The 57,671-nt window shown below is 67.3% G+C and carries 45 protein-coding genes, 1 tRNA gene, 1 pseudogene and 1 other annotated feature (2 of these 48 only partly in view); of the genes and pseudogenes, 30 read left to right on the top strand and 17 right to left on the bottom strand.

Annotated elements, in window-relative coordinates; translation table 11 throughout:
- The 4 genes from AC1REK_RS22025 to AC1REK_RS22010 all read right to left on the bottom strand — a co-directional run.
- Positions 1-2,601, bottom strand: partial view of a rhamnan synthesis F family protein gene (locus tag AC1REK_RS22025; RefSeq protein WP_492270185.1) — the 5' portion only. The gene continues 474 nt to the left of window position 1, outside the view; 2,601 of the gene's 3,075 nt are visible here — the first part of the coding sequence; the start codon lies at positions 2,599-2,601; its stop codon lies beyond the left edge, outside the window.
- Positions 2,602-2,992: 391 nt separating this feature from the next.
- Positions 2,993-3,874, bottom strand: a complete 882-nt coding sequence (locus AC1REK_RS22020) for a rhamnan synthesis F family protein (protein WP_492270186.1) — start codon at positions 3,872-3,874, stop codon at positions 2,993-2,995.
- Between the two features lie 159 nt (positions 3,875-4,033).
- A complete protein-coding gene (locus tag AC1REK_RS22015) occupies positions 4,034-4,789 on the bottom strand; it encodes an ABC transporter ATP-binding protein (RefSeq protein ID WP_492270187.1) in 756 nt (251 codons plus the stop codon).
- 7 nt (positions 4,790-4,796) lie between these two features.
- On the bottom strand, positions 4,797-5,585 hold the full coding sequence (locus tag AC1REK_RS22010; protein ID WP_316021298.1) for an ABC transporter permease: 789 nt from the start codon (positions 5,583-5,585) through the stop codon (positions 4,797-4,799).
- Between the two features lie 630 nt (positions 5,586-6,215).
- Between AC1REK_RS22010 and AC1REK_RS22005 the strand changes: the two genes are divergently transcribed.
- The 11 genes and pseudogenes from AC1REK_RS22005 (at position 6,216) to AC1REK_RS21955 (ending at position 20,892) form a co-directional block, all read left to right on the top strand.
- The gene (locus AC1REK_RS22005) at positions 6,216-6,530 is read left to right on the top strand and encodes a hypothetical protein (protein WP_492270188.1); all 315 of its coding nucleotides are present in this window, start codon (positions 6,216-6,218) and stop codon (positions 6,528-6,530) included.
- Between the two features lie 482 nt (positions 6,531-7,012).
- A pseudogene (locus AC1REK_RS22000) lies at positions 7,013-8,280 on the top strand (IS3 family transposase).
- Positions 7,298-7,452: a sequence feature (AL1L pseudoknot), on the top strand. It overlaps the preceding pseudogene by 155 nt.
- Positions 8,281-8,594: 314 nt before the next feature.
- A complete protein-coding gene (locus AC1REK_RS21995) occupies positions 8,595-9,179 on the top strand; it encodes an ANTAR domain-containing response regulator (RefSeq protein WP_492270189.1) in 585 nt (194 codons plus the stop codon).
- Positions 9,176-10,222 carry a CmpA/NrtA family ABC transporter substrate-binding protein gene (locus AC1REK_RS21990; protein ID WP_492270190.1) on the top strand — a complete coding sequence of 349 codons (1,047 nt, stop codon included), beginning with the start codon at positions 9,176-9,178 and terminating at the stop codon, positions 10,220-10,222. Before AC1REK_RS21995 ends, AC1REK_RS21990 begins: the two co-directional genes overlap by 4 nt.
- A 308-nt stretch (positions 10,223-10,530) precedes the next feature.
- Positions 10,531-11,835 carry a CmpA/NrtA family ABC transporter substrate-binding protein gene (locus tag AC1REK_RS21985; protein ID WP_492270191.1) on the top strand — a complete coding sequence of 435 codons (1,305 nt, stop codon included), beginning with the start codon at positions 10,531-10,533 and terminating at the stop codon, positions 11,833-11,835.
- Positions 11,836-11,838: 3 nt separating this feature from the next.
- Positions 11,839-13,053: an NAD(P)/FAD-dependent oxidoreductase gene (locus tag AC1REK_RS21980; RefSeq protein ID WP_492270192.1), complete on the top strand. Its 1,215-nt coding sequence runs from the start codon at positions 11,839-11,841 to the stop codon at positions 13,051-13,053.
- Complete coding sequence (locus AC1REK_RS21975; RefSeq protein WP_492270193.1) at positions 13,050-15,752, top strand: molybdopterin-dependent oxidoreductase; 2,703 nt, start codon at positions 13,050-13,052, stop codon at positions 15,750-15,752. The genes AC1REK_RS21980 and AC1REK_RS21975 overlap by 4 nt, the downstream gene beginning before the upstream one ends.
- Before the next feature lie 41 nt (positions 15,753-15,793).
- Complete coding sequence (gene ntrB, locus AC1REK_RS21970) at positions 15,794-16,702, top strand: nitrate ABC transporter permease (protein ID WP_492270194.1); 909 nt, start codon at positions 15,794-15,796, stop codon at positions 16,700-16,702.
- A 10-nt stretch (positions 16,703-16,712) separates the two neighbouring features.
- Entirely contained in the window at positions 16,713-17,504 is a 792-nt protein-coding gene (locus tag AC1REK_RS21965; RefSeq protein ID WP_492270195.1) for an ABC transporter ATP-binding protein, read from the top strand.
- Between the two features lie 11 nt (positions 17,505-17,515).
- Complete coding sequence (locus AC1REK_RS21960; protein WP_492270196.1) at positions 17,516-19,312, top strand: NirA family protein; 1,797 nt, start codon at positions 17,516-17,518, stop codon at positions 19,310-19,312.
- Entirely contained in the window at positions 19,309-20,892 is a 1,584-nt protein-coding gene (locus AC1REK_RS21955) for a sulfite reductase subunit alpha (protein ID WP_492270197.1), read from the top strand. Before AC1REK_RS21960 ends, AC1REK_RS21955 begins: the two co-directional genes overlap by 4 nt.
- 45 nt (positions 20,893-20,937) lie before the next feature.
- On the opposite strand, the gene AC1REK_RS21950 is transcribed toward AC1REK_RS21955, so the two are convergent.
- A complete protein-coding gene (locus AC1REK_RS21950; protein ID WP_492270198.1) occupies positions 20,938-21,927 on the bottom strand; it encodes a tripartite tricarboxylate transporter substrate binding protein in 990 nt (329 codons plus the stop codon).
- An 80-nt stretch (positions 21,928-22,007) separates the two neighbouring features.
- Between AC1REK_RS21950 and AC1REK_RS21945 the strand changes: the two genes are divergently transcribed.
- Both AC1REK_RS21945 and AC1REK_RS21940 read left to right on the top strand, forming a co-directional pair.
- Positions 22,008-22,670, top strand: coding sequence for a GntR family transcriptional regulator (locus AC1REK_RS21945; RefSeq protein ID WP_492270199.1), 663 nt, complete (start codon positions 22,008-22,010; stop codon positions 22,668-22,670).
- Positions 22,670-23,797, top strand: coding sequence for a mandelate racemase/muconate lactonizing enzyme family protein (locus tag AC1REK_RS21940; RefSeq protein ID WP_492270279.1), 1,128 nt, complete (start codon positions 22,670-22,672; stop codon positions 23,795-23,797). The genes AC1REK_RS21945 and AC1REK_RS21940 overlap by 1 nt, the downstream gene beginning before the upstream one ends.
- Positions 23,798-23,813: 16 nt before the next feature.
- Here AC1REK_RS21940 and AC1REK_RS21935 read toward each other — a convergent pair whose 3' ends face one another.
- Both AC1REK_RS21935 and AC1REK_RS21930 read right to left on the bottom strand, forming a co-directional pair.
- Complete coding sequence (locus tag AC1REK_RS21935) at positions 23,814-25,517, bottom strand: IlvD/Edd family dehydratase (RefSeq protein ID WP_492270200.1); 1,704 nt, start codon at positions 25,515-25,517, stop codon at positions 23,814-23,816.
- 120 nt (positions 25,518-25,637) lie between these two features.
- Entirely contained in the window at positions 25,638-28,580 is a 2,943-nt protein-coding gene (locus AC1REK_RS21930) for a hypothetical protein (protein WP_492270201.1), read from the bottom strand.
- A 201-nt stretch (positions 28,581-28,781) separates the two neighbouring features.
- Here AC1REK_RS21930 and AC1REK_RS21925 point away from each other — a divergent pair, with 201 nt between their 5' ends.
- Entirely contained in the window at positions 28,782-28,961 is a 180-nt protein-coding gene (locus tag AC1REK_RS21925; protein WP_327524372.1) for a hypothetical protein, read from the top strand.
- Between the two features lie 32 nt (positions 28,962-28,993).
- Positions 28,994-29,587, top strand: coding sequence for an SCO family protein (locus AC1REK_RS21920; protein WP_414645024.1), 594 nt, complete (start codon positions 28,994-28,996; stop codon positions 29,585-29,587).
- 24 nt (positions 29,588-29,611) lie between these two features.
- On the opposite strand, the gene AC1REK_RS21915 is transcribed toward AC1REK_RS21920, so the two are convergent.
- Together AC1REK_RS21915 and AC1REK_RS21910 are read right to left on the bottom strand one after the other, a co-directional pair.
- Entirely contained in the window at positions 29,612-31,456 is a 1,845-nt protein-coding gene (locus tag AC1REK_RS21915) for a glycosyltransferase family 2 protein (protein WP_492270202.1), read from the bottom strand.
- A gap of 163 nt (positions 31,457-31,619) precedes the next feature.
- On the bottom strand, positions 31,620-32,087 hold the full coding sequence (locus AC1REK_RS21910; RefSeq protein WP_492270203.1) for a MerR family transcriptional regulator: 468 nt from the start codon (positions 32,085-32,087) through the stop codon (positions 31,620-31,622).
- A 76-nt stretch (positions 32,088-32,163) separates the two neighbouring features.
- Here AC1REK_RS21910 and AC1REK_RS21905 point away from each other — a divergent pair, with 76 nt between their 5' ends.
- The 7 genes from AC1REK_RS21905 (at position 32,164) to AC1REK_RS21875 (ending at position 38,358) form a co-directional block, all read left to right on the top strand.
- Positions 32,164-34,512: a heavy metal translocating P-type ATPase gene (locus AC1REK_RS21905; protein ID WP_492270204.1), complete on the top strand. Its 2,349-nt coding sequence runs from the start codon at positions 32,164-32,166 to the stop codon at positions 34,510-34,512.
- An 11-nt stretch (positions 34,513-34,523) separates the two neighbouring features.
- Positions 34,524-35,144 (top strand): methyltransferase family protein, encoded by a 621-nt coding sequence (locus tag AC1REK_RS21900; protein ID WP_492270205.1) that lies wholly within the window; start codon positions 34,524-34,526, stop codon positions 35,142-35,144.
- Positions 35,141-35,668, top strand: coding sequence for a signal peptidase II (lspA, locus tag AC1REK_RS21895; RefSeq protein ID WP_492270206.1), 528 nt, complete (start codon positions 35,141-35,143; stop codon positions 35,666-35,668). Before AC1REK_RS21900 ends, lspA begins: the two co-directional genes overlap by 4 nt.
- The gene (locus tag AC1REK_RS21890) at positions 35,665-36,222 is read left to right on the top strand and encodes a copper chaperone PCu(A)C (protein WP_492270207.1); all 558 of its coding nucleotides are present in this window, start codon (positions 35,665-35,667) and stop codon (positions 36,220-36,222) included. Before lspA ends, AC1REK_RS21890 begins: the two co-directional genes overlap by 4 nt.
- Positions 36,223-36,257: 35 nt before the next feature.
- Positions 36,258-37,178, top strand: coding sequence for a cation diffusion facilitator family transporter (locus AC1REK_RS21885; RefSeq protein ID WP_492270208.1), 921 nt, complete (start codon positions 36,258-36,260; stop codon positions 37,176-37,178).
- A 53-nt stretch (positions 37,179-37,231) separates the two neighbouring features.
- Positions 37,232-37,534 (top strand): hypothetical protein, encoded by a 303-nt coding sequence (locus tag AC1REK_RS21880; protein WP_492270209.1) that lies wholly within the window; start codon positions 37,232-37,234, stop codon positions 37,532-37,534.
- A gap of 185 nt (positions 37,535-37,719) precedes the next feature.
- A complete protein-coding gene (locus tag AC1REK_RS21875; RefSeq protein WP_492270210.1) occupies positions 37,720-38,358 on the top strand; it encodes a transglutaminase-like cysteine peptidase in 639 nt (212 codons plus the stop codon).
- Positions 38,359-38,381: 23 nt separating this feature from the next.
- Here the strand turns inward: AC1REK_RS21875 and AC1REK_RS21870 are convergent, their stop codons facing one another.
- Positions 38,382-39,005, bottom strand: coding sequence for a DsbA family protein (locus tag AC1REK_RS21870; RefSeq protein WP_492270211.1), 624 nt, complete (start codon positions 39,003-39,005; stop codon positions 38,382-38,384).
- Between the two features lie 187 nt (positions 39,006-39,192).
- Here AC1REK_RS21870 and AC1REK_RS21865 point away from each other — a divergent pair, with 187 nt between their 5' ends.
- From AC1REK_RS21865 to AC1REK_RS21855, 3 genes are all read left to right on the top strand, one after another.
- Positions 39,193-40,248, top strand: a complete 1,056-nt coding sequence (locus tag AC1REK_RS21865; RefSeq protein ID WP_492270212.1) for a L,D-transpeptidase family protein — start codon at positions 39,193-39,195, stop codon at positions 40,246-40,248.
- A 125-nt stretch (positions 40,249-40,373) separates the two neighbouring features.
- Positions 40,374-40,994 carry an SCO family protein gene (locus AC1REK_RS21860; RefSeq protein WP_492270213.1) on the top strand — a complete coding sequence of 207 codons (621 nt, stop codon included), beginning with the start codon at positions 40,374-40,376 and terminating at the stop codon, positions 40,992-40,994.
- A gap of 48 nt (positions 40,995-41,042) precedes the next feature.
- Positions 41,043-41,441, top strand: a complete 399-nt coding sequence (locus AC1REK_RS21855) for a winged helix-turn-helix domain-containing protein (RefSeq protein ID WP_327524385.1) — start codon at positions 41,043-41,045, stop codon at positions 41,439-41,441.
- 60 nt (positions 41,442-41,501) lie between these two features.
- Here the strand turns inward: AC1REK_RS21855 and AC1REK_RS21850 are convergent, their stop codons facing one another.
- The 3 genes from AC1REK_RS21850 to AC1REK_RS21840 form a co-directional block, all read right to left on the bottom strand.
- Positions 41,502-44,789, bottom strand: coding sequence for an autotransporter outer membrane beta-barrel domain-containing protein (locus AC1REK_RS21850; RefSeq protein ID WP_492270214.1), 3,288 nt, complete (start codon positions 44,787-44,789; stop codon positions 41,502-41,504).
- A 710-nt stretch (positions 44,790-45,499) separates the two neighbouring features.
- Positions 45,500-45,575 (bottom strand) — tRNA-Ala (locus AC1REK_RS21845).
- Between the two features lie 171 nt (positions 45,576-45,746).
- A complete protein-coding gene (locus AC1REK_RS21840; protein WP_316021037.1) occupies positions 45,747-46,151 on the bottom strand; it encodes a TIGR02300 family protein in 405 nt (134 codons plus the stop codon).
- A gap of 308 nt (positions 46,152-46,459) precedes the next feature.
- Here AC1REK_RS21840 and cmk point away from each other — a divergent pair, with 308 nt between their 5' ends.
- Positions 46,460-47,101 carry a (d)CMP kinase gene (gene cmk / locus AC1REK_RS21835; RefSeq protein WP_327524397.1) on the top strand — a complete coding sequence of 214 codons (642 nt, stop codon included), beginning with the start codon at positions 46,460-46,462 and terminating at the stop codon, positions 47,099-47,101.
- Positions 47,102-47,316: 215 nt separating this feature from the next.
- Positions 47,317-48,129: a DUF1194 domain-containing protein gene (locus AC1REK_RS21830; protein ID WP_492270215.1), complete on the top strand. Its 813-nt coding sequence runs from the start codon at positions 47,317-47,319 to the stop codon at positions 48,127-48,129.
- Between the two features lie 38 nt (positions 48,130-48,167).
- On the opposite strand, the gene AC1REK_RS21825 is transcribed toward AC1REK_RS21830, so the two are convergent.
- Positions 48,168-49,367: a multidrug effflux MFS transporter gene (locus AC1REK_RS21825; RefSeq protein ID WP_492270216.1), complete on the bottom strand. Its 1,200-nt coding sequence runs from the start codon at positions 49,365-49,367 to the stop codon at positions 48,168-48,170.
- A 76-nt stretch (positions 49,368-49,443) separates the two neighbouring features.
- Positions 49,444-50,853 carry a sodium:proton antiporter gene (locus AC1REK_RS21820; RefSeq protein ID WP_492270280.1) on the bottom strand — a complete coding sequence of 470 codons (1,410 nt, stop codon included), beginning with the start codon at positions 50,851-50,853 and terminating at the stop codon, positions 49,444-49,446.
- Between the two features lie 221 nt (positions 50,854-51,074).
- On the opposite strand from AC1REK_RS21820, the gene AC1REK_RS21815 reads away from it, so the two are divergent.
- A complete protein-coding gene (locus tag AC1REK_RS21815) occupies positions 51,075-51,863 on the top strand; it encodes a class II glutamine amidotransferase (protein WP_066473198.1) in 789 nt (262 codons plus the stop codon).
- Between the two features lie 64 nt (positions 51,864-51,927).
- The gene (gene hrpB, locus AC1REK_RS21810; RefSeq protein WP_492270217.1) at positions 51,928-54,438 is read left to right on the top strand and encodes an ATP-dependent helicase HrpB; all 2,511 of its coding nucleotides are present in this window, start codon (positions 51,928-51,930) and stop codon (positions 54,436-54,438) included.
- A 6-nt stretch (positions 54,439-54,444) separates the two neighbouring features.
- Here the strand turns inward: hrpB and AC1REK_RS21805 are convergent, their stop codons facing one another.
- Positions 54,445-56,586 (bottom strand): transglycosylase domain-containing protein, encoded by a 2,142-nt coding sequence (locus AC1REK_RS21805; RefSeq protein WP_492270218.1) that lies wholly within the window; start codon positions 56,584-56,586, stop codon positions 54,445-54,447.
- Between the two features lie 315 nt (positions 56,587-56,901).
- Here AC1REK_RS21805 and AC1REK_RS21800 point away from each other — a divergent pair, with 315 nt between their 5' ends.
- A complete protein-coding gene (locus tag AC1REK_RS21800; protein ID WP_316019408.1) occupies positions 56,902-57,297 on the top strand; it encodes a DoxX family protein in 396 nt (131 codons plus the stop codon).
- A gap of 101 nt (positions 57,298-57,398) precedes the next feature.
- Here the strand turns inward: AC1REK_RS21800 and trxA are convergent, their stop codons facing one another.
- Positions 57,399-57,671, bottom strand: the 3' portion of a protein-coding gene (trxA, locus tag AC1REK_RS21795; protein ID WP_291638482.1) for a thioredoxin. Its footprint extends 48 nt past the window's final position; only the last 273 of its 321 coding nucleotides appear in the window; its start codon lies beyond the right edge, outside the window — the gene reads right to left on this strand; its stop codon occupies positions 57,399-57,401.

The following is a 57,671-nucleotide window of genomic DNA, read 5'->3' as shown; positions in this document are numbered from 1 at the left end:
GGCGATCATACGCGCGACGCGCGTAATGGCTTCTGGATGTAGGAAGCCATCCGGATTGAGGCATATATAGACGTCAGCTCCGGCAACGAAAGCTTGCTGCATGAGCCGATTGTGAGCCGCGCCGAAGCCAATATTCTCTTTGCTGTGGTGATGGGTGAGCGGCAGAGAGGAAACGATGGCCGGCGCGCTGGAGTCGCCGTTGTCCCAGACAAACAACTGCTCGGCGCCGCGCACCGAACCCAGGCAGCGCGCAAGTTGTTCGGCGTCATTGTTGTAGGTTACCACCCCTGCCATGATCCGGAGGTTCGGGCGCGGTTCGTCGGTACCGAGCGCGCGGCTCTGAGCGTCGGCGATCAAGGCGGCGGGCGGGAAGTCTACGTCGTCGGCAGGCGTTTCGGAAGGCTTGCGATGCCCGTCGCTGATGCGCCAGGCGTTCTGCGTCAGAAAGCTATCGATCGCCGTGGCACCAGCTGCGCTTTCGAAGGGAGCGTTCTCTCCGAAGTAAGTTGGGCGCCCGATCTTCAGCCACTTCATCTGCGCAACTTCTGCCGAGACGAAGTAGAGGCGCTCGATCGCATGGGCAAGCGTCCCATCGATCTGGCCCGTTTCGGGTTCGAAATCAGCCAATTGAAGTTTGAGGTCTAGAAGGGGGCGCAATGCGGAGCAGCGTGCCCAGAACATCGAGCCGGAGGGGAAGTCGAGCGCCGCGCCTTCCACAAGATCAACGCCCATGCGGCGGGCGAGTTTTTGCGCCATCGGGAAATTCCCGCCCCAGTTCACCCACCGTCGCACAGGCTCGTAATGTTGCGGTGCAATGATACCGAGGTCGGATGCCGCCGTGAAGGCCCCGAAGATCGTGCGCACGATGTCCGGCGAACCCACAAGCGTCAGGAAGAGATAATCCCGCCAATTCTTCAATGCCGAATGGTGTGACGATTCCTTGGTATGGAGATGTAGGCAGTAGTCGTAGCTGGCATAAACCCGTTGCCATGTTAGCAGCTTGGGGGCGATATCGCGGCCGCGGTTGCGCGTCACGCTCACTTCGACCGCGCCGCCGTGCCACCCCGCAAAGACGATCTCCAGGCGACGCTTCTTTTCTGCGTCGTCCGTCGTGAGGAAGATATCGCAAGCGTAGGGTACGTTGCGCAGGATCGAGCGAATCTCAACCGCATGGTCGATATGGAAGATGTGAGCAATGATTGCAATGCGACCGGGTTGCTCCCAAGCCAGTTCTGCCAGTCCACTCGGTACAGCAAGAGCAGGGTCGTCAGCCGCCGCGACGAGCGCAGGCTTTGGGACCGCCGACTCTGCCGCAGGCTTTTCCCCCGCGGCGATGATCGCCAGCGATTTGTCTACAATCGCTGGATCGTAGCCGCCCCTCGCGATCGTTGCTCGCCAATCCTCCGCGCCTTCGGCGCGAAGAGCCGAGGTCTTCACAAACGGGCAGCCGCGCTCAATCAGCCCGCGCCAGTCCGTCGTCGTCTGGTTCCTTTCGTCGGGCGCGGGAAACAGTACTGCCGTTTTGAGGCCGCGCTGCTTCATCGCGGCAGTCAGTGGCACTTCATAGGCACGAATGACCTCTTGTTTGGTACTGATGGAAACCACCTGCGCCAGAAAATCCTCGAGCGCCGGCACCCCCTCGCCTTTGGCGGCCAGGAAATAGCTTTGAAGGTGCGGCTGTAGCTCGTGATTGTCGGTCAGGCCAATGATCTGTTCCCGTGCTGCGCGGATGCGTCCCATAATCTGTGAAAAGGCCGCAGAATCTAGCGGGCCGACGACGCTATCATTCGCCAGAACCAACAGCCGGGTGGGTGACAGATCGACGATTCGAGCAGCGTGTGCCCAGGCAGCGAAGTCGAAGCCCTCATTGGAACGCACCAACAAGCCTTCAACAAGAGGCTCAAGTGTCGAAACTTCTACATCTTCGACAAAATCTGTGGCGACAATGACCGTGACGGCGATCTTCTCCCGACGCAATGCTGCGACATAGAATGGAACATGGGGCTTGATCTTCCCGCCTGGAGCATGCGTGACGAAGAGTGCAACAGCCTCGTCCGGCGGAGGCCGCTTAAGGATGCGCAATCGCGCTGCCACTACCCGCCGCGGGGAGGCCGTTGCACGCGTCAGCCGGCCTTCGGCGGCGCCGTAACGCACATAGTGCTCTAGCGGCTCGATATTGGCGAAGCCGACATCCGGATAAGTCGCCCGATACCATGCGGGGTCGAACCCAGGGCATGGGCGCGCACCCTCCTGTGAGCCATGCCTGATGTAGTGGAGGAGGGGATTCACGCCTGACTGCTCGACGTCAGGTCGGTTGGCCAGATACCATTGTGTTGCAAAATAGGGATTGGGGTCTCGCCCTTCGGCTGCTCCATGCCGGTAGTAGTGAGCTGCGACGCCGCCATCGAGATCCGCGAGGTCGGGATATGACGCGAGATACCAGGCTTCGTCGACAAGGGGCGCTATCGATCTGATAGCGTCGGTTTCCTGACGCCATGCCTTCAGGCCTTGAATGCCTTGACCTGACGTCAGCATATGAAACGGGCGTTTCAAACGACTAGCAACCCGATGTATACGGGAAAGCAGAGCACGGGTGCGCATCGACGGACTCCTCATATGCTCGGCTGGAAATTTCTCGGTCGCTGGATGGTCGCCAATCGGACCAGGCATCGTTTCAGCGACGTGTAATAGGCGTGCAATTTCGCACTATGCCTCTCGATGAGCCTTCGACAGGTCTCACTTTGGGACATAATGAGCCGAAGCGCATTGGATACAACGATGGAGTGCATAACCTCCGCGCGGCTGCCGCGTAGGCGGCAATCAATTTCACGCATAGGTCGAGCAAGCTGCCGCTCGCCTAACATCTTTTGAGATGACCTTTCATTGTCAAACGATCTGCTGCAGCAAGTGGGCCAGCTCAGGTGGTCGAATGCTGAAATGAATTGGTCTCATGAGCACTCACCGAGCGGGCGACTTACAAGCGCTGCGCCTCTTACAGCAGATGCCCACGAAGGTCACGAACAGTGTAGCCCCGCGCCCAGGCAGCGATGCTGAAGCAGCGCTCAATTGCGTGATGCAGCGTGCCGTCAAGCTGCCCAGCTTCCGCCTCGAACGCATCGGACTTCAAGTGGAGCTCACGCAAGGCGTCGAGCGCCTTGGGCCTGAACCAGAACATCGAGCCTTCGAAGAATCCGAGTTTGACGAAGTCCTCAGCATTCATCCGCTCGGCAATCTCATGCACCCGGGCCTTGTTGGCCATCCAGAAAACCGGGTCGGACCGATAGCTGTCGCGCCAGCCGACAAGCCCGGTGTCCGGCTCCTCGAATGCCTTCAATGTCCGGTAAGCTGCGGACCTTTCGCCGCAAAGCATGGCAAAGAGCAGCTTTCGGCGAAGGTCGCCATCGATAAGGTGGGGGCTGCGCTTGGTATGCAGCTTAAGAACGGCGTCGAAGCTGTCCAGCTCTCCGGATTCCAGCAGCGAAAAGAAGGGCGCGATATCGCGACCGCGGTTCTCGCTGGGAAATAGCACGACGTCAGGAATCCCCGCGACGATCAGCGACAATTCTTCGGCTCGATCGAGGGGAACGGTCAGGAAAACCGGCACGGGATCAGGGAAGATGTCGCGCAGCGCGATGATCTCCTTCGCGAGATCCAGATAGAAGACGTGGGCGGTGATCGCGACCCGGATCTTGGGGCACGGCGGCTGATGCCGGATCGCCGCGACCTGGCTGCGAAGCTTGCGGCCTGCATCTGAGATAAAGAGCCGCCCGAGCGTGTTCGCCTTCAGCTTCTGCCAGTAATGGCGCGCGATGGCGCGCAGGCGCATGGCCGTGGGAACGTCGGAGCTAAACGCTGATCTGAATTTCTTGAGCATGAAGCAAGCGACGCCACAGGTTGATTGCTGTCCTGAAGGATAGAGCAGAAAGCTTACGACAAATATGCGGAATGGACTGACGCGCGCGAGGCAGCTCGCCGCGCCTTCCTACGTCCCACGGCCGGTACCCGCGCTAGGCGTGCCGAGCCGCTACGGTGGTCAGCGCGAAATGTCCTCACCATAGGCGCTCAGGACCTCGTCCGGCGTTCCGTCCATGACAAGGCGCCCGCCCTTCATCCAGAGCGTGCGGGTGCAGAAGCGACGAATCGTGCTGTTGTCATGCGAGGCTAGGAACATGATGCTCGCCTTCTCGATCATGGAGTGCAGCCGCTTCTCCGCCTTCTCCGCAAAGGCAGCGTCTCCGACGCCGATGATCTCGTCGAGGATGAGGATGTCGGGATGGACGGCGGTGGAGACCGCGAAGGCGAGGCGCAGCATCATGCCGCTCGAATAGGTCCGGATCGGCAGCGAGAGGAACTCGCCAAGCTCGCTGAATTCCTCGATGTCGGGGATGATCGCCTGCGCCTGCTTGCGGTCGAGCCCGAGCATGATGCCGCGCATCTCGATGTTGTCATAGCCGGTCGCGTCGGTGTCCATGCCCATCGAAAGGTCGATCAGCGACGAGACGCGGCCCTCCACCGTGACACGGCCCGCGGTCGGGGGATAGACGCGGCTGAGCACCCGCAGCAGCGTGGTCTTGCCTGCACCATTGCCGCCGATGACGCCGATCCGATCGCCATCCCGCGCCTCGAAGCTGACCTCGTTCAGCGCCTTGACCACCTGGATGCTGCTGTCGCGGTCGTTCTGCAGGCCCCCGCCGACAGTGCGTCGCAGGATCTCGCTCTTGAGTGCCCGGCCGCGCGAGTTGTAGACGGCGAGCTCGACGCTGGCCTGATCCAAGACGATATGAGCCATTGTGCCCTCAGAGCCAATAAACGACGCGGTGCGAATATTTTCCCGCGAAGGCCAGGGTGAAGAGCCAGCCGAAGACCAGCAGGCCGAGCAGGATGAGATAGGCCGTCACGCTCGGCAGATTGCCCAGCAGCGGCTCGCGCATCACTTCCAGCATGCTGGCGAATGGGTTCAGGATCAGCACGGGGTGATCTACGCGCAACTGCGAGGGCTTGAAGACGACCGGAGAGATGAAGAAGGCGACCTGGACGATGCTCGCTACGATCTGGGGGATGTCGCGGAACCGCGCGGACAGAATCGCGAGCAGATAGCCGACCCAGGCCAGATTGGCGAGAACGAGCAGCAGCCCGGGAATGAACAGTAGGATATGCCAGTTCACGGGAGAGCCGGTCACGAGATACAGGATCGGCAGAATGATGAGGTTGTGAGCGAAAACGAAGAGGTTTCTCGAGATCGTCCGCAGCAGATAGGTGAAGCGCGGCAGCGCGATCTGCCGGATGATGCTCTCGTTTTCCGTGAAACCGGAGCAGCTTTCGTTGATCGTCGACGAAATCAGGCCCCAGAGGACGAGGCCCGTGCCGAGATGCGGCAGATAATCGGCCATGGAGGTGCCGAACAGTGACGAGTAGACCGCACCCATTCCGAAGATCAGCACTGCCATGCTGAGGGTCAGCCAGAGCTGGCCGACGCGTGAGCGGCGGTAGCGCCGGACCACATCGTTTTTGGCGAGCATCCACCACATGCGCCAGGCACCAAACCCGCCCAGTACGTCAGCTGCGCCGCGTACGACCAATACCATTTCGATGCGACTCCTGAATCCCTGCACCGGCACCCGCTGCTGTGTGCGTCAAAGCATAGACGGGTGCAGATTGGCAATATTGCGGCTCGTTCAGCCATTTGGCCCTGGCTCACTGCCGCGCCATCCTACGCGCCAGTATAGCTCGAGGCACGCGGCGTCTATGGCTTCGTGACAGGGACGGCTTCCGCCTCGCCGGCCTTGCGGGCGCGTGTTAGCGCTTCTCCCGACGCGCTAATCGGCGACGACGGCTTGCTTGAGATCAAGACCAAGCTGCCGCACCTGATGATAGAGACGATCCTACGCGGCGAGTTCCCGCCTGAGCACAAGGCGCAATGCTAAGGCCACTCTGGATCGCCAGTCGCGCATGAATTGAGATCGCCGTCTACTGGCCCGGGCTGCCAATTTTCATCGCGCGAGCCCATCGGGATGAGAGCTATATTCGTGAGCTGGCGGCGGCCGTCGGTGTTTTCAACACTGAACTCGATCTCATCGTCGACAGGGCAGGTCCTATGGCTTGGCCAAGGCAGCATGATATCAAGTGGCTTGGGACCGCCTATGCCCTTCGGCACGGGGGGCAAGCCGAAACTTTCCGCCTCCCGACGCGAGTTCTCGCGCGCTCAGAAGGTTGCGATGATCATGCGTGCGCTGACCCGCGCAGGTCGTATCCTCTGCGAAGGGCGCGGACTCAACATCACCGGCAAGGCGCTCGAGTTCGATCACATCATCCCGGGCCGCGTTCTCGGGCGTGACTGTTGCTACCGCGGTCCCGGCGGAAAGACCGCGACCGATCTCGCCGACATCGCCGAAGCCAAACGGAGGGAAGCAAAGCACTCCGGCATCCACTCCAGACCGCGACTAACAGGGCGAGGCTTTGCCCTGTCTGAACCCCAGCGATCCGCCTCCCGGCCGCTCAGTACGCCGGCCGCCTGGCGACGCGGAGATTGAAGCCACCCAAAAAGGACAGATCACGATCCCGACGCCGACCTTGCTATGCTTGCCGCCTTGTCCATGTCACATTGGCGGCTGGCTCCGGGCATTCTCCTGCTCTCCCTCGTTATCCCGGCTGCGCTACGCGGCGAATGCAACTTTGCATCGTAGAACTCGGTCACGCGACGGCGCTCCGCCTTCGAGAGGACGGCGTCGAGGCCATTGATCGGATCGCAGATGACGATCCGATCAGCGCCGCGTCCCAGCACGGAATCGCCGACCGAGCCCGCAAAGCGCGTGCCGTGCTAGCTGGTCACGATCTCATTCTTCCGACTGGTTTTGATCGCGAACTGGGGAAAGAGTCCGCGAACCCACCTGCTCGTCACCACGCTGCGAAAATCCGCAGCATGTTTGAGCGAGAGTTCATTGGCATAGCTGATCGCCATGATCTGAACGGCGCCGGGTTGGTCGGAGGCTCCAACTCCTGAGAGGATGGGGCTATGACGAGCAAGACGACGAACAAGTTCTCGCTTGAGGTACGCGCCCGCTCAGTGCGGATGGTGCTGGATCATGAGCCCGAGCGTCCGTCGCGCTGGGCGGCGATCACGTCGATCGCCGACAAAATCGGCTGCACGGCGCAGACGCTGAACGAGTGGGTGAAGAAGGCTTAAGGTCGACAGCGGCCGCAAGCCCGGGCTGACGACGGACATGGCGGCCAAGCTCAAGGCTCTGGAACGCGAGAACCGGGAGCTGCGGCAGGCGAACGAGATCTTGCGCAAGGCGTCGGCGCATTTTGCTCAGGCCCTTTCGGCGAATGCAGGCATTCGCCTGCCGGGTGAGAGGAGCTCGACCGCCGACACAGGTCATGATCGGCTTCATCGACGATCACCGCGGGGCCGACGGGTTCGAGTCGATCTGCAAGGTGCTGGTGATCGCCCCGTCAGCCTGCCATGAGCATGTCTCCAAGCGGATCAAGTCGGGGAAGCAGTCGGCTCTGGCGAAGCGGGATCTGGCGCAGAAGCCGCAGATCGAGCGCACGCTCGGTGAGAACTTCGAAGGATATGGCGCGCGCAAGGTCTGGCGACAGATGTTACGCGAGGGGGGGCGACGTCGCCCGCTGCACGGTCGAACGGCTGATGGCCGAGCTCGGCCTTCAAGGGGGCATTCGCGGCAAGCCCCTCCGCACTACCGTCCAGGACAAGGCCGCGCCATGCCCGCTCGACCATGTCAACCGGGTGTTCCACCCGCCGGCGTCGAACCGGCTCTGGCTCTCGGGCTTCACCGTTTCGACCTGGTCGGGTTTCCTCTATGTCGCCTTCGTCATCGACGCCTCTGCTCGGTGGATGGTTGGCTGGAGGGTGTCGCGGACGGCCCATGCCGGCTTCGTCCTCGACGCGCTGGAGCAGGCCCTGCATGAGCGACGGCCCGTCTATCGCGGCGGCCTCGTGCATCATTCCGACAGAGGTTCGCAATACGTCAGCATTCGATACACCGAGCGCCTGGCCGAGGCCGGTATCGAGCCCTCCGTCGGCAGCGTCGGCGACGTTTATGACAACGCTCTCGCCGAGATGATCGCCGGACTCTACAAGGCCGAACTGATCCATCGGCGCGGACCTTGGCGAAGCTTCGAGACCGTCGAGTTCGCCACGCTGACCTGGGTCGGCTGGTTCAACCATCGCCGGTTGCTGGAGCCTATCGGTACATCCCGCCGGCTGAAGCAGAGAAGCCCAATTACGCGATGCTGGACCAGCCAGCCATCGCTGCCTGAATCAAACGGCCTTCGGCCAACCCGGGGCGGTTCAGGACCCTTAAGCCCTTGGACGCGGCTCGATCTGTGTCCAAGGCGTGCTGGAGCTTCTACAGAATGGCGGCAATGCCGCAAACTTCGGCGGGCAAGATCGCATCAGTCGACATAGGATTCTGGCTACAAGGCTAGGCAATGACGCTGCTTTGGGGCGGTCCCAGATAGTATTCTCGCAGTCGTCTCGAACACTCCATCCCGCTTGCCTGCGAGCGCCAGCCGAGCTGGCACGATTCCTGATTGAGTGATGCCGGGTCATTCAGCTGGGACGATCGAAAGGCATGGTGTGCAATCTGCGGATCCTCATCGTTGACGCGAACCAGGTCCGGGCCGCGATCATCGAGGAAGGCCTGCGGGAAGCGGGCTACCACGAGCTCATTCGCGTTTCCGGGACGACCGGCCTCGTCGCCGCCATCGAGCGGCACGACCCCGATGTGGTGGTGGTCGACCTCGAGAATCCGAGCCGCGACGCGCTCGCCGACATGTTCCTGGTCAGCCGCCATGTGAAGCGCCCGATCACCATGTTCGTCGACCAGTCCGATGCCGCCTCGATCGAGGAGGCGGTCGAGGCCGGGGTCTCCGCCTATATCGTCGACGGGCTGAAGAAGGAGCGGCTGAAGCCGATCCTGCAGACCTGTATCAGCCGCTTCAACGCCTTTAGCCGCCTCCAGCAGGAACTCGACGAGGCCCGTTCGCAGCTCGACGACCGCAAGACGATCGACCGCGCCAAGGGCATCGTCATGCGGCTGAAGGGCCTGTCCGAGGAGGAGGCCTACGCCCTCCTGCGCAAGACCGCGATGAACGAGAAGCGCAAGCTCGTCGACATCGCCCGTTCAATCATCACGGCCGCCGAGGTGCTGAAATGACGCTGCATCTGCGGGTCGGCTTCATGCCGCTGATCGATTCCGCGCTGATTGTCGCCGCGAAGGATGAGGGCTTCGCCGAGGCCGAGGGGCTCGATCTCGAGCTGGTGCGCGAGGTGTCCTGGTCGAACCTGCGCGACAAGCTCAATGTCCGCCTGCTCGATGCCGCCCATATGCTCGGTCCGGCCGCGGTCGCTGCGACGCTGGGGATTGGCGGCGTCAGGGCGCCGATGGCGGTACCGATCGCCCTCAACCTCGACGGCAGCGCCATCACCCTCTCGTTGCGGCGCTTCGAGGAGCTGGCGAGGCTGGCGCAGGGCGACATGGCCAACCCCACGATCTCCGCGGCGGCGCTCGCCGCGCTGGTCGCGCGCCGCAAGAGGTCCGGCCTGCCGCAGCTGACCTTCGCTGCCGTCTTCGGCTTCTCGAGCCACACCTATCTGCTCTGCGAATGGCTGGCGAAGGGCGGTCTGAAGCTCGGCGACGATATCCGTTTCGAGGTGGTGCCGCCGCCGCAGACGGTGGAGGCCTTGAGCAGCGGGCGCGTCGACGGCTTCTGCGCCGGGGCGCCCTGGAACGCCGCCGCGGTCGCTGCCGGCATCGGGGCCATGCTTCATTGCGGCGTCGATCTGCGCCGCGACTGCCCCGACAAGGTGCTGGCCTGGCGCGCCGACGATGCAGACCGACGCTCGAACGCGGTGGCGCGGCTCAATGCCGCGATCCTGCGGGCCGGCGACTGGGTCCAGGAACCCGCGAATGGCGAACGTCTCGCCCTGCATCTGTCGCGGCCGGACCGGCTGGCGCTGCCGGCGGAGCTGATCGCGCCGGTGCTGCGTTTCAGCCTGATCCAGGGGGGAGGCCGGCCGCCGCGCCGGGTCGAGCGCTTCATTCGTTTCGACCGGGAGGCGTTGAAACCCAATCGTGCCCATGCCGACTGGATATTGGCGAGCATGGAGGCAGCAGGGCAGGTTGTGCGAACGGCTGACATGCTCGCGCAAGCGCGGGCGATGTTCCTGCCTGCCCTATTCCTGGACAGCTCTTTCTGATCGGCGGTTCTGCATAGTTTTTGTGCTGTCGCAGATAAATTGTGCGCCGCAACATCGTCGAGCGAAATGCCGACTTTCAGGGCAATCGCCGGCTAACGCCTTGAGAGTCCAGGATTTTCGTCGCGATCCGGCAGTTGGCACGCTCCTTGTAAGAGTTCCAGTGACGCGGCCAAGGCTGCCCGCGCCGATTTCCTGACCGAACGCACAGCAACGCCGCTGTCGAATGTGCCTGACGGGGCGCTTTCGCGCGGCGTTTTCGTTCTGGATGCTTCCCGACTTCGATCCGGCATTCCCAAGCGAGGCGATTGATGAGCGAGATGATCGAGACAAGAGCAAGACCCAGCCGCCGCAGGCTGCTGCGGCTCTCGGGCGCCGCGGCGCTGCTGGGCGCGGCGCGGATCGCGCTGCCGGCCGGCGCGTTTGCGCAAGGCGCCGGCCCGGAGGTCAAGGGCACGCGCCTCGGCTACATCGCCCTGACCGACGCCTCGCCGCTGATCATCGCCAAGGAGAAGGGGCTCTTCGCCAAATACGGCCTGCCCGACATGGACATCGCCAAGCAGGCCTCCTGGGGCGCGACACGCGACAACATGGCACTCGGCTTCAAGAACAACGGCATCGATGGCGGCCACATCCTGCGCCCGAAGACGCATCTCTACGCCACCGGCAAGGTGATGCAGAACGGCCAGCCCCTGCCGATGTACACGCTGCTGAACCTCAACGAGGACGGCCAGGCGATCTCGGTCTCGAACGAATACAAGGACCTCAACGTCAAGAAGGACGCCGCGCCGCTGAAGCAGGCCTTCGAGCGCAAGAAGGCGGCGGGCAAGGAACTCACCGCCGCCATGACCTTCCCGGGCGGCACTCATGATCTCTGGATCCGCTACTGGCTCGCTGCCGGCGGCATCGACCCCGACACCGACATCAAGGTCATCGTCGTGCCGCCGCCGCAGATGGTGGCGAACATGAAGGTCGGCACCATGGACTGCTTCTGCGTCGGCGAGCCGTGGAACGAGCAGCTGGTCAACCAGAACATCGGCTACACCGCGCTGACCACCGGCGAGCTCTGGGCCCGGCACCCCGAGAAGATCCTCGGCATGCGCGCCGATTTCGTCGAAGCCAATCCGAAGGCGACGCAGGCCATCCTGATGGCGGTAATGGAAGCCCAGCAATGGGCCGACAGGATGGAGAACCGCCAGGAGCTCTCCGAAATCGTCGGCAAGCGGCAATGGTTCAACGTCCCCGTTGGCGACATCAACAAGCGGCTGCAGGGCGACATCAATTACGGCAATGGCCGCGACGCCAAGGGCACCAAGCTCTACATGAAGTTCTGGGGCGAGGGCGGCTCCTCTTCCTACCCCTGGAAGAGCCTCGACACCTGGTTCGTCGCCGAGAACATCCGCTGGGGCAAGTTCGAGCCGACCATCGACATCAAGGCGCTGGTCGACAAGACCAACCGCGCCGATCTCTGGCGCGAGGCCGCCAAGGCGCTCGGCGTCTCCGGGGCCCCCACGGGCGATAGCCGCGGCGTCGAGACCTTCTTCGACGGCGTGAAGTTCGATCCGGCCGCGCCGCTCGACTATCTCAAGGCCCTTAAGATCAAGCGGGTCGCCTGAGCCATGGCCGAGCCGCTGATCATCGTGGGAAAGGGCATGGCGGCGACCAGACTGGTCGACGAACTCAGCCAGCGCGCGCTCGGCCGCTATTCCGTCGCGGTGATCGGGGCCGAGCCGCGGCTCGCCTACAACCGGGTGCTGCTCTCGCCGCTGCTGGCCGGCGAGATCGCGGAGCCGGAGATCGAATTGAAGCCCGCCGCCTGGTGGCGCGACCGCGGCGTTTCGATGCTCTACGGCAAGCCGGTCACCGGCATCGACCGGGCGGCAAAATGCGTGACGCTGGCCGATGGCCTCACCCTGCCCTATGGCAAGCTCGTCCTCGCTACCGGCTCGAAGCCGCTGAAGCCGCCTTTCCCCGGCGGTGACCTCCCGGGCGTCGCGACCTTTCGCGACACGGCCGATGTCCAGGCGATGCGGGCTTATGCAGCGCGTGGCGCCCGCATCGTCGTCATCGGCGGCGGCCTGCTCGGGCTCGAAGCCGCCTATGGGCTGGCACGCGCCGGCGGTCAGGTTACGCTGCTGCATCTCGTCGACCGGCTGATGGAGCGCCAGCTCGATGCCGAGGGCGCGGCGCTGCTTGCCTCCGCCATGGCCATGCGCGGCGTCGAGATCCGGTTGAACAGCGCGACCAAGGGCTTCGTCGGGACGGACAAGGTCGAAGGCGTCGCATTGCAGGACGGCACGGTGATCCCGGCCGAGCTCGTCGTGATCGCCATCGGCGTGCGGCCGAACACCGATCTTGCCGCAGCGGCCGGGCTCGAGATCGCGCGCGGCATCGTCGTCGACGATGCGCTGGCGACCAGCGATCCAGCGATCTTTGCGATCGGCGAATGCGCCGAGCATCGTGGTCAGGTCTATGGGTTGGTCGAGCCCGCCTATGAGCAGGCGCGCACGCTCGCCACTCGCCTCACCGGCCGCGAGGCAGGCTATGCCGGCTCGCTGCTCGCGACCAACCTCAAGGTCTCCGGCGTCGGCGTCTTCTCGGCCGGCGAGTTCGAGGCCGGCGAAGGCGCCGAGACCGTGGTGCTGCGCGACCGGGGCGCCGGCATCTACCGCAAATTCGTGCTGCGCGAGGGCAGGCTCGCCGGCTGCGTGCTGGTGGGCGATACGCAGGGAGCCCTGTTCTATCTCGGCCTGATCCGCTCGCAGCAGGACATCACGCCGTTCCGCGCCGAGCTGCCCTTCGGCGAGGACTATTGCATCGGGGAGGCCGCATGATGCGGCATGACGCCCCGCTCTCCGGCCGTTCCGACCAGCCGGTCCGCACCACCTGCCCCTATTGCGGGGTCGGCTGCGGCATCCTGGCGACGCCGGACGGCAAGGGCGGAGCGGTGATCGCCGGCGATCCGGCCCATCCCGCCAATCGCGGCCGGCTCTGTTCCAAGGGCTCGGCGCTGGGCGAGACGCTCGGTCTGGGTACGCGCGTGCTGCATCCGCTGAAGCGCAATGCCCGCGGCGCCTATGACCGGGTCTCCTGGGACGAGGCGCTGGATGGGGTCGCGGCCAGGCTGAGGGCGATCGTCGAACGCGACGGTCCCGAGGCGGTCGCCTTCTATCTCTCCGGCCAGCTCCTGACCGAGGATTATTACGTCGCCAACAAGCTCGCCAAGGGCTTCATCGGCACGCCGCATGTCGACACCAATTCGCGGCTTTGCATGTCCTCGACGGTTGCGGGCCATCGCCGCGTCCTCGGCTCGGATACGGTGCCGGGCTGCTATGAGGACCTCGACTGCGCCGATCTCGTCGTACTCGTCGGCTCCAACGCGGCCTGGTGCCATCCGGTGCTGTTCCGCCGGATCCAGCAGAACCGGGCGGAGCGCGGCGCCAGGGTCGTGGTCATCGATCCCAGGGTCACGGCGAGCGCCGAGGAGGCCGATCTCGTCCTACCGCTGAAGCCCGGCTCCGACAGCCTGTTGTTCGCGGGGCTCCTGGTCCATCTCGCCGATGGCGGCTTGCTCGATGCGAGCTATCTGGAGCACCACACCAGCGGCGTCGACGAGACGCTCGCCAATGCGCGGGCGCTTGCGCCGAACCTCGCCACGATCGCCGAAGGAACAGGGCTCCCGGCCGCCGACATCGCCGCCTTCTACAGGCTCTGGGCCGAAACTCCCGCCGTCGTCACTGCCTGGAGCCAGGGCGTAAACCAGTCGGCACAAGGGACCGACAAGGTCGCCGCCATCCTGCATTGCCATCTCGCCACCGGCCGGATCGGCCGGCCCGGAAGCGGCCCGTTCTCGCTGACCGGCCAGCCCAACGCCATGGGTGGGCGCGAGGTCGGCGGTCTCGCCAACATGCTCGCCGCCCATATGGGTTATTCGGCTGGCGAGATCGACCGCGTCCGGCGCTTCTGGGGCGCACCGCGGATGGCGGACAGGGAGGGATTTAAAGCCGTCGCCATGATGGACGCCGTCGCCGACTGCCGTCTCAGGGCGTTGTGGGTGATGGCGACCAACCCGGTCGTCTCACTGCCGCGCGCCGACGCGGTCCAGGCGGCGCTCGGCGGGCTCGAACTCTTCATCGTCTCCGAGAACGTCCTCTCCAACGACACGCTGGCCGCCGGTCCGCACTACATCCTGCCGGCCGCCGCCTGGGGCGAGAAGGACGGCACCGTCAGCAATTCCGAGCGCCGGATCTCGCGCCAGCGCGCCTTCCTGTCCCTGCCGGGCGAGGCGCGGCCGGATTGGTGGATCATCTGCGAGGTCGCGCGCCGCCTCGGCTTCGGCGAGGCCTTCGCCTATGCCGGCCCGGCCGAAATCTATGCCGAGCACGCCGCGCTCACGGCCTTCGAGAACGAGGGCAGCCGCGATCTCGACCTCGGCGCCCATGCCGGCCTCGGGCGCGGCGACTACGATGCGCTCGAGCCGGTGCAATGGCCGCTGCCGGTCGGGCGCCCCGGCGGCACCGCCCGCCTGTTCGCGGATGGCGGCTTCTTCGCGCCTGGTGGCCGCGCCACCATGCGACCTCTGGCGGTTCCAGCGCTCGCCAGCCAGCCGGATGCCGAGCGGCCCCTGCTGCTGAACACCGGTCGCATCCGCGATCACTGGCACAGCATGACGCGCACGGGCCTGAGCGCCCGGCTCTCGGCCCACATCGCCGAGCCCGTGATCTTCCTGCATCCGCGCGATGCCGAGCGCTACGGCGTCAGCGAAGGCGGCTTCGCCCGCGTCGCGACCGAACATGGCGCCGCCGTGCTCAAGGTGGTGCTCGACGAGGGCGCACGGCCAGGCGCCCCCTTCGCGCCGATCCACTGGTCCGGCGAGACGGCCTCCGATGCCCGTATCGGCGCCCTCGCGCAGGCCGCCTGCGATCCATTCTCAGGACAGCCCGAGCTGAAGGCGACGCCGGCCGCGATCGCTCCGGTCGCCTATGCCTCGCAGGGCTTCGTCCTGTCGCGGGATGGTTTTGCACTGCCGCCAGGCAGCTGGTGGGCGAGGCTCGCCGTCGAAGGCGGAGAGGGACGGCTCTTCGCCACCGATAGCGGCCTCGAGGCGCTGATGGCGCATACGAATGCCACCTTCAGCGGCTGCGAACTCACTGAAATGATCGACCGGACCGGTGGGGTCTATCGCTGCATCGCGACAAGGAACGGCCGCCTGATCGGGGCGCTCTTCCTCGCTCCCGCCGGGCAGGCGCCGCTCTGGGACACGGTGAAGGCGGCCTTCGCCGCCGGCAGGGAGCCGGAGAACCGGCTGGCATTGCTCGCCGGCCGCAGCCCAGGCGGCATCGCCGAGGCAGGGCCGATCGTCTGCGCCTGTTTCGGCGTCGGCCTCAACGCCATCCGCGCCGCCTTCGCCGGCGGCCAGGCGCTGAGTGCCGAGGATATCGGGCGTCAGCTCAAGGCGGGCACGAATTGCGGTTCCTGCCTCCCAGAGATCCGCCGCATCGGGGCGCAGTCGCGCGCGACGGAGGCGGCATGACGGACGCGGCGCAGCAGCAGCACGGACAAGGGAGTATCGCGATGGGACAGGCTGTCTCGAAGAGAGCGGCGGCGGAGGCGGTGATCGTCGCGCTGCCCGGCGCCAAGGCTGCGGTCGTGGCCCTGCCGCCTCTGGCTGCAAGGCCGTTGACCGGGCGCGTGGCGTCCTGGTTCAGGGCGATCGCCGTCAATTTGCTGCCACCGCTGCTGACCGTCGCGCTGCTGCTGCTGTTCTGGCAGATCGCCGCGTCCGGCCCGCAATCCTCGCTGCCGCCGCCGAGCAAGATCTGGAGCGAGGCGCGCGACCTGATCGTCGAGCCCTTCTTCTGGAACGGCTCGCAGGATATCGGCCTCGGCTGGCGCATCCTGGTCTCGCTGCAGCGCGTCGCGATCGGCTTCAGCCTGGCGGCGGTGATCGGCGTGCTGCTCGGCGCCCTCGTCGGTCAGTCGGTCTGGGCGATGCGTGGTCTCGACCCGGTCTTCCAGGTGCTGCGCACCGTGCCGCCGCTCGCCTGGTTGCCGCTCTCGCTCGCCGCCTTCCGCGACAGCCAGCCCTCGGCGATCTTCGTGATCTTCATCACCGCGATCTGGCCGGTGATCATCAACACCGCCGTCGGCATCCGCAACATCCCGCAGGACTATCGCAACGTCGCGCAGGTGCTGCGGCTGAACCAGCTCGAGTTCTTCTTCAAGATCATGGTGCCCTCGGCGGCGCCCTACATCTTCACCGGGCTTCGGATCGGCGTCGGCCTGTCCTGGCTCGCCATCGTCGCCGCCGAGATGCTGACCGGCGGCGTGGGCATCGGCTTCTTCATCTGGGACGCGTGGAACTCCTCGCGCCTCTCCGACATCATCGTGGCGCTGGTCTATATCGGCGTGGTCGGCTTCATCCTCGACCGCTTCGTCGCCTTCATCGGCCATGTCGTCACCCGCGGCACACAGGCCAATTGAGGGACAGGCGATGAGCTATCTCAAGATCGATCATGTCGACAAACGCTTCGCCCGCGGCGCCACCACGACCGAGGTCCTGAAGGACATCAGCCTGGTCATCGACAAGGGCGAGTTCGTTTCGATCATCGGCCATTCCGGCTGCGGGAAATCGACCCTTCTCAACATCGTCGCCGGGTTGACGCCGGTGAGCGCCGGGGCGGTGCTGCTCGAAGGCAAGGAGGTCAACGCGCCTGGCCCCGAGCGAGCCGTGGTCTTCCAGAACCATTCGCTGCTGCCTTGGCTCTCCGTCTACGACAATGTCGCGCTCGCCGTGAACAAGGTCTTCGGCGGCGTGAAGGGCAAGGCCGAGCGGCATGACTGGATCATGCACAATCTCGACCTCGTCCAGATGGCCCATGCCAGGGACAAGCGCCCGTCTGAGATTTCCGGCGGCATGAAGCAGCGCGTCGGCATCGCCCGCGGCCTCGCCATGGAGCCGAAGATCTTGCTGCTCGACGAGCCCTTCGGCGCGCTCGACGCGCTGACCCGCGCCCATCTGCAGGACTCCATCATGCAGATCCACGCCACGCTCGGCAACACGATGATCATGATCACCCATGACGTCGACGAGGCCGTGCTGCTCTCCGACCGGATCGTGATGATGACCAATGGCCCGTCGGCCCGGATCGGCGAGGTGCTCGACGTCCGGCTCGAACGCCCGCGCAAGCGGCTCGAACTGGTCTCGGACCGCACCTACATCGCTGCGCGCGAGGCGGTGCTGAAGTTCCTCTACGAGCGCCACCGCTTCGTCGAGGCGGCGTGACGGAAACGCCCATGAGCAACGACTTCTCCCCCGAGCAGAAGCGCTATCTCGAAGGCTTCATGAGCGGCCTGCAATCGGCCCGCGCCGCGCGTGGCCTCGGGCCGCTCGGTGGTGCCGGCGGCTCCGGCAATGCCGCGCCATCCGGCCCCGACAAGGAACATGCCGAGGCGCAGGCGAAGACGCTCGCTGCCGGCGGCAAGCTGGTCGATCAGGAGAAGTGGAAGGCGGCCGAGCACCCCTTCGACGCCTATGCGCGCTTCAAGTCGCAGGCCTCGTCGGGAACTTATCCCAAGCCCGAGGACAATTTCCGCTGGCGCTATCACGGCCTGTTCTATGTCGCCCCGGCGCAGGACAGCTATATGTGCCGCCTGCGCATCCCGAACGGCATCCTGAAGGCCTGGCAGTTCGAGGGCGTCGCCGACCTCGCCGAGCGTCTCGGCGGCGGCTATAGCCACGTCACCACCCGCGCCAATCTCCAGGTCCGCGAGATCAGGGCCGAGAACGCGCCGCTTCTGCTCGAAGGCCTTGCCGATCTCGGCCTTACCGCCAAGGGCTCGGGCGCCGACAACATCCGCAACGTCACAGGATCGGCGACTGCCGGCATCGACCCGCTCGAGCTGCTCGACACCCGCCCGCACGCCCGCGCCTGGCATCACCACATCCTCAACGACCGCTCGCTCTACGGCCTGCCGCGCAAGTTCAACGTCGCCTTCGACGGGGCCGGCTCGATCGCGACGCTGGAGGACACCAACGATATCGGCTTCCAGGCGATCGAGATCGGCGAAGGCGCTTCGTTTGAAGGGCAGCCGGTCGAGCCCGGCATCTGGTACCGGCTCGCGCTCGGCGGCATCACCGGCCATCACGACCTCGCCCGCGACACCGGTATCGTCGTCGCGCCATCCGATGCCGTCGCAGTGGCCGATGCGATCGTGCGCGTCTTCATCGCCAATGGCGACCGCACCAACCGCGCCAAGGCCCGGCTGAAATACGTGCTGGACGCCTGGGGCTTCGACAAATTTCTCGCCGCGGTCGAGGAGATGCTCGGCCGCCGGCTGATCCGCGTCGATGGCCCCTTCGTCAAGCCGCGCCCGGTTTATGATCGCCTCGCCCATATCGGCGTGCACCCCCAGCTTCAGCCGGGCCTCAACTGGGTCGGCGTTGCGCTACCGGTCGGCAAGCTCACTGCGCAGCAGATGCGGACGATCGCGGCGATCGCGCAGGCCTGTGGCGACGGCGATATCCGCCTGACGGTCTGGCAGAACCTGCTGATCTCAGGCGTGCCGGACGCCAAGGTCGACGATGTCCTCGCCAACCTCAAGGCGATCGGTCTTTCGGCCGAGACCTCCGTGCTGCGCGCCGGCCTGATCGCCTGCACCGGGGCGACCGGCTGCAAGTTCGCCGCCGCCCACACCAAGGAGGATGCGCTCGCCATCGCCAACCATTGCGAACCACGCATCATGCTGGATCAACCGGTCAACATCCACCTGACCGGCTGCCACCATTCCTGCGCCCAGCACTATATCGGCGATCTCGGCCTGATCGGCGCCAAGGTGCCGGTCAACGAGGAGGGCGACACCGTGCCGGGCTACGACCTGCTTGTCGGCGGCGGCTATGGCGTCGATGGCGGCATGGCCCGGCCCTTCCGCGAGAAGGTCAAGGCCGAGGAAGCGCCGGCTCTGGTCGAGGCGATCCTGCGCACCTGGCAAATCCATCGCGCCGCGCCCGACGAGAGCTTCGTCGCCTTCGCCCGCCGCCACGAGATCGCGGCGCTGCAGGCACTGGTCGCTGAGACGGGAGAAGCGGCATGACCGTGCAGACGCCGAACCCGCTCGTCCAGGTCCTGCCGGAGACCGCGCCCTTCAGCGAGGAACAGCGCTCCTGGCTCAACGGCTTCTTCGCCGGCCTGCTCTCGCTCGACAATGCCGGGGTCACCGCGCTGTCGCCTGCCGAGAATGCCGCGGTGATGGGGGAGGCCGATGACGGCGCGCCCTGGCACGATCCGGCCATGGCGATCGCCGACCGCATGCAGCTCGCCGAAGGCAAGTCGCTGCCGCGCAGGCTTTTCGCCGCCATGGCTCAGCAGGATTGCGGCCAGTGCGGCTATGTCTGCGAGACCTATTCGGCCGCGATCGCCGAGGGCAAGGAAGGCCGGCTCAATCTCTGCGCACCCGGCGGCAAGGAGACGCTGCGCCAGCTCAAGGCGCTGATGGAGGAAGGCGGCGCCGCTCCTGCTGCCGCGCCCACCAAGCCCGCGCCAGCCGCGCCCACGGGTTCGATAGGCCGCTGCCGCGAGAACCCGGCGCTCGCCACCTTTCTCTCGCGCCGCAAGCTCAATGGCGAAGGCTCCGAGAAGGAGACCTGGCATGTCGAGTTCGATCTCTCCGCGAGCGGGCTCGACTATGTCGTCGGCGACGCCTTCGGCATCGTGGCGCAGAACGATCCGCGCCTGGTCGATGCGGTGATCGCGCTGCTCGGCGCCCGCCCCGATGCCGATCTTGGCGGTAAGACCCTGCGCGAAAAGCTGCTGGCCGATTGCGCGCTTGGGCCGGCGCCGGACGCGCTGTTCCAGCTGATCTCCTATGTCACCGGCGGCGAGACCCGCCAGAAGGCCAAGCGGCTGGCGGCCGGCGAGGATCCGGACGGCGATCTCGACCGGCTCGACGTGCTCGGAACGCTGCACAAATTCTCCGCGGCGCGGCTCTCGCCCGAGGCCTTCGTCGAGGCGCTCGATCCGTTGCAGCCGCGGCTCTATTCGATCTCCTCATCCTTCAACGCCACGCCCGGCCGCATTTCGCTGACCGTCGATATGGTGCGCTACAAGATCGGTTCGCGCCCGCGCTGGGGCGTCGCCTCGACCTTCTTGGGCGAGCGCGTCCAGCCCGGCGACAAAGTGCCGGTCTATGTCCAGCGCGCCCATGGCTTCGGCCTGCCGGAGAACCCGGAGACGCCGGTGATCATGTGCGGTCCCGGCACCGGCGTCGCCCCGTTCCGCGCCTTCCTGCACGACCGCAAGGCGAGCGGCGCCAAGGGCAGGAACTGGCTGTTCTTCGGCCATCAGCGCCGGGCAAGCGATTTTTTCTATGAGGATGAGCTCAACGCGATGAAGCAGGAGGGCGTGCTCACCGGCCTGACCCTTGCCTGGTCCCGCGACGGCAAGGACAAAATCTACGTCCAGGATCGGATGCGGGAGCGCGGCGCCGAGCTCTTCGCCTGGCTGGAACAGGGTGCGCATTTCTATGTCTGCGGTGATGCCAAGCGCATGGCCAAGGATGTCGAGCGCGCCATGGTCGATGTCGTCGCCGAGCACGGCAAGCGCTCGGTCGACGAAGCCGTCGCCTATGTCGCGGCACTGAAAAAGGCAGGCCGCTATCAGGCCGACGTCTATTGATCTTGCTCCGGCGCGGATGAGGCGCCGGAGCGGCCGCTGAGCGGATTACTGGGCCTGCAGCGTCACATTCGCCTTGCCGGCCACGTCCTTCCAGCGCGCGATGTCGGCCGCGAGGAAGCTCTTGAACTCGGCCGGCGAGTTGCAGACCGTCTCGCCGCCGAGCACGGCGAGCTTCTCCTGGATCTGCGTGTCGGCGCAGGCCTTGACGATCTCGGCATTCAGGCGCTCGACGATCGCCGGCGGCACGCCCTGCGGACCGAGCAGGCCGAACCAGGCGACGGTCTCGTAGCCGGCAAAGCCCGACTCGGCGACGGTCGGCACGTTCGGCAAGGCCGGCGCGCGCTTGGCCGTGGTGACGGCGAGCGGCGTGACCTGGCCGCTGGTGACGAGGCCGATGGCCGGCGGCAGGTTTACCGCCATGAACTCGACCTGGCCGGAGACGATGTCGTTCAGCGCCGGGCCGGCGCCGCGATAGGGCACATGCGTCGCCTCGATCCCGGTCAGGACCTTGAGATATTCCGAGTTCATATGCGCGGAGGAGCCGCTGCCGCCCGAGGCATAGCTGAGCTTGCCCGGATTGGCCTTCGCATAGCTGATCAGCTCGGCCATCGACTTCACCGGCAGCTTGGTGCTGGCGATGAAGATGTTCGGCGCCTTGTAGACCAGCGAGACCGGCGTGAAGTCGCGCATCACGTCATAGGGGATGTTGGCATAGGTCGCGGCGTTGATGCCGTGCGAGCCGGCATTGCCCATGATGAAGGTGTAGCCGTCGGCAGCCGCGCGGGCCGCCGCCGCCGAGCCGACGACGCCGCCGGCGCCCAGCCGGTTCTCGACCACGAAGGGCTGGCCGAGCGCGTTGCGCAGCTTTTCGGCGATCAGGCGGGCGGCGATGTCGGAGCCGTCGCCCGGTGCGCTCGGCACGATGATCGTCACCTGGCGTTCCGGCCATTGCTGGGCCGAGGCGGAGCTTGCCATGGCGGCGCAGCCGAGGGCCGCGACGAGCCCGAACGCCATCCCGATGCCGATCATTCTCATCGCATTTCTCCAAAGATGATCAAAAACTGTGCTTCGTATTGGGTTGACAGGATGCGTAACTCACTCTTTTGATCAAATCAATGCAGACCACCCAAAGCCGCGCCGACTCGGTCAAGGACTGGATCCGGGACGATATCGTCGCCGGCGGCCTCGCCTTTGGTGCCCGCCTGCGGATCGACGAGCTCGCCAGCCGCTACGGGGCGAGCCATATGCCGGTGCGCGAGGCGCTGCGCAGCCTGGCTGGCGAAGGGCTTGTGGTTTCCGAGACGAACAAGGGTGCGCGCGTCGTCACGGTCGACCGGCGCCATGTCGAGCATCTCTTCACCGTGCGCATCGCGGTCGAGGTCGCGCTCGCGCGCCAGGCGGCTCCGGCGATGACCCGGGACCGGCTCGCCGAGGTCACGGCACTGGAGGCGGAACGCCTCGCCGCCGTGGAGCGCGGCGACTATGCGCAGGGCGTCGTCATCAACCAGCGTTTTCATCGCCGGATCTACGAGGCGGCGGGCAATGGCGAGGGCCTGGCGGTGCTCGATCGCCATTGGCTGCTGCTGGCTGCGCTCTGGTCGCGGCTCGGCTATCGCCCGGAGCGGCTCGGCGGCGTCGCCAGCGACCACGACCACATTCTGCGGGCCCTGCGCGACGGCGATGCCGAAGCCTGCGGGATCATGACCGCGGCCCATGTCACCAAGACGCGGCAGGACCTGATGGACCTGATGGCGCAGCGCGGAGAAAGCCTGGCGTGATGCGAGTTCTCGACGATCCGATCAGTCAGGTGCGGCTCAGCATCGTCCGGATCACCGACAAGACGCTCTGGTCCTTCCTGGAGATCCGTTGCACCTCCGGGGCCGAGGGCGTCGGCGAGGCGAGCCTTGCCGGGCGCGAGCGGGCGCTGCTCGACGCCGCCGTCGAAAACCTGCCGCGCTGGCTCGCCGGCGAGCCGCTGCCAGGCCTCGACACGCCGCCGCCGCTCCCTGTCGCGGCCCTGCGCACCGCGCTCGACGTCGCGCGCTGCGATGCCGCCGCACGGGCTGAGGGCGTCGGCCTCGCGAGCCGGCTCGGCGGCGATGCGGCCGCCCGCATCCCGCTCTATGCCAACATCAACCGCCGCACCCGCGACCGCTCGCCTGCCGGCTTCGGGGCGAGCGCCGCGCATGCCATCGCCCGTGGCTTTCAGGCGGTGAAGATCGCGCCCTTCGACGAGGTCGGTCCCGCTTTGCGCGACGATGCCGAAGGTCGGAAGGCACTGGATGCGGGCATCGCCCGGATCGCTGCCGTTCGGGAGGCGCTCGGCCCGGACCGGCGTCTGATGGTCGATTGCCATTGGCGGTTCGGCGAGGCCCTGTCGGCGCGGCTCGTCGAGGCCATCCGCCCCTTCGGGCTCTACTGGCTCGAATGCCCGGTGGTCGAGGAACCCCGGCAGATTCCGGCCCTCGCGACGATGCGCAAGACCCTCAATGCCCGCGGCACGCTGCTCGCCGGGCTCGAGGAGTTCACCGGCGCCCCGGCCTTCCTCGCCTATGCGGAGGCCTATGACGTGATGATGCCCGACATGAAATATGTCGGCGGCGTCGACGAGATGCTGCGCACCGCCGAGCAACTGGCCGAGCGCGGCATCGCCGTCTCCCCGCATAATCCGACCGGGCCGATCTGCCATGCCGCGAGCCTCCAGCTCTGCGCCGCCCTGCCGGGCTTCAGCATGCTGGAAATGCAGCTCGACGAGACGCCGCTGTTCTGGTCGCTGGCGCAGCCCGGCCTGCCGCCGGTCGATGGCGGGCTTTCCGCCTTGCCCGCCGGCGCCGGGCTCGGCGTCACCCTCGACCAGCAGGCGATCAATACGCTCTCGACGGTCGATCTGCGCTTCTCGGCCTGAGGCAGGCAGGCCGCGACTAGCAGAAGTCGAAATCGACACCCTCGTCGGCCTGTAGGACATGCTCGTCATAGAGCCGGTCGTAGCCGCGGCGCCTCACCGTAGGCGGCTCCGGCAGGGCTTTGCGGCGCGCCTCCAACTCGGCCTCGTCGACCAGCAGGTCGAGCCGGCGCTCTGCCACGCTGAGCCTGATCCTGTCGCCATTGCGCACCAGCGCGAGCGGGCCGCCGATTGCCGCCTCCGGCGCGACATGCAGCACGATCGCACCATAGGCGGTGCCCGACATGCGCGCATCCGAGATCCGCACCATGTCCTTGACGCCCTTCGCCGCGAGCTTGCGCGGGATCGGCAGATAGCCGGCTTCCGGCATCGCCGCGGCGCTCTTCGGCCCGGCATTCTGCAGGACGAGGACATCATCCGGGCCGACATCGAGATCGGGATCGTCGATCCGGGCGGCGAGGTCGTCGAGCGAGGAGAAGACCACGGCGCGGCCCTCATGCTCGAGCAGCCGCTTCTCGGCCGCAGCGCGCTTGACGATGGCGCCGCGCGGCGCGAGCGAGCCGAAGACGGCGACGAGGCCGCCATCGGGATCGACCGGCTCCTGGCGCGGGCGCACGATCGAACGGTCGACCTGGTCGATCAGCGGTTCGTCGATCAGCTCGCCCAGCGTCTTTCCCGTTACGGTCAGGCAGTCGAGATGCAGGAGGTCGCGGAGCTCCTTCAGCACCGCCGGAACGCCGCCGCCGGCGAATAAATCCTCCATGTAGTTCGCGCCGACCGGCTTCAGATTGACCAGCACCGGCGTCTCGTCGGAGAGCCGATTGAGGCGATGGAGGTCGACCTTGATGCCGGCGCGGCGGGCGATGGCGGTGAGGTGCACGACGGCATTGGTCGAGCCGGAGATCGCCAGCAGCATCCGCCAGGCATTCTCGATCGCCTTCTCGGTGACGATCTGCCGGGGCAGCAGGGTTTGCGTGCCGATCAGCGCGACGGCGCGCTTGCCGCTCTCCTCGGCGCAGCGCAGGCGGTCGGCATGGACGGCGGGGATCGCGGCGGAACGTGGCAAAGCGAGGCCGAGCGTCTCGGCGATGCAGGCCATGGTCGAGGCGGTGCCCATCACGGCGCAGGTGCCGGCCGTGGTCGCGAGCCGCCCTTCGACGGCCTCGATCTCGTCCTGGTCGATCTCCCCGGCGCGGAAGCGGGCCCAGAAGCGCCGGCAATCGGTGCAGGCGCCGAGGCGCTCGCCCTTGTGGCGCCCGGTCGACATCGGCCCGGCGACCAGCTGCACAGCCGGGACATTGGCGGAGAGCGCCGCCATCAATTGCGCCGGCACGGTCTTGTCGCAGCCGCCCATCAGCACGACGGCGTCGATCGGCTGAGCCCGGATCATCTCCTCGGTGCCCATCGCCATCAGATTGCGGAACTTCAGGCTGGTCGGGTTGAGGAAGACCTCGCCGAGCGAGATCGTCGGGAACTCGACCGGCAGCCCGCCGGCCATCAGCACGCCGCGCTTCACCGCTTCGAGCAGTTCCGGAAAGTGCCGGTGGCAGTTGTTGAAGCCGCTATAGGTGTTGGCGATGCCGACGATCGGCCGCGCCAGCGCTTCGTCGGAATAGCCCATCGAGCGGGCGAAGGAGCGGCGGAGATAAGCGGCGAATTCCGGGTCGCCATAATTGGTCAGACCGCCGGCGATGCCGCGTCCCTTGCGTTCAGTCTCGCTCATGGCGCCGTACCATCTTCCTTCGAGGCTCTTGTCGAGGCACCACCGCAGGAGCCGCGGCGGTGCGGTATTGTGCATGAATGACAGGCCGGGGCACGCCATTCGCTGCGCGGCGGGCGAGCCTTATTGAATCCTGACCGGCCCGGTCGAAACGGTGCGCAGCTTCCAGCCCTCGGAGCGCGAGCCGGCGAGGTTGAGGCGGCTGGTCATGAAATGCAGCCGCTGCGTGTCCGCGCTCTTCGAGGTGCAGAAGCGATCCTGGAGATAGAAGGGCGGCGTCGCCTGGTAATACAGGGTGGCCTCGACCGAGGCCGGCCTGCCGTCGATCTCGGGCAGGGCGATGCGATAGAGCGTCGTGTCGCCGCCTCCCTCCCGGTAATCGGGATCGTCACCGACATTGACCGGCCCGGCTTCGTCCGCCAGCTCCGGCCCGGCGCCGAGGGACGCCGCGAGCTTCACCCTCTCGTCGCGCTTGAGATAGCCTTTCGGCAGCAGGCGGTTGTCCTTCACATTCGCGCAGATCGACAGGAAGCTCGTCGTCAGCTGCCCGGCCGGTTGGGAGCCGGTGCCGCATTGCGCCGGGCCCGAAAGCGGCGGGCTCGAAACCAGCTCCTGATAGATCTGGACCTGGTCCTGCCGCGTGATCACTTCGCGATGCGGCTGATGGGCAAGCGGGTCGAGCCTCGCCGAGCAGTCGGAATTCCACCAGACCTCGCCGGCTACGGGCGCGCCCGCTGCGTCGGTGATGACGCCGAGCGCATCGGTACGCCCCGAGGCCCAGATCGTCCTGCCGCCTTCGTCGAGCACCTTGAATTCGATGAAGGCGCGCCGAAAGCCGACGCCGCTCGGAAACTTGTGGCCGACCTTGTTGGTGACGCGCACCGACGCTTCCAGCGTTGACCCGGTCAGCCGGATCTTCTCGACCGCGATGGCGGCGGTGCGCTCGGCCGCCTGGTGGTCGATCGCCTTCTCGGTGAAGAGCAGCGGATCGATGCCCTTCTTCGTCAGCATCGGATCCTGCGTCCGGATTCCCATCAGCTCGGGGAATTGCTGCGCCATCTTGATCAGGAAGGAGTTCAGCCCGACCAGCGCATGGCTGGCGAAGCCGGAGCGCACCGGCAGGTCGATCTCCTCCGGCGGCAGGGTGTGCTCCGCCTGCGGGAAGTTGGAGTATTCCTGGATGCTGGCGATCTTGCTGCGATAGGGCTGCCCGTCCGCATCGCGGCTCGGCATATGGCAGCTCTGGCAGGTCTCCGGACTCTTGCCGGCGCCGAAGGGCAGCGCCCCGTCCGGGGACTGGCCGGTGCGGAAATCGCTGAACGCCCATTCGGCGTAGGTCGTCTGCTCGTAGGTGTGGCCGATGACCTTGCCCTTGTCGAGCACCGGCAGATGCACCGTGTGGCAGCTGCCGCAGAGCTCCGAGCTCTTCATGGCGGGGTTCTGCACCGGCGTCATGCCGAGCGCATGCTCCATCGGCTTCACCTTGGGATCCTCGAACGGGCCCTTCATCTCGGTCATCTCGCCCATCAGGAAGCTGCCGGTGAAGGTCCTGGCGAAGCCGGTATTCTCGGGGTTGAGAAAGGCCTGCCGCTCCTCGACGCAGCTGTTCTGCGGCTCGGCCTTGACCCGGCTCCGTTCGGCCTCGCTCAGCGCCATGGCGTGACAGGTCGCGCAGGAGACACCGTCTCGGGCGAGCGCCCCATGCTTCGCGGCGAGCCCGGAATGGCCGGCGGGCCAGGGCACCGCTGCGACGGCGGCACGCGAAAAGGGCGTGCAGCCCTTGCCCGCGGCGCGCTGGTCGATCTTGAACTGTCTTTGCCCCATCACGCCATGGCAGCCGAGGCAGGTGTCCTGCACCAGCTCCGCCGCCTGCGGATGAAAGGTCTCGGTCTCGCTGGCGAGCTGGGCGAAGAAGACCGGGTCGCGCCCGGCCAGGCCCATGGGCGAGGTGCTCCAGGTGCCATAGGGCGAGAGATTGAGGAAACGGCCGCCCGGCCCCGGCAGCGTCATGTCGAAATGCAGCCCCGTCGATCCCGCGTCGTGGCAGCCGAGGCACTGGTCGGAAGTCAGGAATTGCTGCTTCGCCTCGCGCCGGTCCGCGCTGGCCCAGACGTTGTCATAGGTCTGGGACGGCATCCGCATCACCTTGTCCGCGCTCGGATGCGGGAAGGGGATGCCGTAGAAGGCAGCGAATTCGGGTGCCGGGCGTTGGCGTGCGGGAGCGCCGAGCAGCGTGACGTCGTCGGATTCCTGCACGATCCGCAGATGGTTCAGCATGGCGGAAAGGTCGTTATGCGCGTGGGCCGAACGATCGGTGAAGCTGTTCTGGCTCAGGAAGACCAGCGGGCGGCCCGGCTCGCCCTTGATGTTCTTCAGGTCGGCGAAGGTGGCGTTGGCCTTGGCGCTGGCATGGCAATTCACGCAATACTGCCCGAAGCCCATATTGGGATAGCCGTTGCCGGGCCCGGCCGGCCAGTCCGGCTTCCAGTCGCTCCAGCCGAACCAGCCCCAGAACCAGCCATCATGCGAGGCCTTGGCGTCGCGCACCATCACGGCCGCGCCGCTGGTCGGCAGCAGGCGCAGCGGGTCGACATCGCGGCAAAGCGCGGCGGGGGCGGGGAACATCTCCTTGACCATCAGCGCGCCGTCGGGCACCGGCGCCTCGGTGGTCGTCGTCTCATGCGCTCCGCCGCGATTGGCCTTCAGCCAGCCGAACATTTCCGGCGAGTACCAGATCACGACCGGCGCATGGGTGCCGTGATAGTTTCCCGTCGCCTTGTCGTTCCGGAGCGTCGCGGTGAACGGCCCGGTATCGCGCGCCGACTTGTCGACGCGCCAGCCTGCGGCCGGATTGCGGTGGCAGAACGCGCCGAGATAGCGGCCGAGCTTCTCCTGGTAGACGTCGAGGGGGAAGGCGCCCGGCCGGCGGATATCGCCATCGAGCGCGGCACAGAGCGCAGGGTCGCTGGGAACCATCGGCGTCGGGCGTTCGGCCGGGCATTGGGAGGCGGCAGCGAGTCCCGGAACCAGGGAAAGCAGGCCAAGGAGCGCGATCTGGCGAAGCATGGGCAATCCGGGAGGAGCAGCGCCGGCAGGCTGCTTGCTGGGCGAAAGCAGCGCAAGCCCAATTATCGCGCCAGACCGGATCCGATCAGGTTGGATCAATCTGATCGGTGAATCCGTCTCTGATCGTGAGATAGAGACCTGCGCGTATCGCTGCGGCGTGATGGCCGCTTCCTGCCGCGGCGCTGGAGCGCTAGATTGCGCATGATGGATATGTCGCCGCAGACCGAGATCCATGACGAGCCGTCGGCCTCGAAGGCTGTGCTCTGGCTGCTCGCCGGGGGTGTCGGGTTGTTGCTGCTCGCCGGGCTCCTGCTCTGGTGGCGCGAGGGCGATCGCCTGTTCACCGACGGGCTGATCGCCGCGATCCTGGCCTGCTTCTGACCGGTCCGGCCGGTCGACCGAGGATTCCTGCCTTGAACCGCCGCCTGATCCTTCCCCTTATCGTCTTCCTGCTCGGTGCCGTCGCGCTCGCTGCCGCCGCCTTCATCACCTTCGCGCCCGCCGGAAGGCAGGCCGGGCAAAGCCTGGCCTCGAGCGTCGGCGGGCCGTTTTCGCTGACCACGGCCGAGGGCAAGACGCTGACCGACAAGGATCTGCGCGGCGCGCCCTTCCTGGTCTTCTTCGGCTTCACCCATTGCCCCGACATCTGCCCGACCAAGCTCTTCGAGATCTCGGAGGTGCTGCGCGCTGCCGGGACGAAGGGCGAGAAGCTGCGGGCGCTGTTCATCAGCGTCGATCCCGAGCGTGACACGGTCGAGACGCTGAAGAGCTATCTCGGCTCCTTCGATCCGCGCATCATCGGCCTCACCGGGGACCGCGCCGCGATCGACGCCGCCATCAAGGCCTATCGCGGCTACTCCAAGAAGGTGCCGCTCAAGGATGGCGACTACACCATGGACCACACCGCGCTGGTCTATCTGATGGACAAGAATGGCGGCTTCGTCGGCGCCTTCAACATCGAGCGCCCGCCGGCGGAAGCGGCGCAGGAATGGCTGCGGCATCTTTGACGCCGGCGCGCTGCCAGTTCTGATCTAGGCTGGCGGCTTGCGATAGCGCGAGGAGCGGGCGCGGCCATGCTCCGTCTTGTTCCAGGCGAAGGGACGGTTGCTGTACTCGATCAGCGCGAGCCAGGCCGCCAGCGAGACCAGCATGTAATAGAGCGGCAGGCCCGGTAGGCAGCGCCAGAGGTCGACGGCGCCGCGTCGCCAGGCCCCGAGCGCCGGCACCAGGAAAACGACGCAGACCCCGGCACCGGTCAGCGTCAGTGCGGTGGCCGAGAGCAGCAGCTCAAGAGGGCTGTCGGGGTTCAGCAGCGAGCCGTTCAGAACGGCGAGCGTGAAACCGAGCAGGAAGAACGGGTAGCCGAGCGTGCCCAGCAGGGTGCCGAGTGCCAGCACCAGGAAGGTCAGCGTCGCCACCGGCCCGGCTTCGAGCAGCAGCCGATGCGGCGCCAGAAGGTGGCTGATCAGCGTCTGCAGATAGCCCTTCAGCCATCGCGTGCGCTGCTTCATCCAGACGCGCAGATTGGGCGGAGCCTCCTCCAGGGTCGCCGAGGGCAGGTCGGCGATGCGGCCGCCGGCCCGCACCAGGCGAAAGCCGATATCGGCATCCTCGGTGACGTTCCAGGCATCCCAGCCGCCGACCTCGCGCAGCGCCTCGGTGCGGAAATGGTTCGAGGTCCCACCGAGCATGATCGGCAGGCCGCAGCGCAGCAGGCCCGGATTGAAGACGTCGAAGAGCCCGGCATATTCGAGCGCGAAGAAGCTGGCGAGCCAGCCATCCCCGGTGTTGTCGATGACAAGCCGGGCCTGCAGGCAGACCAGATCCGCGTCGTCGCGCAGGAAGCGCGCGGCGGCGAGGCGCAATTGCTGCGGCTCCGGGACGTCCTCGGCGTCGAAGATCGTGAACAGCTCGCCCTGTGCTTCCGCCAGCGCGACATTGAGGGCGCGCGGCTTGGTCTGCGGCGCGCCGCGCGGCACGATCACGATCTGCATGAAAGGCGGCAGCTGGCGCGCCGCCAGCAACCGCTGCATGCCCAGGTCGATTTCCTCGACGAGGATGCGGATGTCGAGCTTGGCGGGCGGGTAGTCGAGCGCCGACAGCGCGCCGATGAGCTGGTTCAGGACCTTTTCTTCGCCGAGGAGCGGCACGGCGACGGTGTAGACCGGCAGGCGGCTGTCATCGACGCGCCAGCGATGCTCGCGCCAGAGGTCGGCCGGGGGCTTCTCCATCAGGCTCGCGAGGCGCAGCACGACGGCGCCGAAGAAGACCGGTCCCAGGGCCAGCGCGACACCGATCAGCGTGCCGACCGGCGCGAGGGTCGTCAGCGCGGCGAGCAGGCCGACCATGAGAAGCGCAAGCCCCTTCTGCGAGATGCTGCTGCCGGTGCGGGCGCTGAAGCGGGTAAGGCCGGCTTCGTCGAGACCGGCCGCCCGGCGGGCGAGCATGCGGGCATTGCTGGCGCGCAGCCCTCTGGCCAGAGCCGAAGGCGTCACGATCACGAGGTCGTCGCGGCCCTGCGGTTTGCCCGCCATGAAGCGCCGCAGCGGTGCGCCTGCTGGCGGTGCGCAGGCGAAGCGGACGGGACTCCTTGGCCCGTTCGCGGCCCGCGACACGCCCTCGCGCATGATCGCCGCGAGGTCTCCGCCCGGCAGCAGTGGCGGAGCCTCGGCGAGGAAGTGTAGGCCGAGCTCGGCGGCGAGGGCCCGGTAGAATGCAACCTCACCGACGAGGCCGGAGGCGATGACCTGCCTGGCAGGCGAGACGCCGAGCCGGACGGCGGCGAGCGCTGCCCGTTGAAGTTCAGCTGGAGGAACGCCATGGCTCGCAAGGAAAGCGATCTCGACCGGCAGGCCCGCTTCGGCCACGCCGCTCACGCAACGACACGGTCATAAGACCGCGCTCCCATCGTCGCCCCCCGTGTCGGCGGGCCATTTCACCTTCGCCGACAACCTATGGTTGCTTCTTTAGGATTGAGAGTCGAGTGGAATTCCGCATCCTTAGCGCGATTCCGGCCATTTGGGCTGGAATCGGCCGGGTTCAGCGCCAGGCGTCGGCGACACCGCTTTGGTGATGAGCGCATTGCGAGTGGTCGGCGAGCGCCTCGATGATCGCGCAATCGCAGGCGTTGACCCCGCCGGAGCAGGTTGCGGCGATGCGCTCCAGCTCCTTCTCGAGCGAGCGCAGCCGCGCGATCTTGTGGCGGACTTCGCCGAGATGGGCGACGGAGATCGCATGCGCCTGGTCGCAGGGCAGCTCCGGGTTGTCCGAAAGCTTCAGCAGGGTGCGGATGCTGTCGACCGAGAAGCCGAGATCGCGCGCATGCTTGATGAAGGCGAGCCGCTCGACATGGCGCCTGCCATAGCGGCGCTGGTTGCCTTCGGTCCGCTCCGGCGGCGGCAGCAGTTCGACCTGCTCGTAATAGCGGATGGTCTCGACCTTGACGCCGGTCTGCTCGGCCAGCACGCCGATCGGAACGACGCGCTCGAGATTCTTTCGGTCGGACATCGATTTTCCTCTTGAACCTCTAGTCACTTCAGATTGTATCTGGGGTGTCTCTAGGCGCCGTCAAGCGGAGACAATCATGCGCGAACCCGATTCCGATGCCGCAAGCCCGCTGTCCTGGCAGGTCACGGGCATGGATTGCGCGAGCTGCGCGGCGAAGATTCGCAGTGCCGTCGAGCGCCTGCCCGGCGTCAGCGATGTCCGGCTCTCGGTGATGTCGGAGACTTTGTCGCTCTCGCTCGCCTCCGGCGGGACGACGGCGGCGGAGGTCGAGCGCCGCGTCGCCGGCCTCGGCTATGCCCTGGCACCGGCCAAGCCCGCGGCTGCGCCGAAGGCGGCCGATTCGTGCGGCTGTGGCCATGATCACGGGCACGCCAGGCCCGGCCACGAGGCCGGTCACCAGCATGCGTCGCACGATGGGCACGAGCACGCGCATGATCATGAGCACTCTCATGAAGGCCACGCGCATTCGCATGGCGACACGGGCAAGGAGGCCAATGCTAAGGCCGATGCCGGGCACGGCCTGCCCGGCCATGTCCATGAGGTGACGCCGGACGGCATGAGCTGGTACCAGACCGGCAAGGGCCGGCTGGTGTTGCTCACCGGAACCCTGCTTGCCGGCGCCTGGCTGGCGAGCCTCGCCTGGCCGGCGGCTTCCTACTGGCTCTTCGTCGCCGCCTGTCTGATCGGCGTCGTGCCGGTGGCGCGGCGCGCCTTCGCTGCTGCTGCGGCCGGCGTGCCCTTCACCATCGAGATGCTGATGACGATCGCCGCCGCCGGCGCGCTCGTGATCGGTGCGGCCGAGGAGGCGGCGCTGGTCGTCTTCCTGTTCGCCGTTGGCGAGGTGCTGGAGGGTGTCGCCGCCGACCGCGCCCGCGCCTCGATCCGGGCGCTCGGCGACCTCGTGCCCAAGACCGCGCTGGTCGAGGAGAACGGCGTGACCCGTCAGGTCGATGCCGCCGCGCTGGCGATCGGCCAGATCGTGCTGATCCGCCCGGGCGACCGGGTCCCGGCCGATGGCGAGATCGTCTCCGGCATTTCCGGCATCGACGAGAGCCCGGTGACCGGCGAATCGGTGCCGAAGACCAAAGGCGTCGGCGATCCCGTCTTCGCCGGCTCGGTCAACCGCGAGGCGGCCTTGCGCGCCCGCGTCACCAAGGCGGCGCAGGACAACACCATTGCCCGCATCATCCGCCTGGTCGAGGAGGCGCAGGAGGCCCGCGCGCCGACCGAGCGCTTCATCGACCGGTTCTCGCGCATCTACATGCCGGCGATCGTGGCGCTCGCCATCGCGGTCGCCCTGGTGCCGCCGCTGTTCTTCGGCGGCGAATGGGCGGTCTGGATCTATCGCGCGCTGGCGCTGCTGCTGATCGGCTGCCCCTGCGCCCTCGTCATCTCGGTGCCCGCTGCGATCGCCGCTTCGCTCTCGGCCGGCGCCCGGCAGGGCCTGCTGCTGAAGGGTGGCGTCGTCATCGAAGCCGCCGCCAAGACCGGCACGGTCGCCTTCGACAAGACGGGGACGCTGACCGAGGGCACGCCGCGCGTCACCGAGGTAGTGGCGCTGGGCCGGAGCGAGCGCGAGGTCGTCGAACTCGCCGCCGCGGTCGAGACCGGCTCGAGCCATCCGCTGGCGCAGGCGATCATCGCCCGGGCCGAGGCGCATCTCATCCCGGTACGGCCGGCAACCGAAGCCGCGGCCATTGCCGGGCAGGGCGTCACCGGCAAGCTCGACGGAGTCGCGATCTTCGTCGGCGCCCCCCGTCATGCCACGAGCCGCGCGACCTTCGACGCGACCGCGAAGGCTGCGGTCGAGCAGCTCGAATCCGACGGCAAGACGGTCGCTGCCGTCATCGCCGATGGCGTGCTCGCCGGGCTGATCGCGCTGCGCGACGAGCCGCGTGCCGATGCTGCGGCGGCGGTCGCCGAGCTCAAGGCGCTCGGCGTGCGCTCGGTGATGCTGACCGGCGACAATGCCCGCACCGGCGCGGCGATCGCCGGCGCGCTCGGCATGGACCACAGGGCCGAACTGATGCCCGACGACAAGGTCGCGGCGATCCGCGAGCTTTCGGAGCAGGCTCCGGTGATGATGGTCGGCGACGGCATCAACGACGCGCCGGCATTGGCTGCGGCCGGGATCGGCGTCGCAATGGGCTCCGGCACCGATGTCGCGCTCGAGACGGCGGATGGCGCCGTCCTGAAGAGCCGCGTCCGGGACATCGCGGCGATGATCCGGCTGGCGCGCGCCACCATGGCGAACATCCGCGTCAACATCGGGCTCGCGCTCGGGTTGAAGGCGGTGTTCCTGGTCACCAGCGTGCTCGGCTACACCGGGCTTTGGGTCGCGATCCTCGCCGATACCGGCGCGACCGTGCTGGTCACCGCGAATGCGCTGCGGCTGCTGCGCTTCGACGCCGGCAAGACGAGCTGAGGGGACTTGCGATGAGCGGCATGGAGATCGCCAGCTATCTTATGGTCGTGGTCTATGTGATCAGCTTCCTCGCCATGAGCGCGATCCTGGCGAAGGAGGCCGGCCGCCCGGTCTGGCTGTTCGGCAGAGGCGGCGAGAAGCAGGCCCTGCCGGCGCTCCTGTTCAAGCTCGCCTTTGCCGGGGCGGTGATCTGGCCACTGCTCCTCGCCGCCTTCGGCAATCCGGTCGCGAATGACCCGCTGCATGCCGCGCTGGACGGGCCCTGGTTCGATGTGCTCGGCCATCTCCTCGTCGTCATCGGCGCCTGCGTCGCGCTTTTGTCGCAGCGCTATATGGGCACCTCCTGGCGCATCGGCGCGGCCGAGGGCGAGCAGGGCGCGATCGTCGACAGCGGCCCCTTCGCGATCTCGCGCAACCCGGTCTTCCTCGGTCAGGCGCTGCTGTTCATCGGCCTGTTCATCGTTCTGCCGAGCCTGATCCAGGCCGGCCTCACCCTCGCTCTGCTGATCGCGATCCGCCTGCAGGTCGCGATCGAGGAACGCGTGCTCGCCGCTTCGCTCGGCCAGCCCTATCTCGCCTATCGCGCCCGGGTGCGGCGCTGGCTCGGCGTCACCAGGCAGTTGCCGGCATGACGACCTCCAGCAACGTCGTCGGCATCCTCGCCGTCAGCGCACTCGCCGCCGGCCTCGATCAGGCCAGCAAATGGCTGATGCTGGCCGTCGTCATGGACCCGCCGCGGGTGATCGAACTGGCGCCCTTCCTCAACCTGCGGCTCGGCTTCAACACCGGCATCAGCTTCGGCATGTTCCGCGACACGCTGGAGCGCTGGCCTGAAGTGCTCGGGCTGTTCAAGCTCGCGGTCGGCCTCGGACTCATCGTCTGGGCAGCGCTGTCGCGGCACCGGTTCGAGCGCATCGGCCTAGCCCTGATTGCCGGCGGCGCCTTCGGCAATGCGCTCGACCGCTGGCGGCAGGGCGCCGTCACCGATTTCCTCGACCTGCATTGGGGCGACTGGCACTGGCCGACCTTCAACGGCGCCGACATCGCGATCACGCTCGGCGTCATGCTGATGCTATTCGCCAGCCTGCCGCTCGCCGACCGCTTTGCCGGCCCGGGCGCCGCACCGCAGAAGACCGAGCCGGAGGCATCGCGGTGATCGCGAACTGGCTGTCCCGGCTCGGCAGCGCCCTCGGCGATGGCAGGGTACGCCCGCATCTGCTCTCGCGAGGGACGGTGCTCCGCGCCATCGCAATCGCGGCCATCGGCCTCGGCCCCTTCATCTATCTCGGCACTGTCCATCGGGAGCCGGTCGCCCAGCGCGCCGATATCGGCATCGTGCATCCCTGGTCGCGCGGCGCCGCCCGTGCCGGCGAGCAGTACCCGATCTATGCCAGCTTCGAGAACGGTGGCCGCGTGCTCGACCGGCTGATCGCGGTCGAGACGCCCTTGGCGCGCCTGGCCGTGATGAAGGAGCTCGACCGCAGCAGCGGTGTGGTCAGGCCGATCGAGCTCGACGAGCTCGCCATCCCCGGCAACAGCAGGCTCTCGCTCCGACCCGGCGTCCAACAGATCACGCTCGTCGGGCTGAAGCAGGCGATCGAGCCCGGGGCGACGATCCCCGTCACCTTCGTCTTTTCCCGGGCCGGGCGTGTGACGACGCAGGTGCAGGTCGAGAATCTCGGGCAGTCGGAGCACGCCGACCATTCCTGAGGTCGGTGCGGCGCGCAGGGAGCATGGAGCAGGGCATGGCGGCAGGGCATTCCCATGGCGGCAGCGCGAAGGGCGGAACCGCGGCAGGCCGCCACAAGTCGCGCCTGGCGGCGGCGCTGGCGCTGACCGCGAGCTTCATGGTGGCCGAAGTGGTCGGCGCTCTCTGGACGGGCAGCCTCGCGCTGCTTGCCGACGCCGCACATATGCTGACCGATGCCGGCGGCCTCGCTCTGGCGCTGATCGCGATCCGCTTCGCCGAGAAGCCGGCGACGCCGCAGCGCAGCTATGGCTATGTCCGCATGGAGATACTCTCGGCGCTGGCCAACGCCGTCGTCCTGCTCCTGCTGACCGTCTACATCCTCTACGAGGCCTATCAGCGCTTCCTGAACCCGCCGCCCATTCTCGGCGGCCCGATGCTGGCGGTCGCGGCCCTTGGGCTGATCGTCAACCTGATCAGCATGAAGCTGCTCGCCGGCGGCTCCTCCGAGAGCCTGAACGTCAAGGGCGCCTATTTCGAGGTGCTGAGCGACATGCTCGGCTCGCTCGGCGTCATCGTCGCCGCGGTGGTGGTGATGGCGACCGGCTGGACCCTGGCCGACCCGATCGTCGGCGCCGGCATCGGCCTCTTCATCGTACCGCGGACCTGGAACCTGCTCCGGCAGGCCGTCCACATCCTGATGGAAGGCACGCCGCCGGAGATCGACATGGCCCTGCTCGAGAAATCGCTGCTCGGCCTGCCCGGCGTCACGGCCGTCCACGACCTCCATGTCTGGACGCTGACCTCGGGGCTGGATGCGATGAGCGGTCATGTCGTCGTCGCCGACATGACCGATGCGCGCCCCGTCCTCGTCGCGGCCGGGACGCTGCTCGCCGACGAGTTCGGGCTGAAGCACACGACGATCCAGATCGAGGACGAGGCGATCCGCCGGACCGAGGGTCACGAGCAGCGCCTCTAGAGCCGGCTCCGAGCTACCGCAATTCCGACACAGGCAGAGCCGAAAGCCGAACCATGGAATCGTTCATCGCCGCCCTGGTCTCGCTCCTGATCCTCAATCCGATCCAGAGCGCGATCACCAGCCAGCTTTCGGCGCTCGGCATTCCCCGCGACAGTGCCGAGAAGGTCGCGGCCTGCGCGCGCGCCGCCACACCCGCCATCGTGACGCGCGTCGGCGATAACCCGGGCTGGGCGATCGGTCAGGTCGTCCGCTTCTGGACCGGAGCGGCGAGCCCGGTGATCGTGCTCGTCGAGATCGCGCCGCAATGCGCCGGCGCCGTCGAGACGGCCAAGCGCGCGATCGCGCGCCCGGTCTGACGCCTCAAGGCGTTGCTGCGGCTTGCGCTCACGGCCGGTCCGGGCGCGGCGGAAGCTTTCCTTAGGGTTGATGGCAAGGAAAGAAATATCAATGGAATCTGAATCTTAGATGTAGAATCGCGCCCTCCGGTTTTGCGCCATCGCAAGCCGGGCCTGCCAGAAACGCTCCCGACAAGGAGAGCGTGATGACAAGCAGGCGGAACTGGATCGGAGCGGCGTTCCTCGCCGTCGCGGCGATGGGCCTGGCCTCGACGGCCAAGGCTGCGGGCACGACCGATCTCGCCCATCTCCATGCCGGCGAGCCGTCGCGCGCGCCGATCGGCTGGGCGCAGTTCTGCGCCGACAACCCCAGCGATTGCCGGGTCTCGCACTCGCCGGCCAGTGCGGCGCGTCTCGACGACCGGTCGTGGAGCGAGCTGCTCGCGGTCAATCTGAAATACAACAAGGCGATCGAGCCGATCACCGACCAGGACCAGTTCGGCGTCATCGAGAACTGGGGCTATGCCACGAGCGGCAAGGGCGATTGCGAGGACTACGTCCTCGAGAAGCGCCGCGAGCTGATCCGCAGGGGCTGGCCGATGTCGGCGCTGCTGATCACGGTGGTGATCGACAAGGAAGGCGGCGGCCATGCCGTCCTCACCGTGGTCACCGACCGCGGCGAGTTCATCCTCGACAACCAGACCGACAAGGTTCTGCCCTGGTCGAAATCCGGGCTGACCTTCATCCGGCGCCAGTCGCCCGAGGATCAGAATGTCTGGCTCGATCTCGGCCGCTTCCTCGGGCGTCCCGATGTCGTGACTGCGGCGATCGCGGGCGCGCATTAGCACCCGCGACGGCCCCGCTCGATTCAGCGCCCGGCCAGGAGTGGCGCCAGGATCGCGTCGAACTGTTCGATCGTCAGCGCGCCGACATGCTTCTCGCCATTGACGAAGAAGGTCGGCGTGGCGTCGACGCCAAAACCCTTGCCGCGTTCGGAAACCTGCCTGATGCCCTGGTAGAGGTCCTCGCGCTTCAGGCAGGCCTCGACGCCATCCTTGCCCATGCCGGCCTGGCGCATCGCCTGGGTCAGCCCGTCCAGCGGCTTGTCGGAATGGGCCCAGCCTTCCTGCGTCTTGTAGAACATGTCGACCACCGCATACCATTTGTCCTCGCCGGCACAGCGCGCGAGCAGGAAGCCGGCCATGGCCAGCGGATCGAGCGGGAATTCGCGGATGATGAAGCGGACCTTGCCGCTGTCGACATACTTCGCCTTGAAGTCCGGCCAGGTCTTTGTGTGGAAGTTCATGCAGTGATGGCAGGTGAGCGAGGCATATTCGATCACCGTCACCGGCGCATCGGCCGCTCCGAAGATCTTCTCCGGCAGCGGGCCGGGTTCGAGCAGTCCGGAAGGGCCTTGTGCGAGCGCTGTCGCTGACAACGAGCCGGCGAGGCCGAAGGCGATGGACTGGAGGGCGAGGCGGCGGTCGAGCATGGCGTTGATTCCCGGTGGCTCGGGCCGGTCTGCGACCTCTAGTGATGTCAGGGTCAAGAGGGGAAAGGTTGCGCCCGGGCTGCCGCCGCTTCACGAAATTGTCAGTGGAACCTCGACCGGCATGAGCTTGCAGGGTCGCGGGGCGCCCGTTCACCAGCCGTTAGCGATACGCCCCGACAATCCCGCAATGTCCATCCGCTCCCTCGCCCGGAACCTTCGCCGTCATGCGCTGCTCCTCGCCGGAGCGGTGCTTCTGTCATCTTGCGTGGCGATGGAGGGCGACGACCGCCATCTCCAGCCGCTCCCGGTCGCGTTGGTCTCGCAGATGTCGGCCAAGGGGATGACGCAGGCCGACCCGATCCTGATCCGCATCTTCAAGAAGGAGAGCGAGCTCGAGGTCTGGAAGCGCGACCGCTCGGGCCGCTATGCGCTGCTGAAGACCTATCCGATGTGCCGCTGGTCGGGCCAGCTCGGCCCGAAGAAGCGTGAGGGCGATCGCCAGGCGCCGGAAGGGTTCTATACGGTCACCGCCGAGCTGATGAACCCGAAGTCGCAGTTCTATCTTTCCTTCAACCTCGGCTATCCCAATGCGCTGGAGCAGGCTCAGGGCTTCACCGGCTCGGCGCTGATGGTCCATGGCGCCTGCACCTCGGCCGGCTGCTATGCGATGACCGATGACGGCGTCACCGAGATCTACGGCCTCGCCCGCGAGGCCTTCGTCGGCGGCCAGCGCAGCTTCCAGGTCCAGGCCATGCCCTTCCGCATGACGCCGGAGAACATGGCGGCGCATCGCAACAATCCGAACATCGCCTTCTGGCGCAATCTCAAGGAAGGCTACGATCACTTCGAGGCGACCCGTCGCCCGCCCCGCCTCGGCTATTGCGAGCGCCGTTACGTCTTCGATCCGGCCGAGGGCGCCGGCCCCTTCGTGCCGGGCGCTGCCTGCCCAATCTACGAGGTCGAGCAGGAGAGCCGCGATCTCGTCGCCCAGAAGCGTACGCGCGACGAGGAGCGCACCGCCGGGCTGATCGCCTCCGGCACGCCGGCGATGAGCTATGCGCTGCGCGATGGCGGCATGCATGAGAGCTTCCGCAGCCTGCTCAGGAAGATGGGGCCGGAGCGGATGCAGACCATGGTCGCCGGCAAGGTCGAGATCAGCAATCCCGACGCCGCGCTGGCCGACCCCTTCGTCGCCGATCCCGGGGATCGCGCACAGTTCACCGGCTCCCTGCCGGCCCGGTAAGGCGCGCACTGGCCGCGTTTCACGCCGGCCATCGCACCGGGTGCGACGCTAGGCCGGTTTGATTTCGCCGCGGAGCTTGCCAAGAAGCGGGCAACGGCCGCGCGCCGATCTTGCAGGAATCCCCGATGCCGATCCTTCGCTGGATACGTTACACCGCCTGGACGGCACTCGCCGTCGTCGTCTTCGTCGCCGCTGCGATCCTGCTCGGCTGGTGGCGGGTCGACGGGCCGGGCGCACCGGGCCGGCCGGTTCAGACCGCCGGCGCGCCGATCGATGTCGGCGGGCCGTTCAGCCTCGTCGACCATAACGGCCGCAGGGTCACCGACGCCGATTTCCGCGGTAAGCCGATGCTGGTCTTCTTCGGCTTCACCCATTGCCCGGAGGTCTGCCCGACGACGCTGCTGGACCTCACCAACCAGCTCAAGGCGCTCGGTCCCGAGGCCGAGCGGCTGCAGGTGCTCTTCATCACCGTCGATCCCGAGCGCGATACCCCGGCTCAGCTCGCACTCTATCTCCAGTCCTTCGATCCGCGGATCGTCGGTCTCTCCGGCACGGTCGAGGAGGTCGAGGCGGCGGTGAAGGCCTACAAGGCCTATGCCCGGAAGATTCCGACCGAGGACAGCTACACCATGGACCACACCGCCTCGGTCTATGTGATGGACGCCGCGGGCCGCTTCCGCACCCTGATCGACTATCATGAGGAAGCGCAGGCGGCTCAGGCCAAGATCCGGCTGGTCCTGAAGTGAGGCGAGCCGGCTTTGTCTGGGCGCGCCGGGCAGGGTAGACTTCGCTTCATGCCTTCGCTCAGCCTGCGCATCGACGTCGCCCCGGAGACCCGCATCGGGCCGGGCAAGATCGAACTGCTCGAGAAGATCGCCGCCTTCGGCTCGATCTCCGCGGCGGGGCGCGAAATGGGCATGTCCTATCGGCGTGCCTGGGATCTCGTCGAGGATCTCAACCGCGTCTTCGGCAAGCCGATGGTCGAGCGCCAGGTCGGCGGCAAGAGCGGCGGCGGCGCCCATCTGACGGCGCTCGGCCTCGCCCTGGTCTCGCAGTACCGCGCCATCGAGCAGGCGGCGGCCGAGGCGGCCCGTCCGCATCTCGCGGCGCTGCAGGCCGAGGTCGAGAAGCCGGCCGGCCCAGCGGCGGCCGAGGATGCGCTGGAGCGCCCAGCGCGGGCCGTCCGCGAGTAGAGCCGGGCAACATGGCAGCCGCCGCTGCCGGCACCCGGTGCAGCTCCGATCCCGCCCGGCTCAATGCGTCGCGAAGCGCCAGATGAGATTGCCGGTGATCGCATGGTTCTGGGCGCGCGAGCCGACCTGGCCGCGATAGGCGATGCCGAGGTTGAGATCGGCCGAGGCCTGCCAGTCCAGCTTCGCCTCGGCGACGAGCGCATTGCGGTCGATCGGCAGCCCCGCCACGGCGAAGGCCGAAGTGCCGCCGGCGAACGCCATCAACCGCTCCGGCCGGACATCGCCATAGGCGTGCTGCCAGCCGATCATGCCCTTGAGCGTGAGCGGCAGGTCGGCGAACAGCTGCATCTCGGCGCGCAGGCCGAGCGTCGTCGTCGCCAGGTCCTGGTCCTGGCCGGCGCCGCCCAGCGCCGCGATGCCGCCGCGCTCGCGGAAGGTATTGCTGTGCAGGCGCATGATCGAAGCCCCGATGAACGGCTCCAGCGCCGTCCGGCCGAGGCCGAAGCGATAGCCGAGCTCGCCGAAGGCCTGCAGCGTCGAGCCGTCATAGGAGGCGGTGAGCCTGTCGCTCAGGCCGGGCAGGAGGACGGTGCGGCTGGTGTCGATATCGTGCCAGGCATAGGCGGCGCCGAGCCGCAGCGAGACCGGCCCCCATTGCCCGGAGCCGTAGATCGCGCCGAAGATGCTCTCGTTCGTGCCGGAGGAGAGCCGGCCCGTCACGTCGAAGCTGCTGCGCGCGAAGCCGCCGGCGAGGCCGATGCGGAAGGCGTCGCCGACCGGCGTGTCGGCGCCGAGAACGAAGCCGCCGGTCGAGGTCTTGAGCCCGGCGGCGTTGCCGTCCGTGCCGATGCGGCCCCAGGAGCCGAAACCTTCGCCCCAGAGTGCGTGGTTGCGCACGGTTGGCGCCACCGCGACCTCGGCCGGCCGTGGCGAACGGCCGGGCAGGTCCGCTGCGTAAGCGGCGCCGTAGTCGCCTTGGGCGAGCGCCGGCAGGGTCGACAGGCCCGGGGTCGGCTCGCGCAGGCGGCTAAGAATGCTGGTCTGCACCTGCCGCGCCTGGTCGTAGCTCACCGTCCCGCTCGAGGCGTGCACCTCGCCCGACAGCGCCGCGAAGGCCTGGCCGCCCTGGGCGACCGGGACGTTGGCGACCGGGGTGACGAGGCCGCCGAGATTGCCGCTGGCGGCGATGGCATCGAGCTCCGCCGCCACGGCCTTCTGGTTGTAGGTCCAGGCGGCCGGGCTGAAGGCGTTCGCCGGGAGGATCAGCGAGACATGGAGGTTGTGGCGGTCGATCGAGAGCGCGGGCTTCAGGAAGCCCGGCCCGCCGGTGACCGCGTCGAAACGGACCTCGCCGCCATCCTCGTTGGTGATCAGCGTGTAGCGGGTGCCGGGCGTGTAGACGCCGGCCTCGGGCACGATGGCGAGCGTGCCGGCATTGATCTGGAGCCGGTTGCCGGCGCCGACCACGCTGATCCGGTCGCTCCGGCCGTCCGGGTTGATCTCCATCTCGAGCGTGCCGGCGGTCAGGGTGAGGTTGCCGTTGACGGTGATCTGGCCGATCGAGTTGCCCGGCGCGATCGTGCCGCCCTGATTGTCGATATTGCCGACGACGTTGCCGGCGCCGGCAAGGGTGCCCTTGCTTTCGATGATGACATTGCTGGTCAGCGGGCCGTTCACGGCGAGCGTGCCGCCCTTGATCGTCGTGCCGCCGCCGACGCTGTTGCTCCCGGTCAGGCTGACCCTGCCGGTGCCGTCCTTGACCAGCCTGCCCGGCCCGAACATCGTCCCGGCAAAGGTGCCGTCGAAATCCTGGGCGAAGACCAGATTGTCCTCGTTCTGGATCGTGCCCTGCAGGCTTCGGGTATTGCCGCGCAAGGTGCCGTTATAGATTTTGGTGCCGCCGGTGTAGGTGTTGGTACCTCCGAAAGTGATCGTGCCGGGTTTGCCAGGCATGTCGATGATCACCGCCCCCGTCCCAGATATGTCGCCGCGGGCGCTCCAGAAGGTCATCCCGTTCAGGTCGGGATTCTCAAAGTAGAGGCGCCCGTTGTTGACGATGTTGCCGTCAAGGAAGGATTTGACGCGCACGATGCCGTCTTCGATGATCGTGCCGCCGCTATGGGCGCCGCCGAAATAGACGGGGATGATCCCGAAAACCGCGGTGCCGGTTCCGGCTATGACGAGCGTGCCGGGGCCCTTCTTGACCAGGGTCCAACTGCCCGCGAGACGATCCCCCTCGGCAAAGCCGTTCTGGGGTCCGCCTTCGTCCAGAATGCCGCCGACGGTCTGCGTCTCGCCTGCTCCGGGCATGAAGGTCAGGGTGCCGCTGCCATGCAGGAACAGCGACTCGCCGAAACCGTCAAAGGCTCGGGTCGAGTCGACATTGTTGCCGCTGATGTTGCTGTTCCCCGCGACGGTCAGCTTTCCGCCGCTCTGGACGAAGATGGCACCGCCCATGCTCGCCCCGTAGCCACCCTGGTAGTCCGGAAAACCGCCGCCGAGCCCGCCCCAGGGGTTGCCCTTGCCGCCTCCCCAGCCCGGCTGTCCCGCGGAGGAGCCGTCGCGACCGGCGCCCGCACCGCCGCCATAGCCGCCATTGCCGCCGGTGTTGCGGTACGACCCGCCGCCGCCGCCGCCGAAGCTGCCATTGCCGCCCCGGAGCGTGACGTAGCCGTCGCCGCCGCCGGCCCGGCCGTAGCCACTATAGCTGCCGCTGCCATCCTCGCCGTTCGCATTCGCCGGGAGATAGCCTCCGCCGCCGCCGGCGCTGCCGAGACCGGACGCGGAATAGGGAATTCCGCCTTCGCCTCCGAAGGCACGGTTGGCTGTCATATAGACATTGGTTGCGAGCACCTGCGCATCCGAGGCGATGAAAAGCGCGCCGCCCATCCCCGCGCCGCCGCCACCACCGCCGCCGCCATTGCCGGCCCCGCCATGGCCGCCCTGAGCCAGGGCATGCTCGATTCTCAGATCCTTGAGGCCGATCGAGGCGGACTCGACGAACAGGCCGCGATACTGGTGGTTGCCGGACAGGGTGTTGCCCTGGCCGTTGATGAGCACGTCCTGCCGGATGATCGGCAGGTTGCTCTCGAGCGTGATTCCCTCCGTGAAGGTGATGGTGTCCCCGTGCGTGGCGCTGCTGATCGCGCTTCTCAGCGAGGCATCGTTGCGGACGAAGTACTCGGTGGCGACGGCCGGGCCGGCCAGCAGCGCCAGGAGGGCGCTGGAGGAGAGCAGCGCCTGGCGAAGCCGGGCGCAGGCTGGCCCGACACAGGCCGCGCTGCTTTCGCCATCGGGCGCCGAAGCGGGACCGGTCGACGCAGAGGCGTTCTGAAGCGAGCAGCGCATTGCGTGACCCCTGGTCGTGGTTCTCCGCCATCGGCCAAGCGGCAACGGAATGTCGCCACATCATAACCGGCATACGCCCCGAAGCTCCGGAAACCATTGGAAATGATTTGCTCGGGGTGGAATTTTGAAGATTAAATTCTCGTAATATCTCATTTGAGAAAGTTTATATTAGTAATTATTTCGCGCTGAAAGGCAATCATCTATATAATAGCTTGATTGATTATCTGCTTAAAGGTGCGGAATTTTGCGAAATTTGTATAATTTGTTCAATAAAGACCATGCCGATGGCGAGTCGGTGATTATTGCAGGACCTTCCCGCTGGTCGGGATCGAGGATCTCGGGTTCCGACGTTGCTCAAGCATGAGTTCGGTCAGGTCCGGGACATCCTGCTGAAGCTGGCTCTGCCGTTGCCGCGCGTGCGCGACTGCCCGGTCGCAACCAGGCCCTCGGTCAACGAAGCGTCAGGCCCGAAGGGATGCTCCCGAGCGATTCGCTCGTGGGCTTGCGATCTTCTGCGCTGCGATGCGTGCAGTTCTGACTGCCGTGTCGCCTGCGAGCCGTCCGCCTTGCAGCGCCGTCTGGAAAAGCGCTGCTTCGGCGCTGAGCCTGCGCAGCGCGAATCGAAAGGCCTGCGATGTCAGGAGAAGGATGAGCAGCGCCGCAGCGCTGGCCCGAAACCGTAGAAAAGCTGACGATCTTCGGGAGGAGGATGGTGGAGCCAGGCGGAATCGAACCGCCGACCTCTTGAATGCCATTCAAGCGCTCTCCCAACTGAGCTATGGCCCCACTGTCGCAGCCACCTTGGGGAGTGACTGGAATTCCTTTTGCACCGGCTCCGGGGAGCCCTGCGCTTCGTCGCGGCAGCGACGAAGCGCTCTATAGGCAGGCTTTCGCCGGGACACAAGCACGAATGTGAAGCGCGTCCCGCTTTTTCATTCGCGCCTGTGAAAAGGCGCCTCAGGCGTCCTCGTCGCCCTCGAGATCGCCGTCGATCAGGTCGGAGACGTCGTCGTCGCCTTCCTCGTCCTCTTCCAGGAAGGTGTCGTCGTCGTCGGCGCTGCTGCCGTCGTCCTCGATCTCGATGTCGTCCTCGCTGGTGACGACGGCTTCCTTCTCGGACGCTTCCGCATCGGCTTCGTCGAGCGAGACGAGCTCGACCGCGCCGTCGGCGGCCTCGGCCTCGTCCTCGTCATCGGCGGGTTTGGCGGCGACGGCCGCGGCGGCCTTCGCCTGCGGCTCGAACACCGAGCGCGGATAGGACTGCCCGGTATAGGGGGAAACGATCGGATCCTTGTCGAGATCGTAGAATTTACGGCCTGTCACGGGACAAACGCGCTTGGTGCCAAGTTCCGGTTTCGCCACGGCGTCGGACCTTCGAGTTACATGCGGAAGGGGTTCTGAAAAGCAGGGGCGTCCGTTAGTCGGGCCGGGCGCGCCTGTCAAATGCTGATTTCTCCTGCGCTGGCGGGCGGCCGGCGTGCCGCAGAACCGCCCGGCGGCCGGGCGCCGGCCCGGGGATGAAAAACGGCTCCCGCTTCCCCGCGTCATGCACTACAGCAGGAGGCGAAAAGCGGAACCGGCGCTGCCGAAGCCGGCTCCCCGAACCCCCGCCTGCCGAGAGCCCAGAGACGCCCGTGGTCCTGTCGCAACAGCCCTTTCCATCGCCGGCAATCGTCGGCCGCAACCTCGTGATCGCTGTCGATGGGCCGGCCGCTTCCGGCAAGGGCACGCTGGCGCGCCGGCTCGCTGCCCATTACGGCCTGCCTTATCTCGATACCGGCCTGCTCTACCGCATGGTGGCACGCGCCATGCTCGATGCCGGGCAGAGGCTGGAGGATGCGCAGGCCGCGGAGGCGACCGCTGCCGGCTTCGACGAGACGGGCTTCGACGAAGCCGCCCTGCGCGGCCGCGAGATCGGCGAGGCGGCTTCCGTCGTCGCCGCGATTCCCGGGGTGCGGCGGGCGCTGATCGACCGGCAGCGCCAATTCGCCGCGGCTCCGGGCGGGGCGGTGCTGGACGGGCGCGACATCGGCACGGTGATCTGTCCGCAGGCGACGGTGAAGCTCTTCGTCACGGCGACGCCTGAGGTCCGGGCCGCGCGCCGGCACAAGGAACTGGCTGGCCGCGGCGATACGGCTTCCTTCGAGGGCATCCTCGCCGATATCCGTCGGCGCGATGCCAGGGACAGCGGCCGTGGCGATGCGCCGCTGAAGGCGGCCGAGGACGCGATCCTGCTCGATACCTCGGCGCTCGGCGTCGACGAAGCCTTCGCCGCGGCCCTGTCGATCGTGGAGAAGCGTCGCGCAGCCTGACGACCAGAACCTGCTCCGGAGCAGTATCCGGAGCAGCCTCCGGGCGGGAAGCTGGATCACGTTTGCGGGAACCAGCGCCGGATTGCCCAGCTTTCATGCTTGGCGTCTCCGAAAACTCGGAGCAGACTTCCATCGCATTCGTTTGAAGCCGGCCTTCGCCCGAATCATCTTAGCGTTTCGGCGTTACGCTTCGACGACAGATGATGGAGGTGGCGATGCGGCGCTGGCTGTTCGGTCTCTTGAGTCTTTCGGCCGCGGCCTTTTGGCCCGCCACCGCACCGGATGCCCAGCCAGCGACAGCGCCGCCCGAGGAGGTCGATGTCGCGCTGGTCCTGGCGGTCGACGTCTCCTACTCGATGGATCTCGACGAGCTCGCTTTGCAGCGCAACGGCTATATCGAGGCCTTCCGCTCACGCCAGTTGCACGAGGCCATCGCCAAGGGCTCGATCGGCAAGATCGCGGTGACCTATTTCGAATGGGCCGGCGGCGACTTCCAGCACATCGTCAAGCCCTGGACGGTGATCGAGACGCCGCAATCGGCGATCGCCTTTGCCGAGGAGCTCGGCGAGGCTCCGACCCGGCGCGGCCGGCGGACCTCGATCTCCGGCGCTATCGATCTCAGCATGGCCCTGCTCGAGCAGAGCAATGTCGTCGCCCTGCGCCGCGTCATCGACATCTCCGGCGACGGCGCCAACAATGATGGCCGGCCGGTGACACAGGCGCGCGACGCCGCCCGCGACAAGGGCATCTCGATCAACGGGCTGCCGGTGATGCTGAAGGCGGCGAGCTATTTCGACATCGACAATCTCGACGTCTATTACGAGGACTGCGTCATCACCGGCGTCGGCGCCTTCGTCATCCCGATCCGCGAGCGCCACCAGTTCGTCGACGCGACCCGCATCAAGCTGGTCCGCGAGATCGCCGAGGTCCCCGCCGGCGAGGCGCTGATCCAGAAGACGCAGTCCCGCCCGCCGCGGGTCGGCTGCATGGCCGGCGAACGGCAATGGCGCGACCGCATGGGCAATTGAAGGGCTGAACGGCAGGCGCGGGCCCGGCTTCTTTCCGCTCAGGCCTTGCCGGCGGCGCGCGTTGCAGCGCTGGCGCGGAACAGCACCAGGGTGGCCACGCCGATCGCCGACAGCACCAGTGGCAGCGGCAGCGCGGACGCCTTGAGCAGATAGCCTACCAGGAGCCCGACGCAGCCCGAGAGCAGCATCTGGCAGAGCCCGGTGAGGGAAGAGGCGGCCCCCGCGCGGTCCGGGAAGGGCATCATCGCCGCCGCCTGCGATTGCGGCATGGTCAGCCCGACGCCGCAGGCATAGAGCGCCATCGGCAGGATCACGCCGAACGGCCCGCCGAAGCCGCTGGCGACGCAGACCAGCATCGCGAGCCCGCCGGCGGCGAGGCAGATGACGCCGAGCGCGATCACGCCGTCGAGCCCGCGCGAGCCGACCAGGCGCTGGGCTAGGATGGTGCCGAGAATGTAGCCGAGCACCATGCAGCCGAAGGACAGGCCATAGACCGGCGGCGTGAGCCCGTAGATGCCGATCAGGACGAAGGAAGAGCCGGAGATGAAGGCGAACAGCCCGGCATAGGCGAGCGAGGTCAGGCTGACATAGACCCGGTAGGCCGGGTTCTGCAGGAGCACGCGAAAGCCGCGGAAGATCGCGAGGAAGGAGAGCTTTTCCGGGGAGCGCTTGCGGATCGTCTCGGGCAGGATCGTCACCACCACGGCCATGATGGCGAGGGCGACGATCAGCGTCGCGACGAAGGTCGAGCGCCAGCCGAAGGCGTTCTGCAGCACGCCGCCGAGCGCCGGCGCCACCGCCGGGACCAGCCCCATGATCATGCCCATCCGGGCGAGCTCGCGGCCGGCGCGCGGCCCGTCATAGAGATCGCGGACCATGGCGCGGCCGAGCACGATCGGCCCGGAGGCACCGAGCGCCTGGGCGAAGCGCGCGCCGATCAGCGCCTCGATCGAGGGCGCGAGCGCGCAGATCAGCGTGGTCACGAGGAACAGGCCAAGGCCGATCAGCAGCACCGGCCGCCGGCCGAGCCGGTCGGACAGCGGGCCCCAGATGATCTGCCCGGCGGCGAAGCCGAACAGGAAGGCCGAGAGCGTCGCCTGGGCGCCGGCAACGTCGGTGTTCAGGACACGGACGATCTCGGGCAGCGAGGGCAGGTAGAAATCGGTCGAGAGCGGGCCGAGCGCCGTCAGCATGGCGAGGACGGCGGTCATCGCCAGCGTGTCGGGGCGCAAGGTCATGGGCGGCGTCTCTTTGGTCGAACGCCGCCCGTTTAGGCCCGCCGCGTCACGCTGTCGAGGCGCGGCGGGTGTTCGGCTAGCGGAAGAAGATCAGCGTCTGCAGCAGGAAGATCGGGATCAGGATGCCGCCCGACCAGGCCATGTAGCCGAAGAAGCTCGGCATCGCGACCTTCCGGTCCTTGGCGATGGCGTAGACCATGAAGTTCGGGGCGTTGCCGATATAGGTGTTGGCGCCCATGAAGACGGCGCCGGCCGATATCGCGGTCAGCGTCAGCGCGCCCGTGGTCATCAGCGCCTTCGCATCGCCGCCCGCGAGCTCGAAGAAGACGAGATAGGTCGGCGCATTGTCGAGGAAGGAGGACAGGATGCCGGTTAGCCAGAAATAGGCGACGTTGTTGGCCGTTCCGTCGGCATTGCTGACCATGGCGACCAGTGAGGAGAAGGCGCCGTCCTTGCCGGCCTGCAGCATCGCCAGCACCGGGATGATGCAGGTGAAGATGCCGGCGAACAGCTTGGCAACCTCCAGGATCGGGCCCCAGCTGAACTCGTTGCCGGCGCGTACCGGCTTCGGCGTCAGTTTGAGCGAGAGCAGGGCGAGGCCGAGCAGGATCGCGTCGCGCACGATGTTCTGCAGCTCGAGATGGACGCCCTGAATCGTGAAGGTCACGCCCGGCTTCCAGTTCGCCGACATCAGGATGGCGAGGATCACGCCGCCCAGCAGCAGGATGTTGACCTTGCCGTAGAGCTTGATGGCGCGGTCCGGCGTCGGGTCCTTCAGCGCCGGCAGCCCCTCCTCCTTGCGGAACAGGTAGCTGTCGAGCGCGAAGAACAGGACGAGCAGCACCGCCACCGCGAAGGCGGTCTCCGGCAGGAGGTGCGTCGTCGTCCAGAAGAAGCTGACGCCGCGCAGGAAGCCGAGGAACAGCGGCGGGTCGCCGAGCGGGGTCAGCGAGCCCCCGATATTCGAGACCAGGAAGATGAAGAACACCACGACATGGACGTTGTGGCGCCGGTTGTCGTTGGCGCGCAGCAGCGGCCTGATCATGATGATCGAGGCGCCGGTCGTGCCGACGAAGCTCGCCATCACCGTGCCGATGGCGAGCAGCGTCGTGTTGGTCGCCGGCGTGCCGTGCAGATTGCCCATCACCAGGATGCCGCCGGCGATGGTGAACAGCGCGAACAGCAGGATGATGAAGGGGACGTATTCGAGCAGCGCGGTGTGCAGCAGCGCGCCGAGCGCAGGTTCGAAACCGCGCAGCAGCATCAGCGGCAGCAGCACCAGCACCGCCCAGAAGGCGGCGAACTTGCCGTAGTTGTGCTCCCAGAAATGCGGGAACAGGATCGGCCCGAGCGCGATCGAGAGCAGCATGCCGGCGAAGGGCAGGGCCCAGGCGACGCCCATGGTCGCGCCGCCGATGTCGCCGGCGGCCAGCGCGCTCTGCGGGAAGAGGGCGAAGGCGAGCGCTGCGCCCGCTGCCGTCAGGATCGATTTCAAGGCTTCCCCCCGCCCGCTTGGGCGCGGGACTGCTACTTCCAACCCTGTGCTGGTTATACGATGGCTATGGGGGTCGCAACCGCCGCCGCCCTGCCGGGCGGACTGCCGGCGTCCCGATTTCGCCTGCTCCAAAAAAGCCGTTATGGCAGCATTCATGCTTGTCGCGCAGATTGACCTTGCGGCGTCCTGCCGCGCGTGATTCGGGGCCGACCATGTGCCGTTTCCTCGCCTATGCCGGCGCTCCGGTGTTCCTGGAGGATCTCGTCGCCTCACCGTGCCATTCGCTGATCCACCAGTCGCTGCACGCCGAGGAGGCCAAGACCGGCACCAATGGCGACGGTTTCGGCGTCGGCTGGTATGGCGAACGGCCCGAGCCCGGCCAGTATCGCGAGATCCGCCCGGCCTGGTCGGACGAGAACCTGCTCTCGATCGCCCGCCTCGTCCGCTCGCATCTGTTCTTTGCGCATGTCCGCGCCGCGACCGGCACGGCGAGCACGCGGGCCAACTGCCATCCGTTCGTCCATGGCCGGCATCTCTTCATGCATAACGGCCAGATCGGCGGCTACGGCCTGATCCGGCGCCGGCTCGAGAGCCTGATTCCCGATCCGCTTTATGGCTCGCGCGTCGGCACCACCGATTCGGAAGTGCTGTTCCTGCTGGCGCTGGCGCGGATGAGCGAGGGCGAGCAGCCGGGCGAAGCCCTTGCCGGCGCGCTCGGCGACGCGCTTGCCCTGATGCAGGAGGCCGGCGTCCGCGAGCCCCTGCGCTGCGCCGCCGCGCTCGCCGATGGCGAGACCATCCATGCCGTCCGCTGGTCCTCCGACGAGAAGCCGCCGACGCTCTATCTCTGCGATCGCGGCGATGCGGTGGTGATCGCCTCCGAGCCGATCGACGCGGCGCGCGAATGCTGGCAGGCGCTGCCGCGCAACACGCTGGTCTCGGCCCGCGTGGGCGCGGTCAGCCTGCATCCCTTCGAGGTCGGTCTGCGCCGCGCGGCCTGAGGCGGGACGCCGGCCTGCCGCCGAAACGCTTGCGCAGGCGCTTGCCTCCGGGGCACATGCCGGCATGCGCAGCTTCGACACAGCCCTGCCGATCGACGCGGTCCTCGACGATCTGTCCGCCGCCCTGCGTGCACGGCCGAACGCGGTGCTCGTCGCCCCGCCCGGCGCCGGCAAGACGACGCGCGTGCCGCTCGCCTTGCTGGACGAGCCCTGGGCGCAAGATGGCGGCAAGGGCGGCAAGCTGATCGTGCTGGAGCCGCGCCGGCTGGCCGCGCGCGGCGCTGCCGCCCGGATGGCGCAGACGCTCGGCGAGCGCGTCGGCGAGACGGTTGGCCTGCGTGTCCGGCTCGGCTCGAAGATCGGCCCGAGGACGCGCATCGAGGTCGTCACCGAAGGCGTCTTCGCGCGGATGATCCTAGACGATCCCGCTTTGGAAGGCGTCGCGGCGCTGCTCTTCGACGAGTTCCACGAGCGCTCGCTCGATGCCGATTTCGGGCTGGCGTTGGCGCTCGATGCCCAGGCCGGCCTGCGCGAGGATCTGCGCATCCTCGTGATGTCGGCGACGCTCGACGGCGCCCGCGTCGCGCGGCTGCTCGGCGAGGCCCCGATGGTCGAAAGCCAGGGCCGGGCCTATCCCGTCGAGACGCGCTATCTCGGCCGCGACCCGCTGAAGCGCATCGAGGACCAGGTCACCGAGGCCGTCCTGCTGGCGCTGAACGAGCAGCGCGGCTCGCTCCTCGTCTTCCTGCCTGGCCAGGGCGAGATCCGCCGGGTCGAGGAGCGCCTGCGCGAAAAGATCCGCGATGCCAGCGTCGAGATCGCGCCGCTCTATGGCGCGCTCGAACAGGCCGAGCAGGACCGGGCCGTGCTGCCGGCGCCGCCCGGCCGGCGCAAGATCGTGCTGGCGACCGCGATCGCCGAGACCTCGCTGACCATCGAGGGCGTGCGCGTCGTCATCGATTCCGGCCTGGCGCGGGTACCGCTCTACGAGCCCGATATCGGCATCACCCGCTTGGTCACCCAGCGCGCGAGCCGCGCTGCCAGCGACCAGCGCCGCGGCCGCGCCGGCCGCACCGAGCCCGGCATCTGCTACCGGCTCTGGGAGGAGGCCGGCAATGGTGCGCTCGAGGCTTTCGCCCGGCCGGAGATCCTCTCGGCCGATCTTGCCCCGCTGCTGCTCGACTGCGCCGCCTGGGGCGTCGCGGACCCGACGACGCTCGCCTTTCTCGACCCGCCGCCCGCCCCGGCGCTGAAGGAAGCGCGCCTGCTGCTGAACGATCTCGAAGCGCTCGACGAAGGTGGCCGGATCACCGCCTCCGGCAAGGCCTTGCAGGCGCTGCCCTTGCCGCCGCGCCTGGCCCATATGGTCACCGGCGCCGCCGGCTTCGGCGAGGCCGGGCAGGCCGCGCTGCTGGCGGCCCTTCTGGTCGAGCGCGGGCTCGGCGGCGAGGCGATCGATCTCGCCGAGCGGCTCGAACGCTTCGGGCGCGAGCGCGGCGGCCGCGCTGCCGACATGCGCCGCCTCGCCGAGGGCTGGGCCCGGCAGGCGGGAGCGAAGGCGCCGAAAGGCGATGAGCGCACCCATTCGCCCGGCTTCCTGCTGGCGCTCGCCTTCCCTGACCGGGTCGCCAAGGCGCGCCAGCCCGGCTCCGGTCAGTATCTGCTGGCCAATAGCCGCGGCGCCGCGCTGGAGCCCGGCCAGCGCCTGGCGCGCGAGCCCTATCTGGTCGTCGGCGAGATGACCGGCAGCGCCGCCCAAGCCCGCATCCTCAGTGCCGCGGCGATCGACGAGGCGGGGATCGCCGAACTCGCCGCCTCCGGCCTGATCCGCACCCCCCTGTCGGAACAGGCCGAGACCTCGTTCGACCGCGCCGCCAAGGCCTTGCGCGCCCGCGCCAGCCGGCGCTTCGGAGCGCTGGTCCTGGCCGAGCGTCCTTTGCCGGTCGAGGCGAGCGAGGAGAACGCCGTCGTCCTGGCGAAGGGCGTCGCCGCCCTCGGCATCGACGCCCTGCCCTGGAGCAAGGCGCAGGCGCAATTGCGCGAGCGTGTCGCCTTCCTGCGCACGGCCGAAGGGCCGGGCAGCGGCTGGCCCGATCTTTCCGATGCCGGGCTGGCCGAGGGCGCGGCGGACTGGCTCGCGCCGCACATCGTCGGCCGCAATTCGCTCGCCGCGATCACGCCGGGCGATCTCGACGGCGCGCTGACGGAGCTTCTGCCCTGGGACCTGAAGCGCCGGCTCGATGCCGAGGCACCGACGCATTTTGCCGCGCCGACCGGTTCGCAGCTCGCGGTCGACTATGGCGCCGAAGCAGGCCCGACCATCTCGGTTCGGGTGCAGGAGCTGTTCGGGCTGGCCAAGCACCCGGCGCTGGTCGGCGGGCGCGTGCCGCTGGTGCTGGAGCTGCTTTCGCCGGCGCATCGGCCGATCCAGGTGACGCGCGACCTGCCGGGCTTCTGGCGCGGCTCATGGGCCGCGGTGAAGGCCGAGATGAAGGGCCGCTATCCGCGCCATCCCTGGCCGGACGATCCCGCCGCCGCGCCGCCGACGACGCGGGCCAAGCCGCGCGGGACGTGAGGCGCGCTACCCGCCGAACAGGCGCTCCAGGAAGTTCTTCTCCTGCGGCGGCGGCGGGGTCCAGGCGCGGTCGCCCTCGACCGTGCCCTGCGGCCGCGGCGCGATGCCGGCGACGGGCTCGCCCGGCTCGAAGATCGACTTCGGCCCGCTGTGCCAGAGCCCGCCCGGCAGCGGCGCCGGCTGCTGGCCGGCATGGGCGGCCTTCATGAACTTGCTCCAGATCTCCGCCGGGAGGCCGCTGCCATAGACCCGCTTCATCGTGCTGTTGTCGTCGTTTCCGAGCCAGACCGCGGTCACCAGCCGGGAGCTGAAGCCGACGAACCAGGCATCGCGGAAATCCTGGGTCGTGCCCGACTTGCCGCCCATCTCCCAGCCCGGGATATTGGCCTTGCTGCCGGTGCCGCGCACCATGGTCTCGTTGAACATGGCGTTCATCATCGACAGGATTTGCGGCTTGACGACCTCACCGAAGCCGCTGCCCTTGCGGGCATAGAGCACCTTGCCGGAGAGCGACTTCACTTCGCGGATGACATAGGGCAGCACGCCCTTGCCGCCATTGGCGAAGCTCGCATAGGCGCTGGTCAGCTCGATCGGCGTGACCTCGGAGGTGCCGAGCGCGAGCGAGGGATTGGCCTGCAGCGCCGAATTGATGCCGAGGCGCTGCGCCACACGGACCGCTTCCTTCGGGCCGATCTCCTGGTTGAGTTTGACCACCACGGTGTTGAGCGAGAGCGCGAAGGCGGTCTGCAGCGTCACCGGGCCGCGATAGGTGCGGCTGTTGTTCTCTGGCTGCCAGCCCCGGATCGAGACCGGCGAGTCGTCGCGGATCGCATCGGGCGTGAGCCCGTTTTCCAGCGCCGCGAGATAGACGAAGGGCTTGAAGGCCGAGCCCGGCTGCCGCCGGGCGGCCGTGGCCCGGTTGAACTGGCTCTTGGTGTAGTCGCGCCCGCCGATCAGGGCGCGCAATGCCCCGTCCGGTGCCATCGAGACGATGGCACCCTGGCCGACGCCCTGCTTGGCGCCCTGGGCGTTCAGGGCCTCGACCAGCATGGTCTCGGCGCTGGCCTGCAGCTTGGTGTCGATCGTGGTCAGGACGGTGACGTCGCCCTCGATCGCGCCGATGAAATCGTCGAGCACGTCCATGACGTAGTCGGCGGCGTAGTTGACCGAGCCGGCGCCGGTGCGCTCGGCGGCTTCCGCCGGCGCGACCAGCGCGCTCTTGGCCGAGGCCGGCGAGATCAGGCCCTGATCGGCCATTGCGGCGATGACGAGCTGCGCCCGCTTCTCCGCCGCTTCCGGATTGCGGTTCGGCGCCAGCCGCGACGGCGCCTGGACGAGGCCGGCGAGCATCGCCGCCTCGGCGATCGTCACCGAGCGGGCGGATTTGTTGAAATAGCGCTGGGCCGCGGCCTCGACGCCATAGGCGCCCGAGCCGAAATAGACCCGGTTGAGATAGAGCTCGAGGATCTGGTCCTTGGTGTAGGTCCGCTCCAGCCAGAGCGAGAGGATCGCCTCCTGGATCTTGCGGGCGGCGGTGCGTTCCTGTGTCAGGAACAGGTTCTTGGCGAGCTGCTGCGTCAGGGTCGAGCCGCCCTGGACGCCGCCACGCTTCGTGACGTTGTTGACGACGGCGCGGGTGAGACCGATCGGGTCGATGCCGAAATGCTCGTAGAAGCGCCGGTCCTCGATGGCGACGAAGGCTTTCGGCAGATAGGGCGGAACCTCGCCGAGCGTGATCGTGCGCCCGCCGGTCTCGCCGCGATTGGCGAGCAGCGAGCCGTCCGCGGCGAGGATCGCGATGTTCGGCGGCCGCTTCGGCACGGTGAGCTGGTCGATCGGCGGCAATTGCGCGGCGTGATAGGCGACGACCCCGCCGACCCCGAGCACGGCCCAGAGTCCGAGGACGAGGCCCCAGTAGAAGATCCGGCCGAAGAAAGAGCGACCCTTGCGGCGCTGCTTGCGGCCACCGCGTCCTTCAGTCTTCTGACGGCGCGGTTGCTGGCGCGGTGCCACGGGGTTCCTTCCTCCACGATAGGGGCGGTCCTCGGCCGACAGGCGCAGATCGTCGTCGTCGCGCTCGTAATCCTCGCGCGCACGTTCGAATGAGGGCTCGCGCCGCTCTCCGTTCCGTCTCGACCGGTCGTTCATTCCGCCCCGTTCAGGCCCCAATGCCGGCTTTGTGTCAGGCGAGCCGGCCAACTTCCACACAGGATTCAAACATGGCGCTTTTAAGGGGTGGTTAAGCTCGCCGCGCGGCGGATTGCCGCCAAACCGGCAAGTTTCCCACACTGTGGCGAATCTGCCGCCGGTTCCCTTTGCTGCACTGCAAACGAAAATGTGAGTTGATCGCTGCCAGCCGGTCCCTGACAACCGCCCGGAGTGGTGAATCAATTATTTGCCAGCAAAGGCCGCCATTCGAATGGAATTTCTCTAATCTAGTCTCGAATAGGAAAGAATTTCTGCATGCCACGCCTGGATTCGCTCGGCCGCTTTGCTCCGCATTCGCTTGCCCTGCTGCGCATCGTGACCGCGCTGACCTTCTTCACCCATGGCACCCAGAAGCTCTTCGCCTTTCCGGTTGCGCCGTCCTGGGGCATGCCGGCCGCCTTCAGCCTGAGCTGGACCGCGGCGGTGCTCGAAGTCGTCGGCGGCCTCCTCATCGCGGTCGGCTTCCTCACCCGGCCGACCGCTTTCGTCCTGTCGGGGCTGATGGCCGTCGCATACTGGATGGCGCACGCGCCCAAGAGCTTCTACCCGCTGCTCAATGGCGGCGAGCCGGCCCTGCTGTTCTGCTTCATCTTCTTCTACATCTTCTTCGCCGGCCCGGGTTCCTTCGCGCTCGACAACCGCAAGGGCTGAGGCCTCGCGCTTCGCTCCAGCCGGAGTGACGGCGCCGCAAGACCATAAAAAGGCCCGCCTTCCCCGGGGAAGGCGGGCCTTTTGGTTTCAGCCGAAAGCCTTCAGACCGCGGCCGAGATCCAGCGCGAAAGGTCGCTCTTCGGGGCAGCGCCGACCTTCTGCGAAGCCAGCTTGCCGTCCTTGAACAGCATCAGGGTCGGGATCGAGCGGATGCCGAACTGAGCCGGGATCTGCTGGTTCTCGTCGACATTCATCTTCACGATCTTGACCTTGCCGTCGAGCTCGCCGGCGATCTCCTCGAGCGCCGGGCCGATCATCCGGCAGGGGCCGCACCACTCGGCCCAGAAGTCCACAACCACCGGCTGGCTCGACTT

The organism is Allobosea sp. GW823-FHT02B03, assembly GCF_058797755.1.
The sequence above is the reverse complement of the archived record's forward strand: the minus strand, read 5'-3'. Positions and strand labels throughout refer to the sequence as shown.

Bases quoted from the DNA above. Each gene is read 5' to 3' on its own strand.
- AC1REK_RS22020 (WP_492270186.1), bottom strand. From the start codon at position 3,874: ATGCTCAAGAAATTCAGATCAGCGTTTAGCTCCGACGTTCCCACGGCC.
- AC1REK_RS22015 (WP_492270187.1), bottom strand. From the start codon at position 4,789: ATGGCTCATATCGTCTTGGATCAGGCCAGCGTCGAGCTCGCCGTCTAC.
- AC1REK_RS22010 (WP_316021298.1), bottom strand. From the start codon at position 5,585: ATGGTATTGGTCGTACGCGGCGCAGCTGACGTACTGGGCGGGTTTGGT.
- AC1REK_RS22005 (WP_492270188.1), top strand. From the start codon at position 6,216: ATGATCATGCGTGCGCTGACCCGCGCAGGTCGTATCCTCTGCGAAGGG.
- AC1REK_RS21995 (WP_492270189.1), top strand. From the start codon at position 8,595: ATGGTGTGCAATCTGCGGATCCTCATCGTTGACGCGAACCAGGTCCGG.
- AC1REK_RS21990 (WP_492270190.1), top strand. From the start codon at position 9,176: ATGACGCTGCATCTGCGGGTCGGCTTCATGCCGCTGATCGATTCCGCG.
- AC1REK_RS21985 (WP_492270191.1), top strand. From the start codon at position 10,531: ATGAGCGAGATGATCGAGACAAGAGCAAGACCCAGCCGCCGCAGGCTG.
- AC1REK_RS21980 (WP_492270192.1), top strand. From the start codon at position 11,839: ATGGCCGAGCCGCTGATCATCGTGGGAAAGGGCATGGCGGCGACCAGA.
- AC1REK_RS21975 (WP_492270193.1), top strand. From the start codon at position 13,050: ATGATGCGGCATGACGCCCCGCTCTCCGGCCGTTCCGACCAGCCGGTC.
- ntrB (WP_492270194.1), top strand. From the start codon at position 15,794: ATGGGACAGGCTGTCTCGAAGAGAGCGGCGGCGGAGGCGGTGATCGTC.
- AC1REK_RS21965 (WP_492270195.1), top strand. From the start codon at position 16,713: ATGAGCTATCTCAAGATCGATCATGTCGACAAACGCTTCGCCCGCGGC.
- AC1REK_RS21960 (WP_492270196.1), top strand. From the start codon at position 17,516: ATGAGCAACGACTTCTCCCCCGAGCAGAAGCGCTATCTCGAAGGCTTC.
- AC1REK_RS21955 (WP_492270197.1), top strand. From the start codon at position 19,309: ATGACCGTGCAGACGCCGAACCCGCTCGTCCAGGTCCTGCCGGAGACC.
- AC1REK_RS21950 (WP_492270198.1), bottom strand. From the start codon at position 21,927: ATGAGAATGATCGGCATCGGGATGGCGTTCGGGCTCGTCGCGGCCCTC.
- AC1REK_RS21945 (WP_492270199.1), top strand. From the start codon at position 22,008: ATGCAGACCACCCAAAGCCGCGCCGACTCGGTCAAGGACTGGATCCGG.
- AC1REK_RS21940 (WP_492270279.1), top strand. From the start codon at position 22,670: ATGCGAGTTCTCGACGATCCGATCAGTCAGGTGCGGCTCAGCATCGTC.
- AC1REK_RS21935 (WP_492270200.1), bottom strand. From the start codon at position 25,517: ATGAGCGAGACTGAACGCAAGGGACGCGGCATCGCCGGCGGTCTGACC.
- AC1REK_RS21930 (WP_492270201.1), bottom strand. From the start codon at position 28,580: ATGCTTCGCCAGATCGCGCTCCTTGGCCTGCTTTCCCTGGTTCCGGGA.
- AC1REK_RS21925 (WP_327524372.1), top strand. From the start codon at position 28,782: ATGATGGATATGTCGCCGCAGACCGAGATCCATGACGAGCCGTCGGCC.
- AC1REK_RS21910 (WP_492270203.1), bottom strand. From the start codon at position 32,087: ATGTCCGACCGAAAGAATCTCGAGCGCGTCGTTCCGATCGGCGTGCTG.
- AC1REK_RS21905 (WP_492270204.1), top strand. From the start codon at position 32,164: ATGCGCGAACCCGATTCCGATGCCGCAAGCCCGCTGTCCTGGCAGGTC.
- AC1REK_RS21900 (WP_492270205.1), top strand. From the start codon at position 34,524: ATGAGCGGCATGGAGATCGCCAGCTATCTTATGGTCGTGGTCTATGTG.
- lspA (WP_492270206.1), top strand. From the start codon at position 35,141: ATGACGACCTCCAGCAACGTCGTCGGCATCCTCGCCGTCAGCGCACTC.
- AC1REK_RS21885 (WP_492270208.1), top strand. From the start codon at position 36,258: ATGGCGGCAGGGCATTCCCATGGCGGCAGCGCGAAGGGCGGAACCGCG.
- AC1REK_RS21880 (WP_492270209.1), top strand. From the start codon at position 37,232: ATGGAATCGTTCATCGCCGCCCTGGTCTCGCTCCTGATCCTCAATCCG.
- AC1REK_RS21875 (WP_492270210.1), top strand. From the start codon at position 37,720: ATGACAAGCAGGCGGAACTGGATCGGAGCGGCGTTCCTCGCCGTCGCG.
- AC1REK_RS21870 (WP_492270211.1), bottom strand. From the start codon at position 39,005: ATGCTCGACCGCCGCCTCGCCCTCCAGTCCATCGCCTTCGGCCTCGCC.
- AC1REK_RS21865 (WP_492270212.1), top strand. From the start codon at position 39,193: ATGTCCATCCGCTCCCTCGCCCGGAACCTTCGCCGTCATGCGCTGCTC.
- AC1REK_RS21860 (WP_492270213.1), top strand. From the start codon at position 40,374: ATGCCGATCCTTCGCTGGATACGTTACACCGCCTGGACGGCACTCGCC.
- AC1REK_RS21855 (WP_327524385.1), top strand. From the start codon at position 41,043: ATGCCTTCGCTCAGCCTGCGCATCGACGTCGCCCCGGAGACCCGCATC.
- AC1REK_RS21850 (WP_492270214.1), bottom strand. From the start codon at position 44,789: ATGCGCTGCTCGCTTCAGAACGCCTCTGCGTCGACCGGTCCCGCTTCG.
- AC1REK_RS21830 (WP_492270215.1), top strand. From the start codon at position 47,317: ATGCGGCGCTGGCTGTTCGGTCTCTTGAGTCTTTCGGCCGCGGCCTTT.
- AC1REK_RS21825 (WP_492270216.1), bottom strand. From the start codon at position 49,367: ATGACCTTGCGCCCCGACACGCTGGCGATGACCGCCGTCCTCGCCATG.
- AC1REK_RS21815 (WP_066473198.1), top strand. From the start codon at position 51,075: ATGTGCCGTTTCCTCGCCTATGCCGGCGCTCCGGTGTTCCTGGAGGAT.
- hrpB (WP_492270217.1), top strand. From the start codon at position 51,928: ATGCGCAGCTTCGACACAGCCCTGCCGATCGACGCGGTCCTCGACGAT.
- AC1REK_RS21805 (WP_492270218.1), bottom strand. From the start codon at position 56,586: ATGAACGACCGGTCGAGACGGAACGGAGAGCGGCGCGAGCCCTCATTC.
- AC1REK_RS21800 (WP_316019408.1), top strand. From the start codon at position 56,902: ATGCCACGCCTGGATTCGCTCGGCCGCTTTGCTCCGCATTCGCTTGCC.